48 protein-coding genes and 2 pseudogenes (2 of these 50 cut by a window edge) are annotated in these 57,671 nt (G+C 59.6%); 18 read left to right on the forward strand and 32 right to left on the reverse strand.

Features of this window, described 5'->3' with window-relative positions:
• The 4 genes from tauA to HZ99_RS18960 form a co-directional block, all read right to left on the reverse strand.
• Positions 1-616 carry the 5' portion of a taurine ABC transporter substrate-binding protein gene (tauA, locus tag HZ99_RS18945; protein WP_038445179.1) on the reverse strand. The gene continues 362 nt to the left of window position 1, outside the view, so the window shows 616 of its 978 coding nt (coding positions 1-616); the start codon lies at positions 614-616; the stop codon falls past the left edge of the window.
• 233 nt (positions 617-849) lie between these two features.
• Entirely contained in the window at positions 850-2,433 is a 1,584-nt protein-coding gene (gene gshA, locus HZ99_RS18950) for a glutamate--cysteine ligase (RefSeq protein WP_038445181.1), read from the reverse strand.
• Positions 2,434-2,648: 215 nt separating this feature from the next.
• Positions 2,649-3,032: a PaaI family thioesterase gene (locus HZ99_RS18955; RefSeq protein ID WP_051903188.1), complete on the reverse strand. Its 384-nt coding sequence runs from the start codon at positions 3,030-3,032 to the stop codon at positions 2,649-2,651.
• The gene (locus HZ99_RS18960) at positions 3,032-5,362 is read right to left on the reverse strand and encodes a Tex family protein (RefSeq protein WP_038445183.1); all 2,331 of its coding nucleotides are present in this window, start codon (positions 5,360-5,362) and stop codon (positions 3,032-3,034) included. The genes HZ99_RS18955 and HZ99_RS18960 overlap by 1 nt, the downstream gene beginning before the upstream one ends.
• 335 nt (positions 5,363-5,697) lie before the next feature.
• Here HZ99_RS18960 and ompR point away from each other — a divergent pair, with 335 nt between their 5' ends.
• Together ompR and HZ99_RS18970 are read left to right on the forward strand one after the other, a co-directional pair.
• Positions 5,698-6,438 carry a two-component system response regulator OmpR gene (ompR, locus tag HZ99_RS18965; RefSeq protein WP_032856582.1) on the forward strand — a complete coding sequence of 247 codons (741 nt, stop codon included), beginning with the start codon at positions 5,698-5,700 and terminating at the stop codon, positions 6,436-6,438.
• A gap of 116 nt (positions 6,439-6,554) precedes the next feature.
• Positions 6,555-7,868 (forward strand): ATP-binding protein, encoded by a 1,314-nt coding sequence (locus tag HZ99_RS18970; protein ID WP_038445185.1) that lies wholly within the window; start codon positions 6,555-6,557, stop codon positions 7,866-7,868.
• A 34-nt stretch (positions 7,869-7,902) separates the two neighbouring features.
• Here HZ99_RS18970 and rimK read toward each other — a convergent pair whose 3' ends face one another.
• A complete protein-coding gene (gene rimK / locus HZ99_RS18975) occupies positions 7,903-8,808 on the reverse strand; it encodes a 30S ribosomal protein S6--L-glutamate ligase (RefSeq protein ID WP_038445187.1) in 906 nt (301 codons plus the stop codon).
• Positions 8,805-9,269, reverse strand: a complete 465-nt coding sequence (locus tag HZ99_RS18980; protein ID WP_286675716.1) for an ATP-dependent zinc protease — start codon at positions 9,267-9,269, stop codon at positions 8,805-8,807. The genes rimK and HZ99_RS18980 overlap by 4 nt, the downstream gene beginning before the upstream one ends.
• A gap of 300 nt (positions 9,270-9,569) precedes the next feature.
• Between HZ99_RS18980 and HZ99_RS18985 the strand changes: the two genes are divergently transcribed.
• Positions 9,570-9,977, forward strand: a complete 408-nt coding sequence (locus HZ99_RS18985) for an RNA-binding S4 domain-containing protein (protein WP_038445189.1) — start codon at positions 9,570-9,572, stop codon at positions 9,975-9,977.
• Positions 9,978-10,063: 86 nt separating this feature from the next.
• On the opposite strand, the gene HZ99_RS18990 is transcribed toward HZ99_RS18985, so the two are convergent.
• Positions 10,064-10,864, reverse strand: coding sequence for a phosphatase PAP2 family protein (locus HZ99_RS18990; protein ID WP_038445191.1), 801 nt, complete (start codon positions 10,862-10,864; stop codon positions 10,064-10,066).
• Between the two features lie 125 nt (positions 10,865-10,989).
• On the opposite strand from HZ99_RS18990, the gene hslO reads away from it, so the two are divergent.
• A complete protein-coding gene (gene hslO / locus HZ99_RS18995; RefSeq protein ID WP_038445193.1) occupies positions 10,990-11,892 on the forward strand; it encodes an Hsp33 family molecular chaperone HslO in 903 nt (300 codons plus the stop codon).
• A gap of 179 nt (positions 11,893-12,071) precedes the next feature.
• A complete protein-coding gene (locus HZ99_RS19000; RefSeq protein WP_038445195.1) occupies positions 12,072-13,613 on the forward strand; it encodes a phosphoenolpyruvate carboxykinase in 1,542 nt (513 codons plus the stop codon).
• Positions 13,614-13,765: 152 nt separating this feature from the next.
• Here the strand turns inward: HZ99_RS19000 and HZ99_RS29445 are convergent, their stop codons facing one another.
• Positions 13,766-14,122 carry a DUF1493 family protein gene (locus tag HZ99_RS29445; protein ID WP_038448121.1) on the reverse strand — a complete coding sequence of 119 codons (357 nt, stop codon included), beginning with the start codon at positions 14,120-14,122 and terminating at the stop codon, positions 13,766-13,768.
• Positions 14,123-14,396: 274 nt separating this feature from the next.
• A complete protein-coding gene (locus HZ99_RS19010; protein WP_235205534.1) occupies positions 14,397-14,828 on the reverse strand; it encodes a hypothetical protein in 432 nt (143 codons plus the stop codon).
• A 344-nt stretch (positions 14,829-15,172) separates the two neighbouring features.
• Here HZ99_RS19010 and HZ99_RS19015 point away from each other — a divergent pair.
• The 3 genes and pseudogenes from HZ99_RS19015 to HZ99_RS19025 all read left to right on the forward strand — a co-directional run bounded on the left by HZ99_RS19015 (position 15,173) and on the right by HZ99_RS19025 (position 18,981).
• Positions 15,173-16,348 (forward strand): annotated as a pseudogene (locus HZ99_RS19015) (tetratricopeptide repeat protein).
• A gap of 240 nt (positions 16,349-16,588) precedes the next feature.
• Complete coding sequence (locus HZ99_RS19020; RefSeq protein WP_038445199.1) at positions 16,589-18,526, forward strand: RecQ family ATP-dependent DNA helicase; 1,938 nt, start codon at positions 16,589-16,591, stop codon at positions 18,524-18,526.
• 23 nt (positions 18,527-18,549) lie between these two features.
• Positions 18,550-18,981, forward strand: coding sequence for an acyl-CoA thioesterase (locus HZ99_RS19025; protein WP_038445201.1), 432 nt, complete (start codon positions 18,550-18,552; stop codon positions 18,979-18,981).
• 79 nt (positions 18,982-19,060) lie between these two features.
• Here the strand turns inward: HZ99_RS19025 and HZ99_RS19030 are convergent, their stop codons facing one another.
• The 4 genes from HZ99_RS19030 to HZ99_RS19045 all read right to left on the reverse strand — a co-directional run bounded on the left by HZ99_RS19030 (position 19,061) and on the right by HZ99_RS19045 (position 24,005).
• Positions 19,061-19,540, reverse strand: coding sequence for a glycine zipper domain-containing protein (locus tag HZ99_RS19030; protein WP_038445203.1), 480 nt, complete (start codon positions 19,538-19,540; stop codon positions 19,061-19,063).
• A 295-nt stretch (positions 19,541-19,835) separates the two neighbouring features.
• Complete coding sequence (locus HZ99_RS19035; protein ID WP_038445205.1) at positions 19,836-22,184, reverse strand: FdhF/YdeP family oxidoreductase; 2,349 nt, start codon at positions 22,182-22,184, stop codon at positions 19,836-19,838.
• On the reverse strand, positions 22,181-23,020 hold the full coding sequence (gene fdhD, locus HZ99_RS19040) for a formate dehydrogenase accessory sulfurtransferase FdhD (RefSeq protein ID WP_038445207.1): 840 nt from the start codon (positions 23,018-23,020) through the stop codon (positions 22,181-22,183). Before fdhD ends, HZ99_RS19035 begins: the two co-directional genes overlap by 4 nt.
• A gap of 97 nt (positions 23,021-23,117) precedes the next feature.
• Positions 23,118-24,005: a LysR family transcriptional regulator gene (locus HZ99_RS19045; RefSeq protein WP_038445209.1), complete on the reverse strand. Its 888-nt coding sequence runs from the start codon at positions 24,003-24,005 to the stop codon at positions 23,118-23,120.
• Between the two features lie 135 nt (positions 24,006-24,140).
• On the opposite strand from HZ99_RS19045, the gene lysM reads away from it, so the two are divergent.
• Entirely contained in the window at positions 24,141-24,581 is a 441-nt protein-coding gene (lysM, locus tag HZ99_RS19050) for a peptidoglycan-binding protein LysM (RefSeq protein WP_029299807.1), read from the forward strand.
• Between the two features lie 126 nt (positions 24,582-24,707).
• Here lysM and yrfG read toward each other — a convergent pair whose 3' ends face one another.
• The gene (gene yrfG, locus HZ99_RS19055; protein WP_038445211.1) at positions 24,708-25,370 is read right to left on the reverse strand and encodes a GMP/IMP nucleotidase; all 663 of its coding nucleotides are present in this window, start codon (positions 25,368-25,370) and stop codon (positions 24,708-24,710) included.
• Positions 25,371-25,460: 90 nt separating this feature from the next.
• Here yrfG and nudE point away from each other — a divergent pair, with 90 nt between their 5' ends.
• Together nudE and cysQ are read left to right on the forward strand one after the other, a co-directional pair.
• Positions 25,461-26,027: an ADP compounds hydrolase NudE gene (gene nudE, locus HZ99_RS19060; protein ID WP_038445213.1), complete on the forward strand. Its 567-nt coding sequence runs from the start codon at positions 25,461-25,463 to the stop codon at positions 26,025-26,027.
• The gene (gene cysQ, locus HZ99_RS19065) at positions 26,024-26,860 is read left to right on the forward strand and encodes a 3'(2'),5'-bisphosphate nucleotidase CysQ (protein WP_038445215.1); all 837 of its coding nucleotides are present in this window, start codon (positions 26,024-26,026) and stop codon (positions 26,858-26,860) included. Before nudE ends, cysQ begins: the two co-directional genes overlap by 4 nt.
• Before the next feature lie 145 nt (positions 26,861-27,005).
• On the opposite strand, the gene HZ99_RS19070 is transcribed toward cysQ, so the two are convergent.
• From HZ99_RS19070 to rfbB, 6 genes are read right to left on the reverse strand one after another with little or no spacing between them, the layout of a single operon-like run.
• Positions 27,006-27,461 (reverse strand): YiiD C-terminal domain-containing protein, encoded by a 456-nt coding sequence (locus HZ99_RS19070; RefSeq protein WP_038445217.1) that lies wholly within the window; start codon positions 27,459-27,461, stop codon positions 27,006-27,008.
• Between the two features lie 26 nt (positions 27,462-27,487).
• Entirely contained in the window at positions 27,488-28,870 is a 1,383-nt protein-coding gene (locus HZ99_RS19075) for a sigma-54-dependent transcriptional regulator (RefSeq protein WP_038445219.1), read from the reverse strand.
• A complete protein-coding gene (locus tag HZ99_RS19080; RefSeq protein ID WP_038445221.1) occupies positions 28,867-30,675 on the reverse strand; it encodes a sensor histidine kinase in 1,809 nt (602 codons plus the stop codon). Before HZ99_RS19080 ends, HZ99_RS19075 begins: the two co-directional genes overlap by 4 nt.
• 36 nt (positions 30,676-30,711) lie before the next feature.
• Positions 30,712-31,602, reverse strand: coding sequence for a dTDP-4-dehydrorhamnose reductase (rfbD, locus tag HZ99_RS19085; RefSeq protein WP_038445222.1), 891 nt, complete (start codon positions 31,600-31,602; stop codon positions 30,712-30,714).
• Complete coding sequence (gene rfbA / locus HZ99_RS19090; protein WP_038445224.1) at positions 31,599-32,474, reverse strand: glucose-1-phosphate thymidylyltransferase RfbA; 876 nt, start codon at positions 32,472-32,474, stop codon at positions 31,599-31,601. Before rfbA ends, rfbD begins: the two co-directional genes overlap by 4 nt.
• Complete coding sequence (gene rfbB, locus HZ99_RS19095) at positions 32,471-33,553, reverse strand: dTDP-glucose 4,6-dehydratase (RefSeq protein WP_038445226.1); 1,083 nt, start codon at positions 33,551-33,553, stop codon at positions 32,471-32,473. Before rfbB ends, rfbA begins: the two co-directional genes overlap by 4 nt.
• 230 nt (positions 33,554-33,783) lie before the next feature.
• Here rfbB and HZ99_RS19100 point away from each other — a divergent pair, with 230 nt between their 5' ends.
• The 4 genes from HZ99_RS19100 (at position 33,784) to HZ99_RS19115 (ending at position 39,425) form a co-directional block, all read left to right on the forward strand.
• The gene (locus tag HZ99_RS19100) at positions 33,784-36,693 is read left to right on the forward strand and encodes an aminotransferase (RefSeq protein WP_038445228.1); all 2,910 of its coding nucleotides are present in this window, start codon (positions 33,784-33,786) and stop codon (positions 36,691-36,693) included.
• Between the two features lie 304 nt (positions 36,694-36,997).
• Entirely contained in the window at positions 36,998-37,876 is an 879-nt protein-coding gene (gene aguB / locus HZ99_RS19105) for an N-carbamoylputrescine amidase (protein ID WP_038445230.1), read from the forward strand.
• Between the two features lie 5 nt (positions 37,877-37,881).
• Entirely contained in the window at positions 37,882-38,994 is a 1,113-nt protein-coding gene (gene aguA, locus HZ99_RS19110; protein ID WP_038445232.1) for an agmatine deiminase, read from the forward strand.
• A 218-nt stretch (positions 38,995-39,212) separates the two neighbouring features.
• Positions 39,213-39,425 carry a hypothetical protein gene (locus HZ99_RS19115; protein ID WP_038445234.1) on the forward strand — a complete coding sequence of 71 codons (213 nt, stop codon included), beginning with the start codon at positions 39,213-39,215 and terminating at the stop codon, positions 39,423-39,425.
• Between the two features lie 71 nt (positions 39,426-39,496).
• Here the strand turns inward: HZ99_RS19115 and HZ99_RS19120 are convergent, their stop codons facing one another.
• Positions 39,497-41,569 (reverse strand): TonB-dependent receptor, encoded by a 2,073-nt coding sequence (locus tag HZ99_RS19120; RefSeq protein ID WP_038445236.1) that lies wholly within the window; start codon positions 41,567-41,569, stop codon positions 39,497-39,499.
• A 308-nt stretch (positions 41,570-41,877) separates the two neighbouring features.
• Here HZ99_RS19120 and HZ99_RS19125 point away from each other — a divergent pair, with 308 nt between their 5' ends.
• Both HZ99_RS19125 and HZ99_RS19130 read left to right on the forward strand, forming a co-directional pair.
• Entirely contained in the window at positions 41,878-42,855 is a 978-nt protein-coding gene (locus tag HZ99_RS19125) for an IS5 family transposase (protein ID WP_033902000.1), read from the forward strand.
• 378 nt (positions 42,856-43,233) lie between these two features.
• Positions 43,234-44,525, forward strand: a pseudogene (locus HZ99_RS19130) (OprD family porin).
• 75 nt (positions 44,526-44,600) lie between these two features.
• Here HZ99_RS19130 and HZ99_RS19135 read toward each other — a convergent pair.
• The 4 genes from HZ99_RS19135 to HZ99_RS19155 all read right to left on the reverse strand — a co-directional run bounded on the left by HZ99_RS19135 (position 44,601) and on the right by HZ99_RS19155 (position 49,119).
• A complete protein-coding gene (locus HZ99_RS19135; RefSeq protein WP_038445238.1) occupies positions 44,601-46,166 on the reverse strand; it encodes a M48 family metallopeptidase in 1,566 nt (521 codons plus the stop codon).
• A gap of 12 nt (positions 46,167-46,178) precedes the next feature.
• Positions 46,179-46,544, reverse strand: coding sequence for a hypothetical protein (locus HZ99_RS19140; protein WP_038445240.1), 366 nt, complete (start codon positions 46,542-46,544; stop codon positions 46,179-46,181).
• Positions 46,545-46,581: 37 nt separating this feature from the next.
• Positions 46,582-47,925, reverse strand: a complete 1,344-nt coding sequence (locus tag HZ99_RS19145; protein WP_038445242.1) for a CHASE2 domain-containing protein — start codon at positions 47,923-47,925, stop codon at positions 46,582-46,584.
• A 309-nt stretch (positions 47,926-48,234) separates the two neighbouring features.
• Entirely contained in the window at positions 48,235-49,119 is an 885-nt protein-coding gene (locus HZ99_RS19155) for an EamA family transporter (RefSeq protein ID WP_038445246.1), read from the reverse strand.
• A 119-nt stretch (positions 49,120-49,238) separates the two neighbouring features.
• Between HZ99_RS19155 and HZ99_RS19160 the strand changes: the two genes are divergently transcribed.
• Entirely contained in the window at positions 49,239-50,036 is a 798-nt protein-coding gene (locus tag HZ99_RS19160; RefSeq protein WP_038445248.1) for an AraC family transcriptional regulator, read from the forward strand.
• Between the two features lie 1,517 nt (positions 50,037-51,553).
• Here the strand turns inward: HZ99_RS19160 and HZ99_RS19170 are convergent.
• The 7 genes from HZ99_RS19170 to HZ99_RS19200 form a co-directional block, all read right to left on the reverse strand.
• On the reverse strand, positions 51,554-52,417 hold the full coding sequence (locus tag HZ99_RS19170; RefSeq protein ID WP_014336076.1) for a hypothetical protein: 864 nt from the start codon (positions 52,415-52,417) through the stop codon (positions 51,554-51,556).
• A gap of 11 nt (positions 52,418-52,428) precedes the next feature.
• Positions 52,429-53,109, reverse strand: a complete 681-nt coding sequence (locus HZ99_RS19175) for a hypothetical protein (protein ID WP_038445253.1) — start codon at positions 53,107-53,109, stop codon at positions 52,429-52,431.
• A 3-nt stretch (positions 53,110-53,112) separates the two neighbouring features.
• Complete coding sequence (locus HZ99_RS19180) at positions 53,113-53,946, reverse strand: TIGR04255 family protein (RefSeq protein WP_014336078.1); 834 nt, start codon at positions 53,944-53,946, stop codon at positions 53,113-53,115.
• Between the two features lie 192 nt (positions 53,947-54,138).
• Positions 54,139-54,414, reverse strand: coding sequence for a hypothetical protein (locus HZ99_RS29280; RefSeq protein WP_038445255.1), 276 nt, complete (start codon positions 54,412-54,414; stop codon positions 54,139-54,141).
• Entirely contained in the window at positions 54,411-55,388 is a 978-nt protein-coding gene (locus HZ99_RS19190; RefSeq protein WP_038445257.1) for an integrase domain-containing protein, read from the reverse strand. The genes HZ99_RS29280 and HZ99_RS19190 overlap by 4 nt, the downstream gene beginning before the upstream one ends.
• An 896-nt stretch (positions 55,389-56,284) precedes the next feature.
• Complete coding sequence (locus tag HZ99_RS19195; protein WP_038445259.1) at positions 56,285-56,614, reverse strand: hypothetical protein; 330 nt, start codon at positions 56,612-56,614, stop codon at positions 56,285-56,287.
• 1 nt (position 56,615) lies between these two features.
• Positions 56,616-57,671, reverse strand: partial view of a tyrosine-type recombinase/integrase gene (locus HZ99_RS19200; RefSeq protein WP_038445261.1) — the 3' portion only. The gene runs 279 nt beyond the window's last position; only the last 1,056 of its 1,335 coding nucleotides appear in the window; its start codon lies off the right edge, out of view — the gene reads right to left on this strand; the stop codon is at positions 56,616-56,618.

Consider the following 57,671-nt stretch of genomic DNA (forward strand, 5'->3'; position numbering starts at 1 on the left):
GTGCGCCGAATTTGGCCAGCTCGCCGGAGGTGATCAGCACTTTGCCGTTTTCCTTGGCGACACCCAGGGCCGGGTCCCAGACGTAAGTGGCGTCGATATCGCCGCGCTTCCAGGCCGCGATGATGGCCGGCGGGGCGAGGTTGAGTACGGTGACTTTTGCCGGGTCGATATTCCAGTGTTTGAGCGCGGCCAACAGGCTGTAGTGGCCGGTGGAAACGAACGGCACGGCGATTTTCTTGCCGATCAGGTCCTGCGGGCTGTTGATCCCGGAACCGTTGCGCGCCACCAGGGCTTCGGCGCCACCGATCTGGGTGGCGACGAGAAAGGTCTGCACCGGCACTTTGCGGGTGATGGCTGCGGTCAGCGGGCTGGAACCGAGGTAGCCGATCTGCACGTCGCCGGAGGCGATGGCGGCGATAATATCGGCGCCATTGTCGAATTTGCGCCAGTCGATGCTGGCGTTGGTGGCTTTTTCATAAGCGCCGTCGGCCTGGGCGACTTTGGCCGGGTCAACGGTGGTCTGATAGGCGATGGTCACGTCGGCCGCGTGGGCAAACAGGCTGGCGCCGGCCAGGGACAGGGCCGCCAGGAGGCGAAAGGGGGCAGGCAGTTTCATGGAAAAGCTCCTCATCAGGCGGCCGAGGATCGGCGTGTGAGGAGACTAAATGATCTAAGAATCCGAAAATAAATAACATTTTCGAATTAGCTTATGAGGAGAACTTTGAAGACGCTTAGGACAAATGTGGGAGCGGGCTTGCTCGCGAAAGCGGTGTGTCAGTCAATATAAGTGCTGACTGATACACCGCTTTCGCGAGCAAGCCCGCTCCCACACGGGATCCGAGCCAGGTCTTAGTTACTGATCGCCAGGATGCTTGCCTGGTACGCCCCGACAAACACGTCGAAATCACCCACTTCGTTCTGCTCCAGCTCCGCCTGTTGGGCCAGCGACGTACGGGCCAGCTCTTCAAAGTGCGCCTGCTCTTGCGCGGGTAACGGCTCGCGTCGGAAGTACTCGGCATGCACTTCGCTCTGGCGCAGGGAGAACTGCGCAAAGCTTTCCTTGCGCGCCTGCATCGCCGCCAACACCTGGGCCGACGGGGTCAGGGACGTGTCCTGGATCTTCGCCAACTGGGCGTCCAGCGCCTGGCTGTGTTCGCTGATGCCCTGGCTCTGGTCCAGCAGTGCGGCCAGCGGGGCGATTTTCTCCAGCAGTTCGGTGGCCCATTCCTTCATTTCCACCGACTGGCCGCGGCGTTGCAATTGCAGGCCCGGGCGCCGGCCTTCCTTGACCACACTGAGGAAGTTCGACGTGGCATTGCCACACTCGCTGTTTTCAAACAGCGGGCTATCGTTCAGCGCGCAGTACAGCAGGAACGCGTCGAGGAAGCGCGATTCCGGCAGGTCGATGCCCATCGGCAGGAACGGGTTGATGTCCAGGCAGCGCACTTCGATGTACTGGATGCCACGGGCCATCAGCGCCTGGATCGGCCGCTCACCGGTGTAGGTCACACGCTTGGGGCGGATGTTGGAGTAGTACTCGTTCTCGATCTGCAGGATGTTGGTGTTGAGCTGTACCCACTCCCCGTCCTTATGGGTGCCGACTGCGACGTAAGGCGCGTAGGGCGTTGCCACCGCTTCGCGCAGGCTGTCGGTGTAGCTGGCCAGATCGTTGTAGCAAGGGGTCAGGCCGGCCTGGGCGTTGCTTTGGTAACCCAGGTCGCTCATGCGCAGGCTGGTGGCATACGGCAGGTACAGGGTGTCGGCATCGAACTGTTCAAGCTGATGGGAACGCCCGCGCAGGAAGCCCGCATCCAGGGCCGGCGAGGCGCCGAACAGGTACATCAGCAGCCAGCTGTAGCGGCGGAAGTTACGGATCAGGGCGATATAGGCCGTGGACTGGTAATCCCGGTCGGTTCCCACGAAGCCTTCCGTTTGCTTGAGCAGCGGCCACAGCTCTTCCGGCAGGGAGAAGTTGTAGTGGATGCCGGCGATGCACTGCATGGTCTTGCCGTAGCGCAGGGCCAGGCCCTTGCGGTACACGTACTTGAGCTGCCCGATGTTGGAGGTGCCGTAGTAGGCAATCGGAATATCTTCCTCGGCCGGCAATGGGCACGGCATCGATGGGCTCCACAGGTACTCGTTGCCGAGCTTGCTGTAGGCAAAGCGGTGAATTTTGTCGAGGCTGTGCAGGGTATCTGCCGGGTTGGGCAGCGCCGGCGTGATGAACTCCAGCAGCGACTCGGAATAGTCGGTGGTGATCGATTCGTGGGTCAATGCAGCGCCCAGGGCCTCTGGATGCGGCGTTTGGGCCAGGCGGCCTTCGCCGGTGACACGCAGGCATTCACGCTCGATGCCGTGCAGGCAGTGCTCAAGCAAAGAGAGGTGTTCGCGCTTGCCGAGCAGAGCCAGGCGGCGGTTGAGAAGTTCGCTCAAGTTGGATTCCTTCACGCGTCAGTCGCCCCAATATGGGGGTGGGCAGGACGGTCTACAAGGGTGAAGTTAAAACTGGCGTTATCGCCTGGTTTTCGAGCCGGAATAACCTGCTCTGAAAGTGCCGACTTCATTCCCTGAATTTGGCTATCGCGCAGGAAGAAAACTCCGACGCTGCTTTTGCAGCGCCGAAATTAACCCAAATTGATGACAGGGAGCTATAGGACAGCGAAGGTGCCTTGTGCTTTTGCGACGAGTCTTTCGTCCTGATACACCTCGGCCTCGACCACCAGGGTGCGCCGGCCGGGGTGGATGACCCGGGCGGTACACAGCACGTCACCGTCGGACACGGCGCGGATGTAGTTGATTTTGCACTCGATGGTCGCGCTCTGCTGGTCGAAACCATGGGCACTGGAGCAGGCCAGCCCCATGGCAATGTCCACCAGGCTGAAAATCGCCCCGCCATGGAGCTTGCCTGCGCGATTGCGCAGTTGTGGCTCCAGGGTCAGGGCAACCTCGGCAACGCCCTGGTCCAGGCGTTGCAGGCGGCAGCCGAGCAGTTCGCTGAAGGCGCTGTGGGTTAGGCCGGCCGGCAGTGCCATCAACGTTTTTTCAGTTGCTTGGCGTTGGCGAACAGCGAAGCCATGGCGTTGTTGGTCGGGGCTGCGGTGGTGGTTTCCTTGCGTGGTGCTTCAGAGCGGTTTTGCGACTGGCGCGGCGCTGAACCCGGGCGTGCGCCTCGGGCACCGTCGATTTTCTCGCCGGGGGTATCGCTCATGCGCATCGACAGGCCCACACGTTTGCGCGGGATATCGACTTCCATGACCTTGACCTTGACCACATCACCGGCCTTCACCGCCTCGCGCGGGTCCTTGATGAACTTTTCCGAAAGCGCAGAAATGTGCACCAAACCGTCCTGATGCACGCCGATGTCTACAAAAGCGCCGAAGTTGGTCACGTTGGTCACCACGCCTTCGAGGATCATCCCCAGTTGCAGGTCCTTGAGGTCTTCGACGCCTTCCTGGAACTCGGCGGTCTTGAACTCGGGTCGCGGGTCGCGGCCGGGTTTTTCCAGTTCTTGCAGGATGTCGGTGATGGTCGGCACGCCGAAGGTTTCATCGGTGTACTTCTTCGGATCCAGGCGCTTGAGGAAGGCGGCGTCGCCGATCAGCGAACGGATATCGCGGTCGGTTTGCGCGGCAATGCGTTGTACCAGCGGGTAGGCTTCCGGGTGGACTGCCGAGGCGTCCAGCGGGTTGTCACCGTTCATGACGCGCAGGAACCCGGCGGCCTGCTCGAAGGTTTTTTCGCCAAGGCGTGCGACTTTTTTCAGTGCTGCACGGGTCTTGAATGCGCCGTTTTCATCACGATGGGTGACGATGTTTTGCGCCAGGGTGGCATTGAGGCCGGAAATCCGCGCCAGCAGCGCAACCGAGGCCGTGTTCACGTCGACGCCGACCTTGTTCACGCAGTCTTCCACCACTGCATCCAGGCCACGCGCCAGTTTCAGCTGCGACACGTCGTGCTGGTACTGGCCGACACCGATGGACTTGGGGTCGATCTTCACCAGCTCGGCCAGCGGGTCCTGCAAACGACGGGCGATGGACACCGCGCCACGGATCGATACATCGAGGTCCGGGAATTCCTTGGAGGCCAGTTCCGATGCCGAGTACACCGAAGCCCCGGCCTCGGAGACCATGACCTTGGTCATTTTCATGCCTGGGTATTTTTTGATCAGTTCCAGGGCCAGCTTGTCGGTTTCACGGCTGGCGGTGCCGTTGCCGATGGCAATCAGGTCTACCGCGTGCTTGGCGCACAGGGCGGCCAGGATGGCGATGGTCTGGTCCCACTTGTTGTGGGGCACGTGTGGGTACACGGTGGCGTGGTCCAGCAGCTTGCCGGTGGCATCGACCACGGCGACCTTGCAGCCGGTGCGCAGGCCCGGGTCCAGGCCCAGGGTCGCGCGCGGGCCGGCTGGCGCGGCCAGCAGCAGGTCGTGCAGGTTGTGGGCGAATACGTTGATCGCCTCGGTTTCGGCGCCGTCGCGCAACTCGCCCAGCAGGTCGGTTTCCAGGTGGGTGTAGAGCTTGACCTTCCAGGTCCAGCGCACGACTTCACCGAGCCACTTGTCCGCAGGACGATTCTGATTCTGGATGCCGAATTGTTGGCCGATCATGCCTTCGCATGGGTGCATGGTGCCCGGCAGCTCGTCGCCGACTTTCAGTGCAGAGCTGAGAATGCCTTCGTTGCGACCGCGGAAAATGGCCAGGGCACGGTGCGATGGCATGCTTTTGAGCGGTTCGTCGTGTTCGAAGTAGTCGCGGAACTTGGCGCCTTCTTCCTCTTTGCCAGCGATCACGCGGGCGCTGAGGGTGGCTTCCTGTTTCAGGTAGTTACGCAGTTTTTCCAGCAGGTTGGCGTCTTCGGCGAAGCGCTCCATGAGGATGTATTTGGCGCCTTCGAGGGCGGCCTTGACGTCGGCGACGCCTTTTTCGGCATCCACAAAACGTGCGGCTTCGTTTTCAGGCGTCAGGGACGGGTCGTTGAACAGGCCATCGGCCAAGTCGCCGAGGCCGGCTTCCAGGGCGATCTGGCCCTTGGTGCGGCGCTTCTGCTTGTACGGCAGGTACAGGTCTTCGAGGCGGGTCTTGGTGTCGGCGAGCTTGATGTCGCGTTCAAGTTGCGGGGTCAGCTTGCCCTGCTCCTGGATGCTGGCGAGGATGCTGACGCGCCGTTCGTCGAGTTCTCGCAGATAGCGCAGGCGTTCTTCCAGATGCCGCAACTGGATATCATCGAGGCTGCCGGTCACTTCTTTACGGTAACGGGCGATAAAGGGCACCGTGGAGCCTTCATCCAGTAGAGCGACGGCCGCTTCGACCTGTTGTGGGCGTACACCGAGTTCCTCGGCGATGCGGCTGTTGATGCTGTCCATAAAACCACCTGAAATTCTTGAAAGCAGTTCGCAGGCCCGGAAAACAAGGCCTTGCGCGGCTGGTTGAGCGGCCCGACTGGCGCCGCTGCCTGGGTCAAGAGGCAGCCTATTGACCCTCGAAATCGGAAAAATCACGATAAGCAGATGAAAAAAACACCAGGCCGGCCATGGCATTGCACGGCACTGTGGCGCGGCATTATAACCAGCGTTCCGTCCTTGGGGGGATTGCGCCAGGCGCAGGCGCACTGGTGGTTGGAGAAAAATCTGCTAACAATGCGTACCGTGCGTATAACGGCAGCTAAGCCATAATGCGCGCCAGATAAGAGGAGCATCCAATGAGCAGCACTGCACAAACTGCTGAAGGCGAAAAAATTCTCATCGTTGATGACGATCCGGGGCTGAGCAGCCTGCTGGAGCGGTTCTTCACCTCCAAGGGTTACCGTGCCCGCGCGGTGCCGAACACCGAGCAGATGGACCGCCTGCTGGGGCGCGAGGTATTCAACCTGGTCGTGCTCGACCTGATGTTGCCGGGTGAAGACGGCCTGACGGCGTGCAAGCGCCTGCGCAGTACCAACAACCAGATCCCGATCATCATGTTGACCGCCAAGGGCGACGAGCTGAGCCGTATCAAGGGCCTGGAGCTGGGCGCCGACGATTACCTGGCCAAACCGTTCAACCCTGATGAGTTGATGGCTCGGGTCAAGGCCGTATTGCGTCGCCAGGCTGCCCCCGTACCCGGTGCCCCTGGCAGCGAAGATGAAAGCGTCACGTTTGGTGACTATGAGCTGTCGCTGGCGACCCGTGAGCTCAAGCGCGGTGAAGAAGTCCATATGCTGACGACCGGTGAATTCGCGGTACTCAAGGCGCTGGTGATGAACGCTCGCCAACCGTTGACCCGTGACAAGCTAATGAACCTGGCCCGAGGTCGTGAATGGGACGCCCTGGAGCGCTCCATCGACGTGCAGATTTCCCGTCTGCGCCGGATGATCGAGCCCGATCCGTCCAAGCCGCGTTACATCCAGACAGTGTGGGGCGTGGGTTACGTGTTTGTGCCGGATGGTACGGCAACCAAGTAACCAATGATTTGCACATGCGGGTACTCCGGAGTTCGACCCCAATGGGGCGGCCGGATGCCCGGCGTCTGCAATTCTGCGAGCCTCGCTCGCTCTTGCCAGGTGTCTAGCTGTCTTCTATGAAAACCCCGCTGTGGTTCCCCCAAAGTTTCTTCTCCCGCACCCTTTGGCTGGTGCTGATCGTCGTTCTGTTTTCCAAGGCACTGACCCTCGTTTACTTGTTGATGAACGAAGATGTGCTGGTGGACCGACAGTACAGCCATGGCGTTGCCTTGACCTTGCGCGCTTACTGGGCAACCGATCCCAAGGATCGTGACAAGGTTGCGGCGGCAATTCCCTTGACCCGGGTGGTCGGCGCCGGGGTGCCGGAAGGCGAGCAGCATTGGCCCTACAGTGAAATCTACCAGCGGCAGATGCAGGACGAGCTGGGCGATGACACCGAAGTGCGCTTGCGCATGCACGTGTCGCCGGCCCTCTGGGTGCGTGCGCCGAGCCTGGGCGATGCATGGGTCAAGGTTCCACTGTACCCGCACCCGTTGCGGGGGCAGAAGATCTGGAACGTGCTCGGTTGGTTCCTGGCCATTGGTCTGCTTTCAACGGCGTCAGCCTGGATTTTCGTGCGCCAGCTCAACCAGCCGCTCAAGCGCCTGGTGTTCGCCGCCAGGCAACTGGGGCAGGGGCGTAGCGTGCGTTTGCCGATCAGCGATACGCCCAGCGAAATGACCGAGGTATACAGCGCGTTCAATCAGATGGCCGAAGATGTCGAACAGGCCGGGCGCGAGCGTGAGCTGATGCTGGCCGGGGTATCCCATGACCTGCGTACGCCGCTGACCCGTTTGCGTCTGTCCCTCGAACTCATGGGCAATCACACTGACCTTACCGATGACATGGTCCGTGATATCGAAGACATGGACGCGATTCTCGACCAGTTCCTGGCGTTTATCCGCGATGGTCGCGATGAAGTGGTGGAAGAGGTGGATCTGACCGACCTGGTACGCGAGGTCGTGGCGCCCTACAACCAGAATGGCGAGCAGGTGCGCATGCGCCTGGAACCGATCCAGCCCTTTGCCTTGCGCCGGGTCTCGATGAAGCGCCTGCTGAACAACCTGATCGGCAACGCCTTGCATCATGCGGGCACGGAGGTGGAAGTGGCCGCCTATGTGTCCGGTGATACCAACGCACCTTATGTGGTGCTGAGTGTCATGGACCGTGGCGCCGGGATCGATCCGGCGGAACTGGAAGGCATCTTCAACCCCTTCACCCGTGGCGACCGTGCCCGTGGTGGCAAAGGTACCGGCCTGGGGCTGGCAATTGTGCGGCGGATTGCTTCGATGCATGGCGGCAATGTCGAACTGCGCAACCGTGCCGATGGCGGGCTGGAAGCGCGGGTACGCTTGCCGTTGGGGCTGATGCTGCCAAGGGATGCTGTGTAACTTTGTCTAGGAGCCAGCAAGCCGGCTCCTACAGTCAGCCTTTGCCTTTGGTGCGGGTCATGTTCGGCCCGCTGTTCTTCTCCAGATGCTGAATGATGATCCCCGCCACATCCTTGTTGGTGGTGGTCTCAATCCCTTCCAGGCCCGGTGAAGAATTTACTTCCATCACCAGTGGCCCGTGGTTCGAGCGCAGGATATCCACCCCTGCCACACTCAACCCCATGACCTTGGCTGCACGCAAGGCAGTCATGCGTTCTTCCGGGGTGATCTTGATCAGGCTGGCGCTGCCGCCCCGGTGCAGGTTGGAGCGAAACTCCCCAGGCTTGGCCTGGCGTTTCATCGCCGCAATGACCTTGTCCCCCACCACGAAGCAACGGATATCGGCACCGCCGGCTTCCTTGATGTATTCCTGGACCATGATGTTCTGCTTGAGGCCCATGAATGCCTCGATCACCGACTCTGCTGCCGTGGCGGTTTCGCACAGCACCACACCGATGCCCTGGGTACCTTCCAGCACCTTGATTACCAAGGGGGCACCGTTGACCATCTCGATCAGGTCAGGAATGTCATCGGGGGAATGGGCAAAACCGGTCACCGGCAAGCCGATACCACGGCGCGACAGCAGTTGCAGGGAGCGCAGCTTGTCCCGGGAGCGGGCAATGGCCACCGATTCGTTGAGCGGAAACACGCCCATCATTTCAAACTGGCGCAATACCGCGCAGCCATAGAAGGTCACGGAGGCACCGATGCGCGGGATCACCGCGTCGAAGCCTTCCAGTGGTTTACCCCGGTAGTGGATCTGCGGCTTATGACTGGCGATGTTCATATAGGCGCGCAACGTATCGATCACCACCATCTCATGACCCCGTTCAGTGCCGGCTTCGACCAGACGACGGGTGGAATACAGGCGCGGGTTACGCGACAGCACAGCGATCTTCATGCAACACCTGTGGCAGCAATAGTAGAGACCGGGAACACCGGCTTGTCTTGAACGTACTTGAGCCCCGGATTGACCACCAACTGGCCGTCGATCAGGGCTTTGGAACCTAGCAACAGGCGGTAACGCATGGTTTTGCGGCAAGCCAGGGTGAACTCCACCCGCCATACCCGATCACCCAGGGCCAGGGTGGTGCTTATCACGTAGCGCACCTGCGCCTGGCCGTTGGAGCTTTTAATGGTTTTCATCGCCACCAGCGGCGCTTCGCAACGCCGGTGGCGTAGTTGAACCACGCTGCCCAGATGCGCTGTGAAGCGCACCCATTTTTCACCGTCACGTTCAAACGGCTCGATCTCGGTGGCATGCAGGCTGGAGGTACTGGCACCGGTGTCGATCTTCGCGCGCAGGCCCGCCACCCCCAGATCGGGAAGTGCCACCCATTCGCGCAGACCGACAACGGTCAAATGGTCAAATGTCTTCAATATGAACAACCGGCAATCAGAAATATTTCGATGTCAGACGACACTAGCGCCCAACTGCTCACGAATTGTGACAACCCAGGAGTGTTGAGGGGCGCTTGGTGCCGAATTTGCGGTATTCACGCAGAATATTCATCAAATGGCGACAGATATCTTCACGCCACAAAAAACCACGGCGAAAGGGTAACTGCCTGACACCTGGCGTATCTTAGGTGAGCCTTGGCGTTTGTGCGTCGAAGGGAGTCGACGGTTAAGTTGCGACATTTTTCAGAGCGAGGAATTGAAGTGGCTCAAAAGCAGGAAGAGGACGAAAAGATCCGTTTGGACAAGTGGTTGTGGGCGGCACGTTTCTACAAGACCCGGGCCTTGGCCAAGGCCGCCATCGAGAGCGGCAAGGTGCATTGCCGTGGCGAACGCTGCAAGCCGGGCAAGGAGCCGCGCCTTGGCGACGAGTTGCAGATTCGTGTCGGGTTTGATGAGAAGACAGTGGTGGTGCAGGCGCTTTCCATCGTCCGCCGGGGCGCTCCCGAAGCGCAGGCGCTGTACACCGAAACCCCGGCAAGTATCGCCAAGCGCGAGAATGCGGCGGCCATGCGCAAGGCCGCAGCTTTGGGGATGAGTACCGACGGCAAGCCGAGCAAGAAACAGCGCCGGGATCTGTTCAAGTTTCGCGGCAGCGGCAGCGATGAGTGAATGCAGGTTATCTATTGTAGGTGCTGGCTTGCCAGCGATGGCGGCACGTTCGAGGGCCTCATCGCGGGCAAGCCGGCTCCTACAGGTCAGGGGTTGCGGATTACGCTCAAGCGATTGATCACCGCTATCCGTTGCAGCCACGTGAATACAGGCTCGGTCACCCGTAGCAGCCGCCCCGAAACCTTCGCCGCAAACGGTGTGTAGTAACCCCAGCCCAGCGCCAACAGGGCCAGTAGCACGCCACCGATATAGTCGTCTTGCCCCCAATGCGCCCCGGCCACCAGGCGCGGCATCATGAACAGCAGTGCCAGCCCCCAGACCAGCGCGACGTGCCCGATGCGCTTGGCAAACACGCTCATGAACATTCCCCAGATCAGCAGCACCGAAGCATGGTCACCGGGGAAGCTCTGGCTGGAGCGGTCCTTCAATTCCCAGGTTTTTTCCAGGTCTGGGAAGTAGTCGCTCATATGGATTGCCCCATTGATTACCATTGATGGGCTGTTGTGCTGCCAGCCCATCTGTGCGGCGAGCTTGGAAAACAGCATGCGGATGAACAGCAGTAACAGCAGGATCGCGAGGAAACCGAAAAACGCCTGGCGCACTTCAATCGCCTTGAACACCCATTCACCGCGAATCAGCAGCATCAGCAGGATCACCCCGACCACCGCATCAAATGGCCGCAGGCTGGCTACCGCCCAGACATGCAGCCAGGCCGGGTTGCTGGCCAGCGGGTCGTTGAGCAGATGAAACAGCCATTCGTCGAATATCACGCAAAACATCTGGCCCGCGGGCCATAGCCAAAAACACAGCAGCCCCAGAGCGAGTAAATTGCACAGGGCCAATCGCCCGAGGTTCCACTTGGCTTGGAACAAACCCGGATTGTTCATAAACTGTTTCCTCTTCGCTCTAAAACTCTTCACCTATCGGAAGAAAAGCGCACCAAATTGGTGCTAAAGCGCATAATTTTAGAAACATTGTCATCACTTTGTCATTAATTCAGATACCCAGACCTATGACTGATCTACCGGATACCGACTTCACCCAACGTTTCCTCTTTGACGACAACGACGCTCGTGGCGAGCTGGTTGCCCTGGAGCGCAGTTATGCCGAAGTCCTTGCCAAGCACCCCTATCCGGAGCCGGTCGCGCAGTTGCTTGGCGAGCTGATGGCCGCCGCGTCGCTGCTGGTGGGCACCATGAAATTCGATGGTTTGCTGATTCTTCAGGCTCGTTCCGAAGGCCCGGTTCCCATGCTGATGATCGAGTGTTCCAGCGAGCGTGAAATTCGTGGCCTGGCCCGTTATGACGAGGCCCTGATCCCGGCAGATGCGACCCTGGCCGACCTGATGCCCAACGGCGTCCTGGCGTTGACCATCGACCCGACCGTTGGCCAGCGTTACCAGGGTATTGTCGACCTGGATGGTGAAACCCTGTCCGATTGCTTCACCAACTATTTCGTCATGTCCCAGCAAGTCGGTACCCGTTTCTGGCTCAACGCTGACGGCAAGCGCGCCCGTGGCCTGCTGTTGCAACAGTTGCCGGCCGACCGTATCAAGGACGAGGAAGAACGCGAAGAAAGCTGGCGCGGCCTCACCGCGCTGGCCGGTACCTTGACCGCGGAAGAACTGCTGGGACTGGACAACGAAACTATCCTGCACCGCCTGTACCACGAAGAAGAGGTGCGCCTGTTCGATGCGCAATCGCTGCGTTTCCATTGCAGCTGTTCCCGTGAGCGCTCGGGCAATGCCCTGGTGAGCCTGGGTCTGGAGGATGCGCAAAACCTTGCGGTGGAACACGGTGGCCGAATCGAAATCGACTGCCAGTTCTGCAACCAGCGCTACCTGTTCGACGCTGCCGATATCGCCCAATTGTTCGCTGGCGCTGGCGTTGACACCCCTTCGGGTACCCACCACTAAAACGTTTAAGCACAGGTAAATCACCTGACAAACGCCGGATTAGAGGTGTTCTGACGGGAGGGCCCTACTCTTTTTGGGCTTTTCTGGCATAATCCGGCCCACTTTTTTCGCGGTAGTAGTGCGCAACTTTCTACTACAAAACGTTTGGAGCACTCGGCCATAGGCCGACGGGGAACCTCATGACGCAAGCCAATAACGCCGTATACACCGATTTGAGTGTTGACGATCTGGTCAAAGAAGCCCTGCAGCGCGGTGAAGGCGTGCTTGCCGATACTGGCGCGCTGGTCGTAGAAACCGGTCACCGCACCGGTCGTTCGCCGGTCGACCGTTTCATCGTTGAAGAGCCATCCACCCAGGCTGCCATTGCCTGGGGCCCGATCAACCGCAAGTTCCCGGCCGACAAGTTCGATGCCCTGTGGGCTCGCGTCGAGGCTTTCAACAACGCGCAAGAGCATTTCGTTTCCCACGTTCACGTTGGTGCTGCCCAAGACCACTACTTGGCCGTGAAAATGACCACCCAGACGGCCTGGCAGAACCTGTTCGGTCGTTGCCTGTTCATCAATCCGGCCCAGTACAACCCGGCCGGGCGTGAAGAGTGGCAAGTGCTCAACGTTGCCAACTTTGAATGTGTACCTGAGCGTGACGGCACCAACTCCGATGGTTGCGTGATCCTCAACTTCGCCCAGAAAAAAGTCCTGATTGCCGGCATGCGTTACGCCGGCGAAATGAAGAAAGCCATGTTCTCGGTGCAGAACTTCCTGCTGCCGGCCGCTGACGTGCTGCCCATGCACTGTGCTGCCAACATTGGCGAAGCAGGCGACGTAACCTTGTTCTTCGGTCTGTCCGGCACCGGCAAGACCACCCTGTCTGCCGACGAAAGCCGTTACCTGATCGGTGACGACGAACACGGTTGGGGCGAAGGCGTGGTGTTCAATATCGAAGGCGGTTGCTATGCCAAGTGCATCGACCTGTCCGAGAAGAACGAGCCCGTCATCTGGAAAGCCATCAAGCACGGCGCAGTCCTGGAAAACGTGGTGATCGACGATGCCAAGCACGCCGACTACACCGATGTCAGCCTGACCCAGAACAGCCGCGCCGCGTACCCGCTGGAACACGTTGCCAAGCGTTCCGAGCAGAACCTGGGCGGCGAGCCGAACGCAGTGATCTTCCTGACCTGCGACCTGACTGGCGTGCTGCCACCGGTGTCGATCCTCAATGAAGAGCAAGCGGCCTACCACTTCCTGTCCGGCTACACCGCACTGGTGGGTTCGACTGAAATGGGGTCGGGCAGCGGCATCAAGTCGACCTTCTCCACCTGCTTCGGTGCGCCGTTCTTCCCGCGCCCGGCCGGTGAGTACGCAGAGCTGCTGATCAAGCGCATCCGTGGCTTCGGCTCCAAGGTCTACCTGGTCAACACCGGCTGGACCGGCGGCGGCTACGGTGTCGGCAAGCGCTTCAACATCCCGACCACCCGTGCAGTGATCGCAGCGATCCAGAGCGGCGCGTTGATCGGTGCGCAAACCGAGCACCTGGACACCATCAACCTCGACGTGCCATTGGCCGTACCGGGCGTTGAAACCGGCTTGTTGAACCCACGCAACACCTGGGCTGACAAGGCTGCCTACGACGAAGCAGCGAAGGCACTGGCCGGCCTGTTCGTCGAGAACTTCAAGAAGTTTGAAGTGAGCGATGCGATCAAGGCAGCGGGTCCGAAGCTGTAAGATTCGCGAGCTGCTAAAAAGCCGCCCCTAGTGGGCGGCTTTTTTGTGCGATGCGGTTTTGCAGGAGCGGCTTGCCGGCGAAGAAGACAAGAACAATACGGCATGTCAGGCATCTTGGCAGGCCCGCTCTCACACCCGTTACTCAGTGTTTATCAGCTCAAGTTTTCCAGCGTCTGCGTATCCCAGCCCTGAGTCTTGACGGCCAGGTAGAGCATGCCAATGGTAAGCGGCATCTTCTCCCCCCGGCCCTTGGCACGATGCTTGAGAAACACGTCAAAGACCGGTGGGTTGAAGTAACGGTAGGCATCATAGTCGCCCAGGTCGAGATCAAAAGCCTGCTCCAGGGCCTCCATAAATTGCCTGGCTTCCAGGCCATCGCAACCGAGGTCGAAGTTAAGCGAGGTTTTAAGGCGGATGGTCTTGTGCTTGGGCAGGCCGATTTCTTCGTGCAGCAATTGCAGGAGCTGCTGCATGACAGGGTCTTCGGGGAAGTCGGGGGCCAGGTTCATGGTGGGGGCACGCTGGAGCGGATAAGGGGGGAAGTCGTGACGATGGCGGTATTTGTTGCGGGTAAGAAACAGTGCCAAGCCTATCAAGAACAGGGCGAGGGGCAGGAGTTGAATGCTGAGAATGATGGCCACGTAAGGTGGCCAGAATGTCAGGGTCAAGCCGCTTACGATAAACGTGACAGCAAAACGCTTTCTGAGTGTGCAGTCGGTGATTTTGTAGTGCAGCAATAGATAAAGGGCGAAGAAGATCGCCGTCTGTAGGTAGAGCATTTGACTAGGGTTCATCTGAGTACACATGCATTGAGAGGCCTGAGCGCTGCGGGCCTATTCCCCCGCTAACCCGAGCCTCCAGGCCGATGGTGATGTCTGCACGCTGGAAGTTGCGGAGCTGGCGGGATATCAAATCGCGGGTAGCATTTTCGATCAGTGATTCTGCCTTGCCTGAGATGATCCCAATTGGGGCTGCAACCGCACCTGAAATAGCTTCTTTGATGATCTTGTTCCGGTTGTTCAAGCTCTTTGCCTGTTTTCTCGTCAATGGTTTTGAAATGACCACCGTCATGAGGCACGGAAGATCTTGGGCAAGCATTCGTTCGTAAAGACGCTGTAGTCGCAGACGAACTGCTGGTGCAGAGGTCTTTGCCTCTAGCAAGCAAAGGCTGGCAAGTGCTTGCTTGTTGTTGGGCCGTCCGGTGAAACGAATCACGCTGAACGTGACCCCGTAATGGTCAATGTATTGAGTCCTTTCCAGGTTCACGGATTTCTTGCCGAGAGGGATTGAGAGGGCGCTAGTTTCGGTCAGGCATGGCTGATTCTGTAGAGGCTTGAATGGCGCTTGGAGGCAGTTTGGGAAGCGTATGGTGGCCGGCTTGGCGATTTCCTACGGAGGCTTCCGATCCATTAGGTTTTGCTGTAAGGCGCTCAGGTGCAGGCGGGATAAAAACCACGTCACACTCTGTATAAAATTCCGGCAAACAGCCTGAATTCAGCGTATGTTTCACCGCAAAATCTTGTAGGGCGATTTTGCCCACGACTTAAAGGGAGTTAAGCATGGGTTTGCTTCGTGTCGCCTCGGCGATGTCATTGTGCGCGCTGGCGTTTGCCGTCCAGGCTGAACAGTTGCCGATTGAAGTGCTCAGTGCCGTGGTCAAGGACCAGAAAATCGCCGACGCTGAGGTCTTGCTGCAACGCAACGGCGCCCAGAACGTGGTGGGACGCACCAACGCCCAGGGCTAGGTCACCCTCAACAGCGAAGTTGCCGACGGTGCCGACAACCTGCTGATTATCAAGAAGCCCGGCTATTCCAACCTGGTGGTCAAGTGCCCGTGCAAAGGTATGACCTATGCCATCAGCCCGGTGATGGAGAACCTCGACGGCCTGCGTGTGGTGCTGACCTGGGGCCAGACCCCCTCTGACCTCGATTCCCACATGATCTTCCCCGGCAATAATATCTACTTCAACAACAAGACCGGCACCGACGCCGAGCTGGATGTGGATGACACCGACAGCTACGGCCCGGAAACCATCACCCTGCAGAAAAAGCACTACGGCGAAAGCTATGTCTACGCTGTGCATGACTTCTCCAACCGTACCAACACCCGTTCCACTGCCTTGTCCGAGAGCCAGGCCAAAGTGTTTGTGTACATGGGCCAGTCCCTGGTTCGCACCTACTACGTGCCGACCAATCGCACCGGTAACTTGTGGACCGTATTCCGCATGACCGGCAACGGTGACTTCCAGGACATCAACACCTTCACCGGCGTGCTGGTTGAAGCCAAGGATGTGCTCAACGAAGTCAAACCCCTGCTCAACGATGGCGTTGCCGTTGATGCCGTGGTGGTCAGTTCAGCAGTCCAGGGTGATGCGAAAAAACTGAACCTCAAAGGCGAAGCGGCCTACCAGGCCGGTAACCTGGACCAGGCCATCGACTACTTCCGCCAGGCCATCGAGCTGGATAACGCCTTCGGCAAGGCCTATGGCAACCTCGGCCTGGCCTACCAGAAAGCCGGCAACACTGCCGAGTCGATCTGGGCCAACCGCAAGGCGATTGCCCTGGCCAGTGGCCCGACAGCCGCTACCGTGCGCGCCGGTTCCTACTACAACATCGCGCGGATCTACGAAGCGGCCGGGCAGTTTGCTGATGCGCTGCGCCACTACCAGTTGGCCAAGGAGCAGAAGGCCAATCCGGTGTATGACAAAGCCATTGAGCGTGTGCAGAACCGCTGATTGAGCTGTGGTCAGTAACACTCTGTAGGAGCCGGCTTGCCGGCGATGGCAGCCCTGATGCCAAGGGCCTTATCGCCGGCAAGCCGGCTCCTACAGGGGTTGTGGTGGTTGGTCGATTGCCAATCTGGACCTCGTAGCCTGTGTATCATCCTGTCTCTCTTTTCCTCGCGACCTTTTTCGATTCGCTGAAAATCCCGGGCTATGTTTTAGGCCTGTTCAGCGGTCAATGGAGTGACAGCTATGCATGACACCCTCCAACAGGTCTTTGGCTATCCACAGTTTCGTCCAGGTCAGGAGGCGGCTGTCAGCGCCGTGTTGGCCGGCCGTTCGGCGGCGGCGATCTTTCCCACCGGTTCCGGTAAATCCCTCTGTTATCAGCTCTCAGCCGTGTTGCTGCCGCACCTGACGCTGGTGGTGTCGCCGCTGCTGGCGTTGATGCAGGACCAGCTGGACTTTTTGCAGCGTCATGGCATTTCGGCCGGCAGTATCGATTCGACGCAAGGCCGTGATCAGGCCAATGACGTCATGGCCCGCGCCCGCTCCGGCGAGCTGAAAATCCTGATGGTTTCTGTGGAGCGCCTGAAGAACGAGCGCTTTCGCAACTTTCTGCAAAGCGTTTCGATTTCGTTATTGGTAGTGGACGAGGCCCACTGTATTTCCGAATGGGGCCATAACTTCCGCCCGGACTACCTCAAGCTCCCCGACTACCAGCGCCAGTTCAAGATTCCCCAGGCGCTGCTGTTGACGGCTACCGCGACACCCAAGGTGATCGCGGATATGCAGGCCAAGTTCGCCATTGCCCCCGCAGATGTGATCACCACCGGCTTCTATCGGCCCAACCTCAATCTGCTGGTAGAGCCGGTCAGTGGCGCGGACAAGCGCCGGCGCCTGGTGGAGTGGCTGGGAGAACGGGGCAACCAGCCGAGCATTGTCTATGTCACCTTGCAGAAAACCGCCGAGCAGATCGCCGAGCACCTGAATCGCCATGGCATCCAGGCCGAGGCCTATCACGCAGGGTTGCCCCATGATCAACGCGAGGGCATCCAGCGCCGGTTCATGGGGGGGCAGTCCAATTGCATCGTCGCCACCATTGCCTTCGGCATGGGCATCGACAAGAGTGACATCCGCAACGTGGTGCATTTCGACCTGCCCAAATCCATTGAGAACTACAGCCAGGAAATCGGGCGTGCCGGTCGTGATGGACAGCCTTCTGAGTGCTTGGTGCTGGCCAACCGCGACAGCCTTACGGTGCTGGAAAACTTTGTGTACGGCGATACGCCGGAGCAGGAAGGCATCCGGCTGGTGCTGGAGGAGCTGCTGGCAGCCCGTGATGACGGGCAATGGGAGTTTCTGCTGCGCTCGTTGGCGGAGTTGAGCAATATCCGCGAGCTACCGCTCAAGACCTTGCTGGTGCAGCTGGAGCTCAGGGGCGTCATCGCACCGCGCTATGCGTTTTATGCCGAGTATCGCTTCAAGTACCTGGTGGAGCCGGATGTATTGCTGGCGCGTTTTTCCGGTGAGCGACAGCAGTTTGTCGCCGCGATCATCCAGGTATGCAAGCGGGCCAGGAGCTGGGCCACCGTGGACTTCGACGCGCTTTATCAACTGCACCAGGCCGAGCGTGGGCGGGTGGTCAAGGCGCTGGACTATTTCCAGGAGCAGGGGCTGATCGAGCTGGAGAGCAAGCAAATGACCGAGGTCTACAGCCTGCTCGATAGCGGGTTTGATCCCCAGGCCATGAGCGCCGAGTTATACACAGGCGTCAAGCAGCATGAGGTCACGGAAGTGGCGCGGATCCATGGGATGCTGGCGTTGTTCGCCAGCGAGCGCTGCCTGGGCTTTCGGCTGGCCGAGTACTTTGGTGACGCAGAGGCGCCGCGCCAGTGTGGGCATTGTTCGGTCTGCCGTGGCCAGGTCGCCTATCTTCCATCGCCCCCTGGCTTGGCACCGCTTGTGGATAAAAACTTCCAGGGATTGTGCGCAGATTTTATCCACAGGCATCATCGGCACTCTGGCAGCTTGCCGGGGGCTGAGCGCCTGACGCGGTTTTTATGCGGGATCAGCGTGCCATTGTTTACCAAACTCAAAGCCCGGGGGATTCCAGGGTTTGCCGCGCTGGAGCAGTATCCCTACGCCGAGGTGCGGGATTGGGCCGAGGCCCATCTGAACGACCTGTGAATTCACTTCAACGAGATTTGCCCATGCCTGACTCAATGCCACAGCGTGCCGATTACCGCCATTTCCAGCCGATCATCACGCGCTGGCACGATAATGACGTGTATGGCCATGTGAACAACGTCACCTACTACAGCTTTTTCGACACGGCGGTGAACACCTACCTGATTGAGCAGGGCGGGCTGGATATCCATGACGGCAAAGTGGTGGGGTTTGTGGTGAGTTCGGCGTGCGACTATTTCGCTTCGATTGCCTTTCCTGACCGTATTGATATCGGCCTGCGGGTGGGCAAGTTGGGCAACAGTTCAGTGCAGTACGAATTGGCGGTGTTCAAGCTCGGTGAGGACGAAGCCTGCGCGGCGGGGAGGTTTGTGCATGTGTTTGTGGACCGGGCGACGAACCAGCCGGTGGCGATTGCGGGGATGTTGCGTGAGGCGTTGCAGCGGTTGGTGGTCTGACCTCGAACTTGCAAACGCCACCGAAGCAAATGTAGGAGCAAGCCCGCTCCCACATTGATTTTGCAGGGTTCTCTACATCTTACCGATGACGGTTGTGATGTTTGTTCTTGCGATGGCCATAGGCATGCCCACGACCACGATGATCATCACGGTCGTAGCGGCGGTTATCGCGCCCGCGATAGCGACGGTCGTCGTCATCGCTTTTGTTGCCCATGTAGTTACCCAGGGCGCCGCCGGCACCACCGCCTGCCGCTGCGCCGATCAGGCTGCCGGTGCTGCCGCCGACACTGCGTCCGACCACGTTGCCGCCTGCTGCGCCCAGGGCGCCGCCGATGGCTGCTTCGCCACGGCTGCGTTTGTCTGCACCTACTGCGCTACCGCCGGCGCCACCCAGGGCGGCACCAATGGCCGAACCGGTATTGCCGCCGATCTGCTGGCCGACGACTGAGCCTAGAACCCCGCCCAATGCGCCGCCTACACCGGCTTCGGTGGTGCCGCCGGCCATGGCTGCGCCACTGACCAGGCCAAGGGACAACAAGAGAATCGAGGAGAACTTCATAGGTGAACCTCAAGGGGATGACGGCGCGATCCTGAGGTTGTAGGAGTGTTCTTACAATCGAAATCCGACCAGTGGTGTGGGTTGTATACAATTAGCTAAGTGGCTGTTTTTTCTAGGGAACTTAAGTCATTTTTGTCGGTCTTTAGCTACTTAGGGACGGCCGCTTTTATGCAAAAGCGGCCTTTTTTGTGCCCACGATTTACTACCACCACTGCTCTTGTAGGAGCCGGCTTGCCGGCGATGAGGTCGCAGAGATCACCTGCAATCTCTGGAGCGCAATCGTCGGCAATGGATCTCAGGCTGTACGCGCCATTATCAAGCCACTCTCGCTGGCCGCTTCCAGGCGAATCGCCACGAACTTGGAGGTAGGCGTATGGCTGCCATCCCCAGTACTTTCCAGCGGCACCAGCGGGTTGACCTCCGGATAGTAGGCCGCCGCCTGCCCCGCCGGAATATCGAACGCCAGCAAGGTGAAGCCCTTGACCCGCCGTTCGCGGCCATCGTCCCAGATCGACACGATATCGGCCTTCTGCCCTGGCTTGAAGCCCAGGCGGATGATGTCCGCTTCGTTGACGAACAGCACGTCGCGCTGACCCTTGACCCCGCGATAGCGGTCATCCAGGCCGTAGATGGTGGTGTTGTACTGATCATGGGAACGCATCGATTGCATGATCAGGTCGGGCAACTGGCCAGTGGCGCGGGTGCGTTCGTGCACCAGGTCCTTGGGCAGGATGTTGGCGCGGAAGTTGGCGCGGCCTGACGGTGTGTTCCAACGGCGGGCGCCGGCGCTGTTGCCCAGGTAGAAACCCCCTGGGTGCTGCACGCGCTCATTGAAATCCTTGAAGCCGGGAATGGTATCGGCAATCAAGTCGCGGATGCGGCGGTAGTCGGCCACCAACCAGTTCCAGTCCACCGGCTGGCTGCCCAGGGTGGCGGCGGCGATGCCGGCGAGAATGGCCGGTTCCGACTTCATCAGCTTCGACAGCGGCTGCAACTGGCCATTGGAGCCGTGCACCATGCTGAAGGAGTCCTCCACCGTCACCGCTTGCGGGCCATCGGCTTGCATATCGATATCGGTACGGCCCAGGCATGGCAGGATCAAGGCTTGTTTACCATGGGCCAGGTGGCTGCGATTGAGTTTGGTGCTGATCTGTACCGTCAGGTCGCAGTTGCTCAGGGCCTGGAAAGTGCGAGGGCTGTCAGGCGTGGCTTGGGCAAAGTTGCCACCCAGGCCGATAAACACCTTGGCACGACCTTCGAGCATGGCGTGGATCGCTTCGACCACGTTATGCCCGTTTTCACGGGGCACCTTGAACTGGAAACGGCGTTCCAGGGCATCCAGAAAGGCCACGGGTGGCCGTTCGTTGATGCCCATGGTGCGGTCGCCCTGCACGTTACTGTGGCCACGCACCGGGCACAAGCCGGCACCTGGTCGGCCAATGTTGCCGCGCAACAGCATCAGGTTGGCGATTTCCTGGATGGTCGGCACCGAGTGACGATGCTGGGTAATACCCATCGCCCAGCACATGATCACGTTCTTGCCTTTGGCGTACATCCGCGCGGCTTTTTCGATCTCGACCAGCGGCAGGCCGGACTGCTCGACAATTTCCTCCCAGGAGGTGTCGTCGATCCTGGCCAGGTAATCCAGCACGTTGACGGTGTGCTCATTGAGGAAGTCGTGATCGAACACCGCTTCCTTGCCTTCGGCCTGGGCCTGGCGCTCCCACAGCAGGAGGAATTTGGCCATGCCGCGCAAGATGGCCATGTCGCCACCCAGCGCCGGACGGAAATACGCCGTGTTGGTGGGCTTGTCGCCGTTGGTGAGCATTTCCAGCGGGTGTTGCGGGTGCTGGAAGCGCTCCAGGCCACGCTCTTTGAGCGGGTTGATACACACCACCTGGGCGCCGCGCTTCACCGCTTCGCGCAGTGGTTCGAGCATACGCGGATGGTTGGTGCCGGGGTTCTGGCCCCAGACGAAAATCGCGTCGGCGTGTTCAAAGTCGTCAAAGGTCACGGTGCCTTTGCCGACACCCACGCTTTGCGCCAGGGCCACGCCGCTGGCTTCGTGGCACATGTTCGAGCAGTCCGGGAAGTTGTTGGTGCCGTAGGCACGCACGAACAACTGATACAGGTACGCGGCTTCATTGCTGGCGCGGCCCGAGGTATAGAACTCGGCCATGTCGGGGCTTGGCAAGGCTCGCAAGTGCTGGCCGATCAGGTCGAAGGCCGATTCCCAACTGATGGGCGTGTAGCGGTCAGTCTCGGCGTCGTAGCTCATTGGCTCGGTCAGGCGGCCCTGGTACTCCAGCCAATAGTCGCTTTGCTCCAGCAGCGCGTTGACGCTGTGTTTAGCGAAGAACGCCGCATCCACCCGGCGTTTGGTGGCTTCCCAGTTGACCGCCTTGGCGCCGTTCTCGCAGAACTTGACCATGCCGCTTTCCGGCGAGTCGCCCCAGGCGCAGCCCGGGCAGTCGAAGCCGCCGTTCTGGTTGGTCTTGAGCATCATGCGGATATTTTTCAGCGCGTTGTCGCTGGTCAGCCACGCTTGCGCCACGCTGATCAGCGCGCCCCAGCCGCCAGCCGGGCCTTTATAGGGCTTGTAGCGTGGGATCGGGGTTTGGTCGGCTTGGTGATGATTGCTCATGGCTGGTACTCCATCGCAGGGCTGTAGACCCGCGGCGCGCTTTTGTGCGGCAGGTGGATAAGATTGAGGTTGTGTCGGCGTGCCCATTGCAGGGCCAGGCCGGTAGGCGACGACAGGCTGACCAGGGTCTGGATACCCGCGCGCAGGACTTTCTGGATCAATTCGAGGCTGCAACGGCTGGTGACAATTGCCACGCCGCCGGCGGTCGGGATGCGCTGGCGGACCAGGGCGCCGATCAGTTTGTCCAGGGCGTTATGTCGGCCGATGTCTTCGCGGCCCAGCAGCAGTTCGCCGTGGTTATTCATGAATACCGCCGCATGCACCGCGCCGCTGTATTGGCCCAACGGCTGAAAGGCGCTGATGCGCTGGCGCAAGCCCTCCAGCCAGGCGGCAGGCGGCAGTGGGGCGCCAGGCAGCACCTGAAGGTCCGGCAGTGCCTGCTCCACCGCTTCCACGCCACACAGGCCGCAGCCGCTGGTGCCGGCCAGTTGCCGGCGCTGTTGCTTGAGGTTCCAGAAGGCACGGCTGGAGATCTGCACCTGGGCGTACTGGGCTGAGCCTGTGCCACTCAGTTGCAGGTCGTAGATATCGCTGATGTCACTGATGATGCCGCTGCCCAGACTGAAACCGACGATAAAGTCTTCAAGATCGGTGGGCGTCACTAGCATCACGGCCTGGCTGATGTCGTTATAGGCAATCGCCAACGCGACTTCCTCGGCCAGCGCGGTGCTGGCCGATTGTGTACGGTCGAGGTTGCAATACTGATAACTCTGGCTGGCGGCGGGCGCGGGCGTTGTCAGGGCGGGCGCCGCGCACGCTGGGCGCTGGGCGGTCATGAAGTCTAGTCACCGGCGAAGTGTTCAGAGTGAAGACTAGGCGCGACAAAGGGTCGCGTCTAATCGCCAGTACTGATCTACCGATAGATGACGTCGATCAAGGTTCCAGTAGCGATTTTTGATAAAGCGCGAAACACGCCTCCGCCAGCGCCGAGCGCGGCGCACTGCGGCGCATGATCAGCCCCAGCTTGGCCAGGGTCTGGGCGTTTTCGATGGGTTGCAGGCGCAGGTGTTCGGTCAGGGCGTCGAGGCCGCCGTCCAGGGGCATCACCGCACAGCACAGGCCGCCATGCACGGCCTGCAGCAACTGATGGACGGCATCGGTTTGCAGCAAGGGTTGGGGGGTCAGGCCGCGGCTGTGGAAGTTATGGTCGATGGACTGGCGAAAGTGCATGCCGCTGGTGAGCATGCCCAGGGGCAGTTCGATCAGCGCCTCCCAGCTCAGGGGCTTTTCGCCGAAACTGAAGAACCGTTGGTCGTACAGCAAACCCATGCGTGTCTCGTCCAGGGCCAGGGAGTCAAAGCGCTCGGCGTCCAGGCGCTCGAGGTAAGACACGCCCAGGTCCAGGCGATTGCTCGCCAGTTGTTCGAGGATCTGCTCGGAGCTCAGGGCCGATAGCTCAAAGCGCAGGCTGGGATGCTGCTTGTGCAGTTGTTGCATCAAGGCCAGCGGATCGAAGCTCGACAGTGGCACCACCCCCAGGCGCAATGTCCCCACCAGGTTGCCCCGGCAGGCCGCCGCTTCGGCCTGCAGGCCGTCATAGGCTGCGAGCACCGTACGTGCCCAGGCCAACACGCGCTCGCCGGGGGCGGTAAAGCCCTCGAAACGCTGGCCGCGATTGACCAGCGGTAGCTCCAGCTCTTCTTCCAGGCTGCGCAGGCGCATCGACAGGGTCGGCTGGGTAATGTGGCAGCGCGCGGCCGCCTGGCCGAAGTGACGGGTTTCGTCGAGGGCGATGAGGAATTTCAGCTGCTTGATGTCCATCTTCGCTCCGGGGGCTCTTATTCCAATGGCGGGGGGATTCTAGCGCGTTTGCGTCATTGGTCGGACTGGAACCAAGGTCTGGAAGACTGGTCTAGTCTTTGGCATCTGGAAACCCAATCCCAAGGAGAGCGCACTATGAGTCTTTTTAGCTTTATCAAAGAAGCCGGCGAGAAAATCGTTGATCTGTTGACGCCGGGCAATGCGAACGCGAGTGAGCAGTTGAAGGACCACGTTGCCAAGGTCGGTCTGGGTAATCCGAATGTGCAGACCACGGTGGACGGCGACAAGGTGACAGTCACCGGTGAAGTCGCCAGCCAGGAAGAAAAAGAGAAGATTCTGCTGGCGCTGGGCAATATCGCCGGCGTGGCGACTGTGGACGATCAAATCACTGTGGCCGGGCCTGTAGTTGTGGCTTCGCGCTTTGTTGTGGTGAAAAGCGGCGATACCCTCAGCGCGATCTCCAAGACCGTTTATGGCGATGCCAACAAGTACAACAAAATCTTCGAGGCCAACAAGCCGCTGCTGTCGCACCCGGACAAAATCTACCCAGGGCAGACGCTGCGTATTCCTGAGTAATACCCGGGGCAACCAAATAATGTAGAAGCGGGCTTGCCCGCGATTGCGGTGAGTCAGAGACAGATTTGCTGACTGACATACCGCTATCGCGGGCAAGCCCGCTCCTACAAGGTGTCACACCTGGCTTCAGAGTCCGCCGATCAACTCCCGGTAATCCCCGACTGCATCGAACTCTGCCGTGTCCTTCGGCCCTTTGCGGCTGTCCGGCTGTTTGACCGCCAGCAAATGCCCTACGCCAAAATCCCGCGCACTGCGCAGAATCGGCAAGGTGTCGTCGATAAACAGGCTGCGCGACGGGTCGAAGCCGATATCCGCGTGCAATGCGTCCCAGAATTGTGGATTTTCCTTGGCAAAGCCATAGTCATGGGAACTGATCAGCCGCTCGAAATACGGCGCCAGTTCAATGCGCTCCAACTTCAACGACAGCGAGTCGCGATGGGCATTGGTGATCAGGATCACGCGCTTGCCAGCCTGCTTGATCGCCGCCAGAAAGGTGTCGGCGTCGGGGCGCAGGGCAATCAGGTGAGCGGTTTCCAGCTTGAGTTCGCGCACCGGGATCTTCAGCTCGGCGCTCCAGAAGTCCAGGCAATACCATTGCAACTGTCCGGCGTTACGCTCGAACAGCGGCTGCAATTCCATCTCGGCCATGGCCTGGCTCACCCCGTGCAGTTCGGCATAGCGCCGGGGCAGGTGTTCCATCCAGAAGTGGTTGTCGAAATGCAGGTCGAGCAAGGTGCCGTCCATGTCCAGCAGGACGGTATCGATATCGGACCAGGGCAGTGGAGGCATGGTGGGTTCCCAGCAGGTGAGTAAATATATCCGACACAGACAATCGGAAAAGCCACGGTATAGTAACCCGATCACGCCAAGGAGCCCTTTATGCGCCAGAAACCCACCGTCCTCGCCCGCGAAATTGTCGCCAGTAGTCGTTTGTTCCGTGTGGAGGAAGTGCAGTTGCGCTTTTCCAATGGCGTTGAGCGGACCTACGAGCGCCTGGTGGGCCGTGGCGCAGGGTATGGCGCGGTGATGATCGTGGCGATGATCGACGCTGACCATGCGCTGCTGGTGGAAGAATACTGCGGCGGTACCGATGAGTATGAGTTGTCCTTGCCCAAGGGCCTGATCGAGCCGGGCGAAGATGTGCTGGCGGCGGCAGACCGCGAACTCAAGGAGGAGGCGGGTTATGGTGCACGGCAGTTGGAACACCTGACTGAACTGTCCCTTTCCCCTGGCTACATGAGCCAGAAAATCCAGGTGGTGCTGGCCACCGAGCTGTACGAAGAACGCCTGGAGGGCGATGAGCCCGAGCCGATGCGCGTGGACCGGGTCAACCTGCGCGAACTGGCACAACTGGCGCAAAATGCGCAGTTCAGTGAAGGCCGCGCCCTGGCGGCGTTGTACCTGGTACGTGACCTGTTGACCCAGCGCGGAGCCTACCAGCCATGAGCGAACTGTTCCTCGGCCACGCGTACATTGCCCCGGTGATTGAACTGGCCCGCCAGGCTGGCGAGGTCATCCTGCCGTACTGGCGCGCCGGTGTGGCCGTGACGGCCAAGGCCGATGATTCGCCGGTCACTGCCGCCGACCTGGCGGCCCATCACCTGATTCTCGCCGGCCTCACTGCGCTGGACCCGAGTATCCCGGTACTGTCGGAAGAAGACGCCGATATCGACCAGAGCGTGCGTGCCGGTTGGCAGCGCTGGTGGTTGGTGGACCCGCTGGATGGCACCAAGGAATTTATCAGCGGCAGTGAAGAATTTACCGTCAACATCGCCTTGATCGAAGACGGTCGGGTGGTGTTTGGCGTGGTGTCGATGCCCACCAGTGGCCGTTGCTACTTCGGCGGCGCCGGGCTTGGGGCGTGGCGCTCCGACGTGAATGCGGCGCCCCGGCAGATCCAGGTGCGCCAGAAGCCGGCCGCAGGCGAGGCGTTCACCGTGGTCGCCAGTCGTCGTCATACCAGCCCCGAACAGGAGCGGTTGCTCGACGGGCTGAGTGAAGGGCTGGGAGCGTTGAAGCTGGCCAATATCGGCAGCTCCCTGAAGTTCTGCCTGTTGGCCGAAGGCAGCGCCGATTGCTATCCGCGCCTGGCGCCGACTTCGCAGTGGGACACTGCCGCCGCCCAGGGTGTGCTGGAGGGCGCTGGTGGCGAAGTGCTGGAGTTGAATGGCCAGCCGTTCAGCTACCCGGCACGGGCGTCGTTGTTGAACCCATTCTTCCTGGCCTTGCCGGCCAAGGCTGCCTGGCGCGAGCGCTTGCTTGCGCTGGCAAGGTCATAAACCGCCGCGATCAAAAATGTGGGAGCGGGCTTGCTCGCGAAAGCGGTGTGTCAGTCAGCACTTGTATTGACTGATACACCGCTTTCGCGAGCAAGCCCGCTCCCATATAAGCCCTGTGCCCACATTGGTTCTGTGTTGCGGGGGGTTAGCGGTGCAGGACGTACTGCCCGGTAAAGATCACCGCCGGCTCTTCATGGCCCTCATTCACAACCCAGGTTTGCAGCGCCAGGCGCGCCCGGCCATGGCGCTGGTAGGTCGCCAAAAAACGCTTCCACACCTTGTCTTGCGGCGCCTGGCAAATCGCCGTGGCGTCCTGGGTGACAGGCAGCGGGTAGCTGATCTGCCCCTCCTGGATCACGATGTGCCCGTCTTCAACCCCTTCCTCGCGCAATTGCAGATGCAGCCAGCCCCAGCCCGCCAAGACCGCGCCGCAGTACAGGCTGCCACCAAACATGGTGCTCTTGTGGTTGATATTGGCTTGCAGCGGTAAGTGCAGGCGCAGTTGCCGATCCTGCCAGTCGAGCACCTTGAGGCCCATCTCCCGGGTCAGGGGGATGTCATGGTGCAGAATGGATTCCAGGTAACGGCTATCGCGGCTCATGGCGGTCTCTTGGCAGGTGGAAAAGGTCACTCGTCATCGGCGTGGGCGTTGCCGCTGTCGGCAAAGTTCAGCCCATGCTTGCGCAACTTGTCATGCAGGGTCTTGCGTGGCACCCCCAAGGCTTCGGCCAAGCTGCGCACGGAGCTGTGGGGGCGACCGAGTTCGGCGGCGATCAAGGCTTTTTCAAAATGTTCGACTTGCTCGCTCAAGCCCCCGGTAGATATCGGTACACCCGGCGCCGGGCCGTCCGGTGTGCTGTCCAGGGCCAGTTCCAGGCCGAGGGCGAAGCGTTCGGCGACGTTTTGCAACTCCCGCACGTTGCCTGGCCAGTTATGGCGCAACAACATTGCCCGTTGGCCGGGTTGCAACTCGTGCAGTGGCAGGCCGTGGCGGCTGCTGGCCTCGTCAGCGAAGTGCTGGAACAGCATCAAGGCATCTTCACCACGCTCGCGCAGAGGTGGAATGCGCAGCGGCGCGACATTCAGGCGGTAGTACAAGTCGGCACGAAAGCGGCCCTGGTCGGCGGCCTGGCGCAGGTCTTCCTTGGTGGCGGCGATGATGCGGATATCCAGCGGGATCTGCTGGTTGCCCCCCAGGCGCTCGACCACGCGCTCCTGCAGCAGGCGCAGCAACTTGACCTGCACATCCAGGCTCATGCTCTCGATTTCATCGAGGAACAACGTGCCGCCGTTGGCAAACTCGAATTTGCCGATCCGCCGCTTCTGCGCGCCGGTAAAGGCCCCCGGCTCATGGCCGAACAGCTCGCTTTCCACCACGGATTCGGCCAGGGCGCCGGCGTTGATGGCGACGAAGGGCCCGGCCCGGCGGTTCGACAGGTCGTGCAGGGCGCGTGCCACCACTTCCTTGCCGGCACCGGTTTCGCCCAGGATCAGCACATCGGCACGGGTCGCTGCCAGCGCGCCAATCTGCTCGCGCAAGCGCAGCATCGGCGCCGACTGCCCCACCAGGCGCGTGCTCAACTGCTGGCGATCACTCAGGGCCAGGCGCAGGCTGCGGTTGTCCAGCACCAGCCGGCGCAATGACAGGGCGCGGCGCACGCTGTCGAGCAGGGCGTCGCTGGCAAAGGGCTTTTCGAGGAAGTCATAAGCGCCGGCGCGCATTGCCTGCACCGCCAAGGGCACATCGCCGTGGCCGGTGATCAGCAGCACCGGCAACTCCGGGTCCTGGCCATGGAGCTCGGCGAGCAATTCCAGGCCGTCCATGCCGGGCATGCGAATGTCGCTGACCACTACGCCTGGCCAATCCCGCGACAGGCGCGTGGTCAGGCCGCTGGCTTCGCCAAGGGGCAGGACTTTCAGCCCGGCCAGGTCCAGGGTCTGGCACAGGGCCTGACGCAGGTGTGGATCATCGTCGATCAACACCACCTGAATCTGGTTATCGATACTCATACACTGCGGTCCTCGGACGGTTGCAGACTGACGCCGGGGGCTCCGGCGCGCAGTTTCAAGGTTATCAGTGCGCCGCCTTCCTTGTGGTTGGCGAACAGCAGTTCACCCCCAAAGGCGCGCATCAGGGTGTCACAGATGGCCAGGCCCAACCCGAGGCCCTGGGTGCGGGTCTTGGTGGTGTAGAAAGGCTCGCCGGCGCGACCCAGGGCTTCCATGCAGAACCCCGGCCCGTTGTCGCGGATGTACAGGTTGACGCCTTGATCGGTGGATTCGGCACTCAGCCACAGTTTGCGCGGCGGGCCTTTTTCGGTCAGCGCGTCCAGGGCATTGGCCAACAGATTGCCCAGCACCTGGCGCAGGCGGGTTTCCCCGGCCTCCACCCACAGGGAGGCCTCTGGCAAATCGCGGATCAGTTCCACTTCCATGGCCCGCCGGCGCTTGGCCAGTAGTGCCAGTGCGTCATCCAGGGCCGGCTGCAGGGCCACGCTTTCCGGGGCATGCCGGTCGCGGCGGGCAAAGGCGCGCAAATGGGCGATGATCGAGGCCATGCGCCCGGTCAGCTCACTGATCAGTTTGAGGTTGCCCCGGGCGTCGTCGGTGCGCTGGTGGTCGAGGAGGATTTCGGCGTTTTCCGCGTAGCTGCGAATGGCGGCCAGGGGTTGGTTGAGTTCATGACTGATACTCGCGGACATAGTGCCCAGCGCCGACAGTTTGCCGGCCTGGACCAGATCGTCCTGGGCACGCACCAGTTCCTGCTGGGCATTTTCGCGCTCCAGCACTTCCTGGCGCAGGCGGCGGTTGAGGCCTTCGAGGTCGCTGGTCCGTTCGGCCACGCGCATTTCCAGCTCACGCCGGGCCTTGGCTTCAAAGGCGATGCGTTCCAGGTAGTGGCGACGGCGTTGCATCATCAGGCCGAGCAGCAGCATCAGCACCAGCAAGGTCGCGCCACCCACGGCGACCACGGTACGCACGGGGCGGTCGATCAGAGTGCGCGGGGCAAGGATTTCCACGTTCCAGCCGGTTTCGGCAATTTCGGCCGATTGCCGTAGCCAGGCGCTGGAGTTGAAATTCAGGGGCTGCGGATCGCGGGTAGGGTAGGGCTGGATCGCGATGATCGCCTGGCGCTCGGCCTCGGTCAGTGGCCGGGTGGCGCGAAAGCGCCATTGCGGGCGTGAGGTCAGGATCACTACGCCGTTGTGGTCGGTGACCAGCAATTGCTCAGGCGTCTGGCCCCAGAGGCTCTCGGTGTGGTCCAGGTCGACCTTGACCACCAGCACGCCGATCACATGCTCGTCTTCGCGCACCGCGGCTGCGAAGAAGTACCCACGCTTGGCCGAGGTGGTGCCCAGGCCGAAGAAACGTCCCAGGCGCCCGGCCATGGCTTCACTGAAATAAGGCCGAAAGGAAAAATTACGGCCGACGAAGCTGTCCTGTTTGTCCCAGTTCGAGGCGGCCAGGGTCTTGCCGCGCGTATCCATCAGGTACATCACTTCCACGCCCGCCTGGGCTGCTACCTGCTTGAGCAACTGGTTGGCGGCGACCAGGTTGGTGCTGACGTGGGGCGCTGCCAGGGCCGTGCGCAGGGCTGGCAGGTCGCCGAGGATCTGCGGCAATACTTCGTAGCGGTGCAGGGTGCCCAGCAGGTTGGCGACGTACAGGTCCAGGGTCTGGCGGTTTTGCCCGGCCAGTTCACTGCGGTAGTAATGCTCGGCCAGATGCTCCAGCGGCCACAGCAGCGGCGCCAGGCACAATGCCAGCAAGGCCAGGCTGCGCCAGCGGGGTCTTCGCGGGAGGGGTGGAGTCATGGGGGTCATGCGCCTGTGGGTACAGGCGCATTATGCCTAGTGCTGCTGTGCAAGACACTCGCGCAATGCTTCGCGCCATTGTGGCTGGCCGACCTGCCACTGTTGTTGCAGGCGGCTGCAATCCAGGCGCGAGTTCAACGGGCGCTTGGCGGGCGTCGGGTAGTCACTGGCGGGAATCCCTTCAAGTGTGGCGCACGCCTTGCCTTCGGCCAGCAGTTGCTCGCCGATGGCCTGGGCAAAGCCGAACCACGAGGTCTCGCCCTGGGCCGTCAGGTGATAGACGCCCCAGTCTCCGGCCTGGCCGGCCTGCCAGCGCTCGATCAGTGCCCGGGTGCTGTTGGCGATGGTCCCGGCCCAGGTCGGCGCGCCGATCTGGTCGGCGACGATACGCATCTGCGGTTTTTCCTGGAGCAGGCGCTGCATGGTCAGCAGGAAATTCTTGCCGTGGCTCGAATACACCCAACTGGTACGCAGGATCAGGTACTGACCGCCCACCGCCGCGATAGCCTGTTCGCCTGCCAGTTTGCTCTTGCCGTAGACGCCCAACGGGTTGGGCACATCGTCTTCGGTATAGGGCGCAGGTTTGCTGCCGTCGAACACATAGTCGGTGGAGTAGTGGATCAACGGGATGCCCAGGGTCTTGGCTTCTTCGGCCAGGATACCGGGCGCCGTAGCGTTGATCGCGAACGCAGCGTCGGGCTCGTTTTCGGCCTGGTCGACAGCGGTATGCGCCGCCGCGTTGATGATCAGCCCCGGGCGATGGCTGCGCACCTGCTGGCGGATCTGCCCGGGGTTGGCCAGGTCGAGCTGGTCGCGACCGAGCACGATCAGTTCGCCCAGGCCCTGGAGCCGCTGTTGCAGTTCACGGGAAACCTGGCCGTGTTGGCCGGTGATGAGGATTTTCAACGGCGTACCGCTCACATTCATTTGGTTTCCCCGGCGAGGCTGAACAGGTACTGGCCATAGCCAGTCTTGCCGAAGTACTTGGCCCGCTCAAGCAAATGGTCGCGGTCGATCCAGCCATTTTCGTAGGCGATTTCTTCCAGGCAAGCCACTTTCAGACCCTGGCGGTGCTCGATGGTCTGAACATAGATCGAGGCTTCCAGCAGGCTGTCGTGAGTGCCGGTATCGAGCCAGGCAAAACCACGGCCGAAACGCTCGACGTGCAAGTCACCACGCTTGAGGTAGGCATTGTTGACGTCGGTGATTTCAAGTTCGCCGCGTGGCGATGGCTGGACGGCCTTGGCAATCTTGACCACATCATTGTCATAGAAGTACAGGCCGGTCACGGCATAGCTGGACTTCGGCCTGGCGGGTTTTTCTTCGATGGAAAGGGCGCGGCCTTCCCCGTCGAAATCAATCACGCCGAAGCGCTCCGGGTCCTTGACCCAGTAGCCGAACACCGTGGCGCCGGTTGGACGCTTGGCGGCGGTGCGCAGTTGTTCGCTGAAGTGCTGGCCGTGGAAGATGTTGTCCCCCAGGATCAGGCACACCGGATCATTGCCGATGAATGCTTCGCCGATCAGGAAGGCTTGCGCCAACCCATCGGGAGAAGGTTGCTCCGCATAGCTGATCTGTACGCCGAACTGGCTGCCGTCACCCAGCAGATTGCGGTATTGCGGCAAATCCACCGGCGTGGAAATCACGAGGATCTCCTTGATTCCGGCGAGCATCAGCACGGAAATCGGGTAGTAGATCATCGGTTTGTCGTACACCGGCAGCAACTGCTTGGAAACCCCCAGGGTAATGGGGTGCAGGCGCGTCCCGGAGCCACCGGCCAGTACGATTCCCTTCATCATGCAATCAGGTCCTTCGCATCGGTGTTACCGAGGCGTTCGCCCTGATAGCTGCCGTCCTGGACCCGGCGGCACCATTCCAGGTTATCCAAGTACCACTGCACGGTCTTGCGCAGGCCAGTCTCGAAAGTTTCTTCAGGAACCCAACCCAATTCACGTTCGATCTTGCTGGCATCGATGGCGTAGCGCTGGTCGTGGCCTGGGCGATCCTTGACGAAGGTGATCAGGTCGGTGAACTGGGCAACGCCGGCCGGGCGCTGTGGCGCCAGCTCTTCGAGCAGTGCGCAGATGCCGCGGACCACGTCGATGTTCTTCTGCTCGTTGTGCCCGCCGATGTTGTAGGTCTCGCCCACGACGCCTTCGGTGACCACTTTGAGCAGCGCGCGGGCGTGGTCTTCGACAAACAGCCAGTCGCGTACTTGCAGGCCATCGCCGTACACCGGCAGGGCCTTGCCCGCCAAGGCATTGAGGATCACCAGCGGGATCAGCTTCTCGGGGAAGTGGAACGGCCCGTAGTTGTTCGAGCAGTTGGTCAGCAGCACTGGCAAGCCGTAGGTGCGCTGCCAGGCGCGGACCAGATGGTCGGATGCCGCCTTGCTGGCGGAGTAAGGCGAGCTTGGCGCGTAAGGTGTGGTTTCGGTGAACAGGTCATCCACACCGTGCAAGTCGCCATAGACTTCGTCGGTGGAGATGTGATGGAAGCGGAAGGCGCTCTTGGCCGGCTCTGCCAACTGTTGCCAGTAGGCGCGAGTGGCTTCAAGCAGGCTGTAGGTGCCGACGATGTTGGTCTGGATGAAATCCGATGGGCCGTCGATGGATCGGTCGACATGGGACTCGGCCGCCAGGTGCATGATGGCTTGGGGCTGGAAGCGTGCCAGGACGGCGCTGACGGTGGCCTGGTCGATGATATCGGCCTGGACGAACTCGTAGCGGCTGTTGGTCGCGATGCTGGTCAGCGACTCAAGATTGCCGGCGTAGGTCAGTTTGTCGAGGTTGAGGACTTCATGTTCAGTGTTTTGAATCAAATGGCGGATCAGTGCGGAACCGATAAAACCGGCGCCACCGGTAACAAGAATACGCATGTCGAGAGGCCTTTTCCTTAGACGGACATTGAGCGAAATGGGGCATAGCTTGCGGGCTTGCGGTGCCCGGTGCAAGGGGCGGTGGTCAGATTGGCCCCGGCTTGTGTGCTCCACGAAGTTGTTTATAGAGGTTGTTGGTTTGGCAGAAGACACTTCTATCGGGTCGGGGTTGCATCAGATGTACTAACAATGGCGATATAAGCACCGAATAAATAACCAGGGGCTGTCACATGTTGCTCGATACATTGATCCACCGCGCCAGTTTGCCGTGCCCACAGGTCAGCCCGCAGCAGGCTTTGCAGTTGCTTGAGCAGCATTACGGCCAGAGCGGCACGCTGCAGTCCCTGGGCAGCCAGCAAGACCTCAATTACCGGGTCGAGAGCGAGCGTGGCCGCTTCGTCCTGAAAATCTGCCGTGGCGAGTACGCCGCTGTCGAGTTGCACGCCCAGCACGCGGCCCTTGCGCACTTGCAGGAGCAGGCCGGGGTCCGGGTGCCGAAGGTCGTCAGTACCCTCGGCGGCCAGCAGTTGGTGAGCGTGACGGTGGACGGGCAGCCCTTGCACCTGCGGTTGCTGGACTATATCGAAGGCCAGCCTGTGACCCATCTGCCGCACCTGGGCCGTGAGGTGATCGAAGGTTTTGGCCGGTTGTGCGGGCAGATGAGCCAGGCCTTGGCTGGTTTCACCCATGCGGGCCTGGAACGCACCCTGCAATGGGACCCGCGTCATGCTGGCGAGCTGATCAGCCATTTAGTGTCGACACTCGACAACCTGCCGCACCGCGCGGCCCTGGAGCGGGTCGCGACACAGTTCGAGCAGCGCATCCGGCCCCTGGCCGGGCAATTGCCCTGGCAGGCCGTGCATATGGATATCACCGATGACAATGTGGTGTGGCAGCGCGATGCCCAGCGGCATTGGCAGGTGCAGGGTGTCATCGATTTCGGTGACCTGGTGCACACCTGGCGGATCGCCGATCTGTCGGTGACCTGCGCCGCGTTGTTGCATCACGCCGAGGGCGATCCGTTTGCGGTCCTGCCGGCGATCCAGGCGTTTCACGCCCTGACGCCCTTGCAACCGCAGGAATTGCAGGCGTTGTGGCCGCTGATCGTGGCCCGCGCGGCGGTATTGGTGTTGAGCAGTGAACAGCAGCAGCGCCTGGACCCGGATAACAGCTACCTGTTGAAGAATGCCGAGCATGAGTGGGAAATCTTCCAGGTTGCCACCTCGGTACCGTTTGAGTTGATGGAGGCGGCGATCCTGGAGTGCGCCGGTAGAAGCCTGGCGCCGATGTCCAGTGAAGGCTTTGCCCCGCTGCTCCCGGGTCTGGAGGGGCGCGAGTTCGCGCTGATCGACCTGGGCGTACTCAGCCCGCACTTCGAGGCGGGAAACTGGGAAACCCCCGGCATTGATCAACAGCTGTTGCAGCAGGCGGCAGCAGTGCATGGCTTGGCGGCCAGCCGTTATGGTCAATATCGCCTGTCCCGCACGCGCACCGACTGCGCGGGCGAACCCGATACTTTCGCGCTGCATGTCGAATTGCGTGCCCCCCAGGGCACTGCCGTGCAAGCGCCGTTTGCCGGTAGCCTGCGCAGCACTGCCGATGGTGGGTTATGGGTGCACAGTGCTGCCTTGAATGTACGACTGTGGGGCGTAAAAACCCCATTGAAACCTGGCGCAGCGGTGCTCAAGGGCCAGGTCCTGGGGGAGGTTGGCGGACCATTGACGGTGCAGTTGTGCCGGGCCGATCTTGAGCCGCCGTTGTTCTGTACGCCATCGCGCGCGGCGGCCTGGCAGGCGTTGTGTCCCTCGCCGGCGACGCTGCTGGGCCTTGCCTGTGACGCCGAGCCGGAGCTTGACCCAGAAGCCTTGCTGGCCCGGCGCGATGCCAGTTTTGCGCGCTCGCAGAAGCACTATTACGCCGACCCGCCGCGCATCGAGCGCGGTTGGCGCAACCATTTGATCGACATGCAGGGCCGTTCGTATCTGGACATGCTCAACAATGTCGCGGTGCTGGGCCACGGCCATCCGCGCATGGCCCAGGTGGCGGCGCGGCAGTGGTCGTTGCTCAACACCAACTCGCGCTTTCATTATGCCGCGATCGCCGAGTTTTCCGAGCGCCTGCTCGCGCTGGCACCGGACTCCATGGACCGGGTGTTCCTGGTCAACAGTGGCACTGAAGCCAACGACCTGGCGATCCGCCTGGCGTGGGCCTACAGCGGCGGGCGCGACATGCTCAGCGTGCTGGAGGCCTACCACGGTTGGTCGGTGGCCGCCGATGCGGTGTCCACCTCCATCGCCGACAACCCCCAGGCCTTGAGCAGCCGGCCGGACTGGGTGCATCCCGTGACTGCGCCCAATACTTATCGTGGCGAATTCCGTGGCCCGGACAGTGCGCCGGATTATGTGCGCAGCGTGGAGCACAACCTGGCGAAGATCGCGGCCAGCCAGCGCCAGTTGGCGGGTTTTATCTGCGAGCCGGTGTACGGCAATGCAGGTGGGATTTCTCTGCCGGCGGGCTACCTGCAACAGGTGTACGCGCGGGTGCGCGCCCAGGGCGGGGTGTGCATTGCCGATGAAGTGCAGGTCGGCTACGGGCGCATGGGCCATTTCTTCTGGGGCTATGAAGAGCAAGGCGTGGTGCCGGACATCATTACCATGGCCAAGGGCATGGGTAATGGCCAGCCTCTGGGGGCAGTGATTACTCGCCGGGAAATCGCTGAGGCACTGGAGGCCGAAGGGTATTTCTTCTCTTCCTCGGGTGGCAGCCCGGTCAGTTGCCGGATTGGCATGGCGGTGCTGGATGTGATGGAGGAAGAAAAACTCTGGGAAAACTCCCAGGTGGTCGGCGGGCATTTCAAGGCACGGCTGCAAGCGTTGATCGAGCGCCATCCCTTGGTGGGAGCGGTACATGGCTCGGGCTTCTATCTGGGGTTGGAGTTGGTGCGCGATCGGCAGACGCTGGAACCGGCCACCGCAGAGACCGCCCGGTTGTGTGACCGCCTGCGTGAGCTGGGGATTTTTATGCAGCCAACCGGAGACTATCTGAACATCCTCAAGATCAAGCCGCCGATGGTGACGTCTAAACGCAGCGTGGATTTCTTTGTCGACATGCTGTCGAAGGTGTTGGATGAAGGGTTGTAGACACCTTTCTATGAGTTGAAATGAGATCACCACTGTGGGAGCGGGCTTGCTCGCGAAAGCGGTGTATCAGTGACAGATTTGTAGACAGGCACACCGCTTTCGCGAGCAAGCCCGCTCCCACAAGGGCGACGGTGTTTCAAACTTTAACCCGATTGTTATCGGGAATATTTTGATTTTTTTCGATGGGTGGAGATCTGCAAGCTTTAAAAGCCGATTTTTATCCGCTATAAAGTCGCCCAGTATTCCCCTTTCTGTCATCGGCCCCGGTTATCCTGGCCGCTGACCACCGCCCAGGAGATGATTCATGAGCCGTATCGTTACCGTCGCCGCTACCCAGATGGCTTGTTCCTGGGACCTTGAAGCCAATATCGAGACCGCTGAAAAGCTGGTCCGTGAGGCCGCTGCCAAAGGCGCGCAGATCATCCTGATCCAGGAGCTGTTCGAAAGCCCGTACTTCTGCCAGAAGCCAAACCCGGACTATCTGCAACTGGCGACCCCGGTTGCAGAAAACGTGGCCATCAAGCATTTCCAGAAAGTCGCCAAGGAACTGCAAGTGGTCCTGCCGATCAGCTTCTTCGAGCTGGCTGGCCGTGCGCGTTTCAACAGCATCGCGATTATCGATGCCGACGGTTCCAACCTCGGGATTTATCGTAAAAGCCACATCCCGGATGGCCCTGGCTACCACGAGAAGTACTACTTCAACCCGGGCGATACCGGTTTCAAAGTGTGGAGCACCCGCTACGCGAAAATCGGCGTGGGCATCTGCTGGGACCAATGGTTCCCGGAATGCGCGCGCAGCATGGCGCTGCAAGGTGCGGAAATCCTGTTCTACCCGACCGCCATCGGCAGCGAGCCACACGACAAGACCATCTCGTCCCGCGACCACTGGCAACGTGTGCAACAAGGCCATGCCGGTGCCAACCTGATGCCGCTGATCGCCAGCAACCGTATCGGCAACGAAGAGCAGGACGGCTACGACATCGACTTCTACGGTTCGTCGTTCATTGCCAACCAGTTCGGCGAGAAAGTCCAAGAGCTCAACGAAACCGAAGAAGGCATCCTGGTGCACAGCTTCGACCTCGATGAGCTGGAGCACATCCGCAGCGCGTGGGGCTCGTTCCGTGATCGTCGGCCCAACCTGTACGGCGCGCTCAAGACCCTCGACGGTTCCCTGGAGTCCTGATCGCCATGACCACTTTGCACAGCACGCCTCGCGCTGACGGCTTCCATATGCCAGCCGAGTGGGCACCCCAGACCCAGGCCTGGATGATCTGGCCCGAGCGCCCGGACAACTGGCGCCTGGGCGGCAAGCCGGCGCAGGCCGCCCATGTGGCGGTGGCCAAGGCCATTGCGCGTTTTGAACCGGTGACCGTCGCGGTTTCCGCAGGCCAGTACGAAAACGCCCGGGCACGCCTGGATGTGCCGAATATTCGCGTGGTGGAGATGTCCAGCGACGATGCGTGGGTACGCGACAGCGGGCCAACCTTTGTGATCAATGACCAGGGCGAAGTCCGTGGCGTCAACTGGGATTTCAACGCCTGGGGCGGGTTTGACGGCGGCCTGTATGTACCGTGGAACCGCGATGCCCAGGTGGGCGGCAAGATCCTTGAGATCGAGCGCAGCCCGCGTTACCGCACTGAGGGTTTTGTGCTCGAAGGCGGCTCGATCCACGTCGATGGTGAAGGCACCCTGATCACGACCGAGGAATGCCTGCTCAACCGCAATCGCAACCCGCACCTGGATCGCGGGCAGATCGAAGCGGTACTGAGTGCCAACCTGGCTGTGGATAAGATCATCTGGCTGCCTGACGGCCTGTTCAACGATGAAACCGACGGCCATGTGGATAACTTCTGCTGCTACGTGCGCCCGGGCGAAGTGTTGCTGGCCTGGACCGATGACCCGCAAGACCCGAACTATGCACGCTGCCATGCCGCCATGGACGTGCTGCAAAACAGCACCGATGCCAAGGGCCGCGCATTTACCGTGCATAAAATGCCGATCCCGGGGCCGCTGTACGCTACTGAGGAAGAATGCGCCGGTGTCGACCCGGTGGATGGTTCCCAGGAGCGTAATCCGACCGTGCGACTGGCCGGCTCCTACGTCAACTTTCTGATCGTCAACGGCGGCATCATCGCGCCGAGCTTTGATGATCCGTTGGACAGCCGTGCCCAGGAAATCCTCCAGGGCCTGTTCCCGCAACATGAAGTGGTGATGGTGCCAGGCCGTGAGCTGTTACTGGGCGGGGGCAATATCCACTGCCTGACCCAACAACAGCCTGCGCCGCACAAAAACCGAGGGTAGTTGTAACAGGCGATTTCGTTGTGACATGACGGATCGCTGGCCAGTGCGCCAGGCAACAACAGCAAGCCCATGGCCCGTCGGGGTCGTGGGTTTTTTTGTACCTGCAGGCCTATAAACCGGGCACCTGGGCGTAGTGCTTGTATCGGCGTGATGACTGCACAGTTCTGTCATAAACCTTGAGTAAGTTAGCCGCTCAAGCAGTAGGAGAGAGCGCTGAAATGAACGCCGATATCAACCTTGTCTATAAACGCGCGCCCCATCCCCTGGCAGTGCGGGGTGACGCGATTCACGCACTGGCACTCTGGTTGAAGGCAAATGGCTCGCGGCGCATCAGGCAGACTGATCCGCGACGGGTGATGCGTGAGCGCTATCCGGCGGGGTTGTTCAGTGAGGATGAAGTGCAGATGCTGTGCGAATTGATCCAGGACTGAATACCCGGATGTGAGGCTTGTGTAGGAGCTGGCAAGCCAGCTCCTACAGGAAGTGGTAGCAGTGGGGTGGGTTAGAAGTTATAGGTCCCGGTCACGACCAGGCTGCGCGGGTCACCGAACTGAATCTGGTTGGCGCTGGTTGCCGACGCGTAGTACGTCTTGTCGCTGATGTTGTTCAGCGCCGCTTTTACATCCCATTCCTTGTGCCGGAACCCTGCCAGTGCGTCCCAGCGGCCATATCCGGGCAGCACCACAGTATTGGCGTTATCGGCATAACGCTCGCCCACCAGGGTCAGGCCGGTCTCGGCGTACCAGCCCATCTGCGGTTTCCAGGTGACAAACAGGCTGGCGTTGCGCTTGGCCACGTCGCTGATGCGTTTGCCTTCAAAGCCGTTGTTGTCTTTCACCACCTTGGCATCCTGCAAGCCGACGCCGCCGCGCACGTACCAGTTGCCGGCGATTTTGCCGGTGGTGGTCAGTTCGACCCCTCGGGAACGTTGTATACCGCTGAGCAGGGTGATCAACGGGTTCTCCGGGTCGCGGGTGCGGCGGTTGTACAGTTCCAGCTCATACACGGCCAGGGTGGTGCTCAGGCGGTCGTCGAGCCAATCGCTCTTGACCCCGATTTCCTTTTGCTTGGTCAGCTCGGGGCTCAGGTCGTTGGCATTTCCCGCAGCATTCGGGGTGATGCCGATCAGGCCGCCGCCGGTAGGGGAAAACGTCTTGCTCCAGGACGCGTAGAACGAGTGGTTCTCAACCGGCGTCCACACCACGCCCAGCCGTGGGCTGGTGTTGTGGCTGTCGACCTTTTGCCGAACGTTGGTGATCTTATTGGTGGTGTCCACTTCAAAACGGTCGTAGCGCAAACCGGCGAGCACCTGCCACTGATCGTTCAGGCGCAGTTGGTCCTGCACGTACAGGCCCTGGCTTTCGACTTCGGTGTGGTTGTTGCTGGAGATTTTCACCGGTCCGGTATGGCTCAGGTGCCGGTTGGGGCGGTTCAGATCAAGGCCGGGCACTGTTGCAGTTACCGCGCTGTACAGCTTCGGATCGCGGCGCTGGCTGCCCAACTCCACACCGGTCAGCAGGCGGTGTTCCAGGCCAAAGGTGTCGAAGCCACCTTCGAGCTCGACGTTGTTGAACACATTGCGCGTCGTCAGGTCTTGCTGCCAGCGCTGGCGCGCGACCTGGTTGGTCACCGGGTTGTAGCCGGTCTGGTAAGTGTTGTCGAAATCACTGTCGAGCTTGAACACGCCCAGAGTGTGGCGCAGTTGCCAGGTGTCGTTGAGTTCATAGGCGAGCTTGGAGCGCAGGGATTGGGTGGTGTCGTCGATATAGTCACGAGGGTCGCCGTACGTGGTGTCGCGGCTCACATTGGCCGGACGACCGCGCACGCCAGGGATACCGCGGTCCGGGGTGCGGTCGTAGCGGCTGTATTCGTACTGCACCAGCCAGTTCAGTTGTGGGGTCAGTTGCCAGCTTATCGACGGCGCAAACAGTTTGCGGTTGCCGCTGATATTGTCGCGGAAACTGTCAGTGTCCTCGTTGCCCATGTTCAGGCGCAGGCTGATGTTCTCGGTAGGGTCGGCGCTCAAGTCGGTGTACAGGCTACGCAGCCCGTTCGTGCCGCCCTGGGCTTCGATGCTGGAAGCACGCCCGGCCTGGGGCAGCTTGCTGACGCGGTTGACGATCCCGCCCTGGCCGCCGCGCCCGTACAACACGGCGGCGGGGCCCTTGAGCACGTCGATGCGTTCGATGTTGTGCAGGTCGCGCACGTATTGGCTGTCGTCACGGATGCCGTCGAGGTAGAAATCGCTGCTGGCTTCGAAGCCGCGGATGCGCAAGCTGTCAAAGCGCGTATCGGCACCGCTGCTGACGTTGGGGATCCCACTCAAGGCCTGGCCCAGGTCATTGGTACCGTAGGCGCGCAGGTTGTCGGTTTTTACCGAGTCGATCGCCTGGGGCACGTAGCGCACTGGCGTGGTCGTGCGCGTGGCTGTGTTGGTGTCTTTGACACGTGGATCGTCCTCGTCAGCTTCGGCGCTGATGGAGGTGGCGGGCAGTGTGGTGGCGGCGCAGGCAAATCCGGCGCACAGCAGTGCAGAAAGCCCAAGGGTCATGGGCGTCAGGCGAGGGGCAGGCATTGAGGGGCGCATCCGTAAGAGGGAGGGAAATAACGCGCGAATGATAATGCTTGCTATTTGCGTACGTTAATTATTCCTGCGTTTCGCCCCTTGATAAATATTTCAAATTGTTTCTGGGTGTGATTTTTATGGAATTTTACACCCCATGGAAAATGCGTTACCTGCCAGCGGCTTATTCACGGGATGAATTGGGCGAGCGTATATATCGCGTAAATAATGGCTAAATAATATCGCTTAGGGAAACTCTGAAAAAGACTTCCAAATCTGGTGAGATACGGCTGTCCCACGAACTGAACGGTTGAGCCCCGATGAAGCAAATGTCTTTCGCTGATGCCGAGTACGCAGGCAAACGTAAGCAGACCCGCCGTGAGCGTTTCCTGATTGAGATGGATCAGGTCGTGCCCTGGAAAGGCCTGATTGCGTTGATCGAGCCGCATTATCCGAAGGGTGAAGGCGGTCGTCCGGCGTATCCGTTGATGGCCATGCTGCGGGTTCATCTGATGCAAAACTGGTTCGGCTACAGCGATCCGGCGATGGAAGAGTCCCTCTACGAAACCACGATTCTGCGCCAGTTTGCCGGGCTGCATTTGGATCGGATTCCGGATGAAACCACGATCCTCAACTTCCGCCGGCTGTTGGAAAAACATGAGCTGGCCGGTGGGATTTTGCAGGTCATCAACGGCTATTTGGGCGACCGAGGTTTGCTGCTGCGTCAGGGAACTGTGGTCGATGCGACGATCATTCATGCGCCCAGTTCGACCAAGAACAAGGACGGTAAACGCGACCCCGAAATGCACCAGACAAAGAAAGGAAATCAGTACTATTTCGGGATGAAATCGCACATCGGTGTCGATGTTGAATCCGGTCTGGTACATAGCGTGGTGGGCACGGCGGCGAATGTGGCGGACGTGACTCAGGTCGATCAGTTGCTGCATGGCGAGGAAACTTACGTCTCTGGCGATGCCGGTTACACCGGCGTGGAGAAGCGTGCGGAGCATCAACATCGCCAGATGATCTGGTCGATCGCAGCGCGCCCCAGCAGCTATAAGAAGCATGCAAAAAAGAGCCTGATCGGTCGCATGCGCCGCAAAATCGAATACGCGAAAGCTCAAGTCCGGGCCAAGGTTGAGCATCCATTCAGGGTGATCAAGCGCCAGTTTGGTTATACGAAAGTCCGCTTCCGAGGCTTGGTGAAAAACACCGCGCAGCAGACCACACTGTTTGCCTTATCGAACCTGTGGATGATGCGAAAACGACTGTTGAATGCAGGCGAGGTGCGCCTGTGATGTGGACAATGAGCCCTGAAAAGGTGCTATTCCGCAAAAAACAGTGAACTGACAGGAGGAAAGGTCTGATTTTCGATTAAGTCGGTGTTTTTTGAACCTCAGACAGCGAGGCCGTTAAAAACGGCTGCTTACTTCAGACCTTCCTTAGACTTTTTTTGCCTAAATACAGACGATTCACTAAATTGACAGGTAGTTGAGGGCACGGATAGGATTCGCCTCAACGCCTGTGGCTAACCGCCATGACTTCTCCAATATTAAAGGCCTGCGGCGTATTTCAGTCGTCCGCAGGCCTTTTGTTATCCGGGGAAAGTCGATACAAAAAAAGCTAACGGAGTCAGGTGTCACAGCGCGTACTCAACCAGTAATAGGAATAAGAAAATGTTGAATAAACGGATGGGTCTGCTTGCTCTGGGGATTTTGAGCGCTACTCAGGCAATGGCAAACGACCAGGAGCAATCCAAAGGCTTCGTGGAAGGCAGTCACCTGAACATCGCGGCGCGTAATGCGTATATCAGCCGCGATTACAAAGATGGTGGTCAGGATAAAGCCGAGTGGGGCCAAGGCTTCATCGGTAAGTTCGAGTCCGGCTTCACCCAAGGCACCGTCGGTGTGGGTGTGGACGTGATCGGCCAATACGCCATCCGTCTGGACGGTGGTAAAGGTCGCAGCGGCGCTGGCGGCATCAACTTCTTCAAGCAAGGCGACAGCGGCGCAGCACCACACGACCTGGCCAAGGGCGGCGCAGCCGTCAAGGCACGCATCTCCAACACTGTGCTGAAGTACGGTGACCAGATGCCAGCCGTACCTGTCCTGCAGTACGACAACTCCCGTCTGTTGTCGGAAACCTATACCGGTACCTCGATCGTCTCCAAAGAGATCAAGGGTCTGGAGCTGCAAGGTGGTTACTTCACCAAGGAAGCCCAAAAAGGCGCCGAAGGCACCGACAGTGGCAACCTGAAAAACATCGCCTACCTGGGCGGTAGCTACAAGTTCACCGAAAGCCTGTCGGCCGCGCTGTACGCTTCCGACATGGAAGACGTGCTGAAGAAGCAATACGTCAACGTCAACTACGTGCTGGCCCTGCCACAAGAGCAGTCGCTGACGTTTGACTTCAACGGCTACAAGACCAAGCTGGACAAGAGCTTCGCCCAGCTGACCCAAGGTGATGCTGACGCCCGCGACAACAAAATCTGGAGCCTGGGCGCCACTTGGGCCTTCGGTCCGCACAGCCTGACCCTGGCTCACCAGCGCAGCACCGGTGACACCGGCTACATGTATGGCGGCTACCGTAACAACACCCGTGGCAGCGGCATCGGCGACGGTGGCAACACCATCCTGCTGGCCAACTCCTACTGGTCTGACTTCAACGCTAAAGACGAGCGCTCCTGGCAGGTCGGCTACGGCATTGACTTCAGCTCCTTTGGCGTTCCGGGCCTGACCTACAACATTGCCTACGTGCGCGGCACCAACATCGACGACGGTAGCGTGGCGATGGCACCGAGCGTGAAATCTTCAACCAGTTCAAGTACGTGGTACAGAGCGGCCCGGCTAAAGACCTGAGCCTGCGTGCCCGCGCGTCGTGGTTGCGTGTTTCGACCAACGCCAACAACTACAACGTGGGCGGTAACGAAATCCGTCTGTTCGCCGACTACCCGATCAACGTGTTCTAAGATCGTGCGTCGTGCCTGATGCCAGGCAATAAAAAGCCCCGACTTGTCGGGGCTTTTTTATGGCGGCCTGAAACCCTACGCCTTCACCTGCGCCAGCTTCTGGCAGTTGGCCTTGCGTGCCGGGTATTGCCCGCACTTGCGCAGTACGCTTTGCACCTGCTGGGTGTTTTGCAGTTGCTGGTTGGCTAGCAGCTTCTCGGTGATAAACAACTCTTCCGAGCCCAGGTTGCGCTCGGCCTTATCGATCATCGCCAAGGCTGCCTGGCCGTCGCCGCGCTTGAGGTAATAGCTGATCATCAAGTCATAGGTCGAAGGCCCGGCCAGGGACCAGTCCTTGATCGCTTTCAGTTCCTTGAGCGCATCGGCATTTCTGCCCTGGGCCAGGCGCACGGTGTAGGCCGTGCGGCGGATGTTTGGCTGGTCCTTGACCGGTGAACTCAAGGCGCGACGGATAAAGGCCTCGGCCTCGGGCACCTTGTTTTTCTCCAGGGCTGCCGTGGCGGCGTAGGCGTCCTTGTAGCCCTGCATGGCCTTGGCGACTGGCGTGGCGTCACGCACCTTTGGCCAACTCGTGGTGTTGACCCGGGCGCGGCGCTCCTTGCGGTACTCGCGTTGCAGGTATTGGCGCAGTTCGGTGTCACGATCAAGGGCGGACATGTGGGAGCGGTTGAAGTACTGGCTGGTGGCGCTGAGGGTGGTGTTCAAGCCGTCCTTGACCAGCACGTCCAGTTCTTTGGTGAAGCGGTCGAGGTTGAACTGCTGCAACGAGTCTTGCATCGCGTTCTTGCGTGCGGTGAGAAAGCCCGTCAGCAGTGGCTTCTGCTTGCCCTGGAAATCATTCAGGCGCTCCAGGCTGTGGGTCGCGGCACGGGGGGCGTAGCCGGCACGAATCATCAGGTCGGTGCCGAGCAAATCCGCCTGGTCTTCCTGGCTACGGCCCCAGGCGGTGCTCCAGACGTTGTCGGAAAAGCTGTTGGCCAGCGAGGTATACAGCACGGTATTGCCGATGGTTTTTTGTGTGCCCGCCGGGTCTTTGCTGAACAGCTTCATGGTGCCTGAACTGCGATCCACCCCGGTGTTGGCTGCTACGGTTGCCAGTGCCACCGTTGAGGCCACGGTGGTGAACATGTCTTTTTGCTGCTGGAATGCTGCGGCGCGGTCGTGGTGATGCAGCAGCACGTGGCTCATTTCATGGCCGAGCATGGCGGCGATTTCATCTTCACTGCCGACGTTTTCCAACATGCCCAGGGGCACGAAGATATTGCCGTACGGGTCCGCCGACGGCCCGAAGCTATAGCTGTCGGTGATCTTCACCTGCAGCAGCGGCAATTCCCCTGGCCAACCCTTGGACAGGCGCGTGACGATGCCCTGCAAGTACACCTGCAGCATCGGGATATCCACCAGGTTTTGCTGGCGTGCCTCGGCCGCCGGCACGGTACGTCCGTCATAACTCAAGCGTTGCTGGCCTGCGCGTTGCGGGTCGAGTTTGTAGTACTGGCGCACATCGGCGTTATCCACATAGTGGCCCTGGACCCGCGACTGGGTCGACGGTCCCACCAGGTTCAGAAACGCCTGGTCTGCGCCCTTCAAGGTGGCGCAGCCGCTGAGCAAGGCACTGGCCAGCAATAGATATCCCTTCACCGCGATACTCCTTTATTGATTGCAGCCGGCACCGTAGCCCAGAGTGGAATTGTTGCGGCTGTCGCTGACCAGGCTCTGGGGCATTTGCTGGCACGGCAGGCTCATGACATGCAGTGGCGGTTCTATCCGCAGGTCCCTGGTGTCCAGCCAGACTTTCTGCCCAGCCAGTTCCACCTGGACCAACTCCAGCGCCTTGTTGAGCTGCAACACGGGAACGGGCTGCTTGGGTGTGTCTTTGTGCGCGATTTCCCGCTGCAGCTTGCCTTGCTCGTCTACCACCTCTACCGGGTCGGCCAGGAACGCCTTGATGACATGGGTTTCGGCCAGTACGCCCTGGCTGTAGAGGGCAGCGAGCAGCACGATGAGGGTTCTGTTCATCCTTGGTTTCCTTGAGTGAGACGACATGGCGGCACCCTCAGCGGCCACGGTCGAAGAACGCTTCGATCCGCTCGCTGAACAGCGCCAATGACAGCAAAACAATACCCAGCACGTTGACCAGGGTGATGTGGTTCAGATACAGCACCCCGCAGACCACCAGCAGCATCAGCATCACCAAGCCCCACGACGGGTAGGGCGAAGTGAAGAAGCGGATCTCCTGCTTGCGCCAGCGAGTCCAGGGATGCAGGCCGGCCAGGCGCCGGGCATGCAGGGCCTTGAGCACGATAATCAGCGCCAGCAACCCAAGCTCCAGCACGTCCACCCAATGCAGGTTCCAGCCCGGGAAATTGGCCGGCTCGCGGTCGTAATCCATACCCTTGTCGATCAGGTTGTCCAAGGCCATGGCGTGCAGGTAAACCCCCGGGATCAGCCCGTGCACGGGTGACTGCACCAGGTCGCCGGTGGAGGTGATACTGGCCCCGACCATCACCAGCCGGTCGCGCAGCAACGCTGCAACAAGCGCTTGATCCTGCGCCGAGCTGACTTCCAGATCGCTGGCCGACAGGGTCAGGCTGTAAGGGCATCGGGCCTGGGCTGAGTTATCCAGCTTCCAGAACACCGCCTGGAAAAACTGCGCCACCCAATCCAGCACAAAATTGCGCGGTGCTGCGCAATGGCGGATATCTGCGATCTGCGCCTGCTCGGCTGCCAGCTTCAAGCCCCATTGCACGGCTATTGGCTGCAAGCGTGAGGCGGCTTCGGCGTTTTCGGGCAACGCCGCGCACGCTGCGTCCTTGCAGAACTGGCGGTACAGCGCCAGGGCCGGGGTCTCCATCAGTCCCAGCGCGGTGGGCATCGCCAGCGGGTATTTGTCGTCCACGCCGTCCCACACCACCAGGCCCGGTTGGCTGAAGGCGGCAAATTGTTCGAGGGTATTGGCTTGCCCATTCTCGCCCCGCGTCACTCCGGTATTGGCCAGCAGCAAAGGAATGCCCCGGCGCTGATAGCGCTCGAACACATTGGCCAGCAACTGACTGCCCTGTGTCGGGTCGCCAAGGGAGTGATCGTGGCTGTACAGCAAGTCCACAAACACCGCCCTGGGTTTGTAGGCCAGCAGGCGCTTGAACAACTTACTCTGCTCGCTATACGGCATCGGCCATGAAGTGTTGTTGCGCATCAGGTAGGCGTCATCGATCAACACCACGGCGATATGTTGCTGGCCGGTGCTGGGATAGTTGCTGGAGAACATCCGGTTGAGCCATTGGGCGGACGCCTTGTCACTGGAGCTGGCCAGGCCGAAGGGGTCGAGCACCGCCAGCAGCACGATAAAAAACGCGAGCAAATAGCGACGGCGATTGAAAAGCGGGGGGTTCTTCGACATCCATGTCTCAATAAAAAAACGGCGGGGGCTATTGGGGCAGGTTTCCCGCAGTAACGCAGCGAATGCATGGGTTTTAAAGGACGGAGCGGGGGGTGTCAATTAGAAATATGGCTAAGTGCCATCTAGCTTGCCAGACTTTCATCCAAGCATCTTGATGTGATGCCTGGACGGACAGGTGCTTGCAGGTGCTCAGAAACTCCAGCGGGTGGAGAGCATCATTGTAAGGGCGGGGCTTTTTATGCAAGAGCGCGTTAGCCCATGCCGGAGCCATTGGCCTCATTTGGGGCAGCTCGGGTCGAGGGTGTAGAGCTATTTGCCGGGCGCGGCACTGCGTATTGGCTGGCGCCATTTCACCAACCCAACAGCCAGGGCAGACAGAATCAGCGCAATCGAGATCCCCTCATTCAAATCCACCTGATGCCCCAGCAACAGCATCGAACCGGTGATGCCAAACACAGGGATCAGCAACGACAGCGGCGCTACCTTGGATACCGGGTATTCACGCAGCAATAGATTCCAGCCCCAGTAACAAAAATGCGTGGCCGCGTAGACCTGAAACAACAGCGAAAACACCGTCAGCCATTCCACCTGTGCGGCCAGTGCGCTGAACGGCGCCGATCCATGGGCCAGCCAGGTCAGCAGCAGCAACGGAATCGGCGGGAACAGGCTGGCCCACACCACAAAGGCAAACATCTCACGCACTTTCGAGTGCTTGATGATGACATTGCCTACGCTCCAGCTGAACGCACTGACCAGCAACAAGCCATAGCCCAGCGTCGTAGCCTCGCCCGGGCTGTTGGCAATAATGCCGACCAGTCCCACTGTTGCCAGCCCTACCCCCAGGATCTGGCCGACATTCAGTTGCTCGCGAAACAACAACACGCCCCAACCCAGGGTAAAAAAGGCACTGAACTGGATCAGCAGGGCCGCGGTGCCTGGCGGTACCCCCAGTTCAATCCCCAGGTTGATCAAGGCCCACATCGCCACCCCGAAAATCAAGCCATAAGCCACCAACCACTTCATTCCAATGGCTGGACGCGGTACAAAAAACACCCATGGCAACGCCGCCAATGTAAAGCGCAGGGCGGTCAGCAACAGCGGATCGATCCCCGCCAGCCCCAGCCTGGTAATCGGAAAATTCAGCCCCCAGACCGCCGTCACCAACACGGCCAGGGCCAGATGTTTCTTTTGCATGGTGTTCTGATCCCACAAAGCAGCGCCGGCACCTGTGTGCGCCAGCCAAGGCGCAACTATGCGCAATAGGTGTGATGGCTCGCTTGCACTATCAGGTCATTAATCATTAAATCCGGGCCATGCGCGAAACTGAAATCGATCCCTACGAAAACACCCCCCGCGACGCGGTGGTCACGGCCAACGACTACCTCGATGGCCAGCACTTTGCGCGGCATACCCATCGTCGCGGGCAATTCGCCTATGCCGCCTGCGGCGTGATTACCGTCTTCACCCAGCAGGGCAACTGGGTCGTGCCGCCGCACCGCGCCATCTGGGTCCCGGCGGGCGTGCCCCATGAAATGAGCATGAGCGGCCCCGTGACCATGCTCAACACTTACATCCACAACCCCGCCGCAACCCGGCTCAACCTGCCCGCGCACTGCCAGGTCTTCGGTGTATCGACGCTGTTGCGCGAACTGCTGAGCCGTGCCATCGACATACCGGCGCTGTACGAAAAGGAACATCTGCACGGCCGCCTGATGAGCCTGCTGCTCGACGAAATAGCCGATATGCGCCCCCTGTCACTCAATGCCCCGATCCCCAGCGACCCCCGGCTGGCCCTCATCTGCCGCAACCTGCTGGAACAACCCTCACTGGAAACCGGAATCGACGACATGACCCAACGCGTCGGCATGAGCCGCCGCACCTTCACCCGGTTGTTTCGCCAGCAAACGGGAATCAGCTTTGTGCAATGGCGCCAGCAAGCGTGCTTGTTGGCAGCGGTGGTCAGGTTGGGGAATGGGGAGTCGGTTACCCGGGTGGCGATTGATCTGGGGTATAGCAGTTCGAGTGCGTTTACGAGTGTGTTCAGGCGGGTATTGGGGGAGGTACCGAGTCGGTACTTTGCTAAGGCATCAGGTTGGCATCGTCTTCCATGATTGGTAGGCCGATGCAACGTTCAGCGTGCCGTAGGACTCAGCGACGGCTTTGACCAGCAAGTTGCGTGAATAGCCTTCAAATCAGGCATTGGCCTCGATTTTTCGGAATTCTCTGGCCGCTTCCGGTTCTATGCGGTCAAGAATGCAAAACTGATTTCTACCCTTGCTGATCTTCACCGTCCTGATCTCGCCGGCCCAACTATAGATAGTTGAGAACAGGGCGCGAGAACCTTCCTATCGTGTTTGCTTTCGCCACAGTCTGCGAAGGTCACGGCACCGAGGGTGGTTGCTTGGGGTGGGGGGCTCATTGTTGGCCTCCTGAATACGGAAGGTCAAAAGCGCCCGCTGATTGCTTGACGACGCTGTAGTGTCTTCTTAACTCGGGATTCCACGCCCGGTCGCTGATGAGCAGCGACGTTAGGGGGGAGCGCGACAGCTTATGGGGCGCAACTCGCAGGGTGTAGGATTTGTCTGGTGGAATAATTCTCAGAAATATCAGCGGGGTGAGGTGAGAGCGGTGTTCAAAAATCCAATCCCCAGAAACAACAAAGCCCCCACATTTCTGTGAGGGCTTTGTTTTGTATGGTGCGGCACCAGGAGTCGAAAATTCTCACAACTAATTGATTTTTAAGTATTTTACTTCTATAGGCGCGTACTTCTATCTCTAAAACTATCCTCAGGCGCCCCCTCTGATGATTAACGAGTCAAGGAAAGCTAAAACAAGAACTTAGGGAATTACACTGCCTCGAGGTTTCGATATCGCAGACCCTCATAGTCGGATGATGGAGGGCACGACCCTACCGCTTAGGGTAAGCGACAGCACATGACCTCGTGTAAAAGGCAAAGCTCGATACTCTTTCAATTTGAGCTGACTGCTATAAATGCGTGGGAAGCGGCCATGGCGGAAAATGGCCGGAAGCTGAAAACAGTGCTAAAGAAATTTTAGCAAAAAAGCCCGGCAAGCGATTGAGCTTACCGGGCTTTCTATCTACATCAGTGAGGCTTGGATGGTGCGCTGTCGTCCGTCAGGTCGAGCGTACCTTGCTCACCGGCTCCTTCTGGTTGCTTCGCCTTCCGAACTTCATCTACCTCAAAGCAGAACGCGGTTTTACCAACCTCGTGTGCGAAAAGGCGTTTGCCGTTGCGGAGGGTAATGAAGGGTCTGCAAATCAAAGTCATACGGATTCTCCAAGAGAACCCGGAAGTACTTGCGACACTGCAAATGCCGCTAGTCAAGCAGGTGTTGTAAAGAGATCGATATGTACGTAGAATCTCTTCCCGAGTATGGAAACCTGACCTCCGGGTTTGTTTTCTAATTGTGCTTTGGAGTTCTGCAAAAACATCCATTGCACGGTTCAAATCGCCTGCCAATGCTGCAAACATTGGTGGGCTTTTTTGTCGATAAAAAAGCTATCGGCAATTATAATTATCCTGTCATATCATCTTGCCGTCAACCCTTCTCCTCTAATTTTCCCTTCGTTTTCAGGCCGTTGGCTCAGAAGTTGAGATTTTTTCACTCAGACGTCAAAAATTGGCTGCGCTGGGTCGCTTCGCAAGCTCACATAGTCAGCCTGCCATCTGATCAGGTTTAGCGACTGACCATAGGTCAGCGCCTCATCGGATATCACGTTGATTTCTGTCAGCTCGATCCATTCCCAAGCCTGATTCGCGCCTGTTCTGCAGCGGCTCAGAAAAAGTTCGTCGATGGCCTTTGCTGCAGCCAAGGCTGCTTCTTCCGCAGTCTCAGGATCTTCGTCGGTTTTGTAGAGAACCAAGATCGCGAGCTCGTAAAGATCGTCCGATCCTTCTCGGGTTCTCTCCGTCCCCTGATCAACGTCAAAGAACACTGCTGGAATGTGGTTCCCGGACTCTTTAAAAAGCCTGGCAAGTCGATCGGCAACCTTTGTATCTCGCAGCCTGCGGTCAAACTCGTCCGGGAACGATGATCGGCGATATCTTGCTGCTAGCCAGCGCTGGAAGATGCTTCGTTCCTGGCCGTTCATCAAGGCAGCCCGAGTCGGCTCGTAGGACACAAATGCCTTGGACGGATCCTTATGCTCCTTCTGAACCCTAACCCGCTTGCTTGCATCGAATTCGCAAAGTAAGTGCTCGTCCGTGCCAGTCAGTTCGATATGTAGGCGCCTCGCGGTTTTGCAGTGCGTATAGTTCCCATCAAGTTTGTCCGTCAGGACCTTCCCTAAAATGAGCTCCACCTCCGGTTCGCCGTATGCTAGCTGCGCAAGGTCGCAATCATGCGTGGCGACGGCTGCGATGATTTTTTCCTGGTCATCGCCGTCGATGGTGATGCCGAGCTGGGCGAGTGTTTCGCTATCGACAATATAACCTTGTCGCCACGGTGTTGATCGACTCCAGCTCACCATCAACTGCTACCTCATGCTCTGTCTTGCAAATGGGGTGAGCCGATCGACGCGAGATCTACGGCGGCCCGATTTCGAGTTTTCAGTCTCGAGTCCATTGCTGCACGTTGTGCGCCTTCCTTTTGAGCCATAGCGATGAGTTTCCCAGCTGCCTCTACACCCGACATGCCTCCGGCAACAGCTTCAAATAGAGATTTGCCGCCTGGGAGCTTCCGCTTGGCGTTCACTTGTCCTGCTAGCGGATGGGCCACGATACGATCGGCCGCTGCGGCCAGTTCGTAGAGCAGGGCTTGGTTGCCCTCTGAGATGTGCTCACCGGCTTGCCAGTTATAAATCGCCTGCCTCGAAACTCCGAAGATCAATGCCAATTCGGTCACCGCTGGTTTCAAGGTGTTGCGTACGTAAGACATAGCTTCTGCGGTTGTCCGTGGGGCAGTTGTTTGCTCATGCTTGGCGATGCCTTGAGCCGATTCTTTGTATTCCTTGCTAGCCCGGTTCTCGCGAGGTTGGGGTTGTGGTGACAAGGTTCCAAGGCATAGTGCAAAGGCAACAGTCAGGCCGTAGCCCCAAGCCAGTGCTGCGCTGCCTGCCGTGCGCTTGACCTTCTCTCGTTCGGATTCGAGATGCCGGCTTGCTGCATTAAATGATCGGTTTGCCATTCCCGGGTTTGGAGATGGCGCGTACATTGTGCTCATAGGTTAACTCCATGCTTTCCGTGCGTAGTCCGTCACAGTCGCGTTGAAGAACAGCTCAACGAGGTCGTGAAGGTGTTGAAACCTATCTTTGATTTCGGTCGAGTCGTACTTTCGGCGCTCGGAAAAACTGGCGTCGACGTCAACGGTTGCGTGCTGACCATTGAGTCCTCTGAAGCGCTCGCCAACTTTGAGCGGATCTGGCAGCAGGTCTGGTGGAAAGCGCAGTTCGCTGTTCTGGGCAACCACCCGCGAGACCACCTGCCCTATGCTTGGGATGGTGGCCGACGACTCGGCAAAAGAATGATTGTAAGTCAGTGGTTGCCCTTCGAACTGGTACATCTGGTTGAGATCGAGCGAGGCTGGTGTTCCCCACACCTCTCGAGCAAGGTACTGCTGTAAGGTTTCCCCTTCAGCAGGTACTACAGCATCGAGGTACCTCAGGCCTAAGCGCTCAAAATAAGCGAGACCGTCGACCGCTTCCTCCAGAATGCTCAAACCCCGTTCCAATTCAGCATAGAACTTCGGAAAGGTCTCGTATTCAGTGCAGCGAAACGAAAGCGCACTCGGCTCCATCAGAAAGCCTTGAGTACCTTCGAGGTTGGAGAACGTATAGCTTTCGATCTGCTGTACGCCCGGCTGGAAAGGCTGCGTGTCATCCCCGCCTGTAATAGCACCAAAAGAGAATTGCATCTGCTGAGCGCTTTTGAAATCAGGGTAACCAGCCTTGCGCATCCGCTCCTGAATAGCCGGAAGGTAAGCCTTCAGTGACAGCAGTGTGTTGTGACGCACCTGGCCGATGGTGAAGTAGACTGGGGCGTTTGCGTATTTCTTTCCCATTTCGATTACTCAGCTTGACACTTTGATTGACAGTTTACAGCTAGGTTTACACTCTAGCAAGCGGATGAGTGTCCGCTGTGTCTAGAGCTCGACATCAGCGCTCATCAAGGGGAGCTGACTGATGCCTACGCAAAAAGCCACTAGTCAAGGTCAGTTGCTTTTGGGTTGATTGCTATCGGTATCAGGTGCCACTTAGAGATTGAAAGTCCATGACGTCTGTAGGCGCTGAGCGAGCAGTCGGACGGTAAGCAGGTAATAGTAACGAGTCGCTTCACTACGCCCAGCTAGCCGATGGTCCATAAACCAAATTAGGTGTTTTCTCTGCCAGCTCCATGGCGTCTCTCGCCGCCATCGCGCTGCGATCTCGGCGCTAATAATCCTGGCTTGCCGCAAATGCCGCTGCTGCGTTGCATGCGATCCAGTCAGCACGCCACCTAGGAACATCTCCATATCAAACGCCTTACTCATGTCCGTCCTCCAATATAGGCAGCGGCAACGTCGATCCGACTGTGCCCCAGTTCTTTGCTGATCTGCATGCGAGCCTCACAGTCAAGACGCCGATCCACGGCATAGCACTGACCACCATTAACCGGCGCTTGGTGCTGGGTAATTTGCTCATAGCGCTCACAAGCAAACGCCGCCCGTAGCTCGTGAAAGCCTTTGAGGTTGTGCTTATGGAGAAGGTCCCGCGCGGGACGGACGATTTCCCGTTGGAAATCGAGGTATCTTTCATTCGGCGCAAGCAGGTTGTGGCTGCCGCGGGGTGAGACCTGTTCGGCGAATCTCAAAGCTTCGTGAATATGATCATCCACTCTGATCCAGCGAGGTGCCGAGGCACCTGAGCGCCCCCCTTTGGTGCCATCCTGGATGTTGATCTTGCCGTAGTGTTCGGCCTCACGTTTTAAGCGCGGTAAGTCGGCCAAAATGGCCTCGCGCAGGCGCATTCCGGTGGCCCGCGCTAACTGAGCGATGGCCGCGGCACGAGAGTGCTGTTCGCTGAGCGTCTCGACGATTCGCATCAGGTGTTCGCGATCCTGGCCTTGTGGAGCTGTCGTGCGGATGGTGGTGCGCTGCATTCCCAGCGCTTTGCTCGGACTCGGCACTTTCACGTACTGATCACCGCGAAGCGCCGCCATGGTTCGGTTGACGCTGGACAATCGATTTTGTGCGGTGGCGATGGAGAGGTCGCCGCGATCGACCAAGTGACGCAGATGCGCCACGTAATCCGCCAAGATCTGACGATCTACCTGTCGTGCATCGTTGAGTCCTGGTCCATCGTCTGAGCGGCACCAGCGCACGAATGCCTGCCAACGATCACAGTGCGCTTTAACGGTCCCGTAGTGCCCGCCACCGAACATGTCTCTCAGCGCTTGCGGCCCGGCATAGCTCAGTTGCCGGCCATAGCCAAAATTGCGCCCATCTCGTCTGCCCACCAGCGCCATGATCAAACTCCTCTCGAAGCCAAAACTTTTAAAACTTTCCCCACGTCATCCCGCCAAGAATGTTGAGTGTTATCAGGGATCAAGGCCCCTGCGACCTGTGAGGGTTGTCCATTAACGCGGGACTGGCGGCTCCTTACGACCGGGAGCGTGGGCATCTCATGATCTGGCCTCCTGAACACTTCCGAAGAAGTGGGCGGGTGGAGGCTGTGCTGGCTGACGAAACCAACGCCGCGAGATCCTGAGTCGAGTGAAGGCAGTGATGTGATGACCGGGGCATGCCTGACTGTCAGTCAGGTTCAGTCCATTCCCTGGGCTGCGACACCATCATCTGCATCGCTGTTGCTGGTGACTTCGGTGTTTGTCACGCCGATTGTCACGAGGGGGAATGCCGCAAAGCCTTGTACGAGTTGGGCTGCAGCAGCGGTAGGAGCGCCCGTCTCTTTCCGGGAGAAAGAGACGGGCGCAGGTTGGCGCAAGGAAATGGCCAAGCGGATAGGTTGCTGCAGGGCAGCTATGAAAGGGGTGAGTTGCCGCAGTGGGCACTCTGATAGAAGTAGGCATCCATCACATCGCTGTGACTGTGCGAGCCACCGGACGCTAATCGCACTTTGGGAGAACCACCACCGTGTGGCGTAGCCTTGAAGGTTCTGGCTACCTGGGTTGCTGTCGACGACAGCGCTTTGCTCGATCTTTTCTACGCCTGTGGATAATTTGGGTCAAGGCCCCAATTTTCGGGAGTTCTGCGGCTGTGGATGAAATTATCCACCGGTGGAAATCCGTGGTTTTCCACAGACAGTTGCGTGGGCTTTAGATTTTTTAAGTGAGGTCCATCCAAACAGGGCGGCTTTGCAGCCCTGTTTGGATGGACCCGCGTGGCAGAGCAGATTGCGAGAGCCTTACGGATGTACGCTTACTTTACTGCGGCACTTTAAAAGCCAAAGTAGTGTTAGCACCGTCGGCCAAAATAACGTGTTGAGAACGTCGTGAGCGCTTGCCTGCCAGCGCCAGTACCCGAAGCTTCCAATATCGTCTCGCCGATCTACCCACTCGCCTGCACACGCAATGATGAAAACAACCAGCCAGCCAAGGTATGGCCTGAATCGTCGGGTGCCAACGATCAACGTCAAATAGACCGCCATGCCCAAATAGATATGCAGCGCGTCTTTTGACAGTCCGGTTGCCGACACAATGGCGAGCTTGATGCTTTGTGCGGTTGAGATATCCATATCAACTCCTCCTCTCTGCGCCAATGCCAGGCTTCGCCTTTATGCGAGTAACGTTATCTCCAATCTGGTTGGCGAATTCGTGTGGAGTGACATGCTCCTGTCGGTTGGCCTCCAGGTACCGACTCCACCAGTTCATGATCAGCCTGCGTTCCTCAATGAATTCGGCCTTGTGGATGTAAGCGGCGCGGACATTGTTGCGTTCCTTGTGGCTCATCTGCCGTTCAATGGCTGTCTCGGACCACAATCCTGACTCGATCAGTGCGCTGCAGGCCATCGAACGAAACCCATGTCCGCAGATATCGGTTTTGGTGTCGTATCCCATCGTCCGTAGCGCGTTGTTCACGGTGTTTTCAGACATGGGTTTCCAGGGCTTGGCATCGCCTGCAAACACCAGGTCGAATTTACCGGTGAGTGCGTGGATCTGTTCAAGCAAGGCCACTGCTTGCGGCGATAAGGGTACTAAATGGATATCCCCTGCCATCTTCGTACCCCTTGTGGAAAAGGCTACTCCCTCCAACGCGGGTCGAGTGTCCGGGATTTCCCAGACGCCGCGCTTAAGGTCGAACTCGCTCCATCGGGCGAAGCGCAGCTCGCTGGACCGTACAAACACATGGAGCGACAGCATCACCGTCAGACGGGTAAGTGCCCGGCCTTTATAGGTGTCGATCCGCTCTTGCAGTTCCGGCAGTCGCGATAAGGGTAGAGCGGGGCGATGGATCACCCGCGGGGCTTTGATCAAGCCTTCGAGGTCGTAAGCAGGGTTTGCGGTGATAAGCCGGAGTCGCTTTGCCTCGCGCATGATGCTCTGCAGGTAGTTTTGTACCCTTAAAGCAACGTCTATCGTTCCGCGCTTCTTGATCGCTTCCAAGGGCTGCATAAGGTCATGGGTGTCGAGATCAACAATGGCGCGTGCGCCGATCAGCGGGAATACGTGGGTTTTTAGGCGGCTCATCACTGTCTTGGAATGGCCTGGTGCCCACTTGGCCGACATTTCTGTGTGCCAGTCCAGCGCAACGCTTTCAAAGGTTCTGCCTTTGATCACGGCTTCCGCCTTGGC

Source organism: Pseudomonas fluorescens (assembly GCF_000730425.1).
Classification (GTDB): domain Bacteria; phylum Pseudomonadota; class Gammaproteobacteria; order Pseudomonadales; family Pseudomonadaceae; genus Aquipseudomonas; species Aquipseudomonas fluorescens_X.

Bases quoted from the DNA above. Each gene is read 5' to 3' on its own strand.
- HZ99_RS18955 (WP_051903188.1), bottom strand. From the start codon at position 3,032: ATGGCACTGCCGGCCGGCCTAACCCACAGCGCCTTCAGCGAACTGCTC.
- HZ99_RS18960 (WP_038445183.1), bottom strand. From the start codon at position 5,362: ATGGACAGCATCAACAGCCGCATCGCCGAGGAACTCGGTGTACGCCCA.
- ompR (WP_032856582.1), top strand. From the start codon at position 5,698: ATGAGCAGCACTGCACAAACTGCTGAAGGCGAAAAAATTCTCATCGTT.
- HZ99_RS18970 (WP_038445185.1), top strand. From the start codon at position 6,555: ATGAAAACCCCGCTGTGGTTCCCCCAAAGTTTCTTCTCCCGCACCCTT.
- rimK (WP_038445187.1), bottom strand. From the start codon at position 8,808: ATGAAGATCGCTGTGCTGTCGCGTAACCCGCGCCTGTATTCCACCCGT.
- HZ99_RS18990 (WP_038445191.1), bottom strand. From the start codon at position 10,864: ATGAACAATCCGGGTTTGTTCCAAGCCAAGTGGAACCTCGGGCGATTG.
- hslO (WP_038445193.1), top strand. From the start codon at position 10,990: ATGACTGATCTACCGGATACCGACTTCACCCAACGTTTCCTCTTTGAC.
- HZ99_RS19000 (WP_038445195.1), top strand. From the start codon at position 12,072: ATGACGCAAGCCAATAACGCCGTATACACCGATTTGAGTGTTGACGAT.
- HZ99_RS29445 (WP_038448121.1), bottom strand. From the start codon at position 14,122: ATGAACCTGGCCCCCGACTTCCCCGAAGACCCTGTCATGCAGCAGCTC.
- HZ99_RS19020 (WP_038445199.1), top strand. From the start codon at position 16,589: ATGCATGACACCCTCCAACAGGTCTTTGGCTATCCACAGTTTCGTCCA.
- HZ99_RS19025 (WP_038445201.1), top strand. From the start codon at position 18,550: ATGCCTGACTCAATGCCACAGCGTGCCGATTACCGCCATTTCCAGCCG.
- HZ99_RS19030 (WP_038445203.1), bottom strand. From the start codon at position 19,540: ATGAAGTTCTCCTCGATTCTCTTGTTGTCCCTTGGCCTGGTCAGTGGC.
- HZ99_RS19035 (WP_038445205.1), bottom strand. From the start codon at position 22,184: ATGAGCAATCATCACCAAGCCGACCAAACCCCGATCCCACGCTACAAG.
- fdhD (WP_038445207.1), bottom strand. From the start codon at position 23,020: ATGACCGCCCAGCGCCCAGCGTGCGCGGCGCCCGCCCTGACAACGCCC.
- HZ99_RS19045 (WP_038445209.1), bottom strand. From the start codon at position 24,005: ATGGACATCAAGCAGCTGAAATTCCTCATCGCCCTCGACGAAACCCGT.
- lysM (WP_029299807.1), top strand. From the start codon at position 24,141: ATGAGTCTTTTTAGCTTTATCAAAGAAGCCGGCGAGAAAATCGTTGAT.
- yrfG (WP_038445211.1), bottom strand. From the start codon at position 25,370: ATGCCTCCACTGCCCTGGTCCGATATCGATACCGTCCTGCTGGACATG.
- nudE (WP_038445213.1), top strand. From the start codon at position 25,461: ATGCGCCAGAAACCCACCGTCCTCGCCCGCGAAATTGTCGCCAGTAGT.
- cysQ (WP_038445215.1), top strand. From the start codon at position 26,024: ATGAGCGAACTGTTCCTCGGCCACGCGTACATTGCCCCGGTGATTGAA.
- HZ99_RS19070 (WP_038445217.1), bottom strand. From the start codon at position 27,461: ATGAGCCGCGATAGCCGTTACCTGGAATCCATTCTGCACCATGACATC.
- HZ99_RS19075 (WP_038445219.1), bottom strand. From the start codon at position 28,870: ATGAGTATCGATAACCAGATTCAGGTGGTGTTGATCGACGATGATCCA.
- HZ99_RS19080 (WP_038445221.1), bottom strand. From the start codon at position 30,675: ATGACTCCACCCCTCCCGCGAAGACCCCGCTGGCGCAGCCTGGCCTTG.
- rfbD (WP_038445222.1), bottom strand. From the start codon at position 31,602: ATGAATGTGAGCGGTACGCCGTTGAAAATCCTCATCACCGGCCAACAC.
- rfbA (WP_038445224.1), bottom strand. From the start codon at position 32,474: ATGATGAAGGGAATCGTACTGGCCGGTGGCTCCGGGACGCGCCTGCAC.
- rfbB (WP_038445226.1), bottom strand. From the start codon at position 33,553: ATGCGTATTCTTGTTACCGGTGGCGCCGGTTTTATCGGTTCCGCACTG.
- HZ99_RS19100 (WP_038445228.1), top strand. From the start codon at position 33,784: ATGTTGCTCGATACATTGATCCACCGCGCCAGTTTGCCGTGCCCACAG.
- aguB (WP_038445230.1), top strand. From the start codon at position 36,998: ATGAGCCGTATCGTTACCGTCGCCGCTACCCAGATGGCTTGTTCCTGG.
- aguA (WP_038445232.1), top strand. From the start codon at position 37,882: ATGACCACTTTGCACAGCACGCCTCGCGCTGACGGCTTCCATATGCCA.
- HZ99_RS19115 (WP_038445234.1), top strand. From the start codon at position 39,213: ATGAACGCCGATATCAACCTTGTCTATAAACGCGCGCCCCATCCCCTG.
- HZ99_RS19120 (WP_038445236.1), bottom strand. From the start codon at position 41,569: ATGCCTGCCCCTCGCCTGACGCCCATGACCCTTGGGCTTTCTGCACTG.
- HZ99_RS19125 (WP_033902000.1), top strand. From the start codon at position 41,878: ATGAAGCAAATGTCTTTCGCTGATGCCGAGTACGCAGGCAAACGTAAG.
- HZ99_RS19140 (WP_038445240.1), bottom strand. From the start codon at position 46,544: ATGAACAGAACCCTCATCGTGCTGCTCGCTGCCCTCTACAGCCAGGGC.
- HZ99_RS19145 (WP_038445242.1), bottom strand. From the start codon at position 47,925: ATGTCGAAGAACCCCCCGCTTTTCAATCGCCGTCGCTATTTGCTCGCG.
- HZ99_RS19155 (WP_038445246.1), bottom strand. From the start codon at position 49,119: ATGCAAAAGAAACATCTGGCCCTGGCCGTGTTGGTGACGGCGGTCTGG.
- HZ99_RS19160 (WP_038445248.1), top strand. From the start codon at position 49,239: ATGCGCGAAACTGAAATCGATCCCTACGAAAACACCCCCCGCGACGCG.
- HZ99_RS19170 (WP_014336076.1), bottom strand. From the start codon at position 52,417: ATGGTGAGCTGGAGTCGATCAACACCGTGGCGACAAGGTTATATTGTC.
- HZ99_RS19175 (WP_038445253.1), bottom strand. From the start codon at position 53,109: ATGAGCACAATGTACGCGCCATCTCCAAACCCGGGAATGGCAAACCGA.
- HZ99_RS19180 (WP_014336078.1), bottom strand. From the start codon at position 53,946: ATGGGAAAGAAATACGCAAACGCCCCAGTCTACTTCACCATCGGCCAG.
- HZ99_RS29280 (WP_038445255.1), bottom strand. From the start codon at position 54,414: ATGAGTAAGGCGTTTGATATGGAGATGTTCCTAGGTGGCGTGCTGACT.
- HZ99_RS19190 (WP_038445257.1), bottom strand. From the start codon at position 55,388: ATGGCGCTGGTGGGCAGACGAGATGGGCGCAATTTTGGCTATGGCCGG.
- HZ99_RS19195 (WP_038445259.1), bottom strand. From the start codon at position 56,614: ATGGATATCTCAACCGCACAAAGCATCAAGCTCGCCATTGTGTCGGCA.